This is a genomic window from Rhizobium sp. P2_G2 (assembly GCF_056403555.1).
Genome location: NZ_JBFUFF010000067.1, coordinates 1 through 42,727, shown reverse-complemented (window position 1 = coordinate 42,727; position 42,727 = coordinate 1). Strand labels below are relative to the sequence as shown.

The 42,727-nt window shown below is 60.2% G+C and carries 43 protein-coding genes and 2 tRNA genes; 19 read left to right on the top strand and 26 right to left on the bottom strand.

What is annotated here, in order from left to right:
• Positions 1-167 precede the first annotated feature (167 nt).
• Positions 168-2,948 (top strand): DNA gyrase subunit A, encoded by a 2,781-nt coding sequence (gene gyrA / locus AC1D06_RS30435; protein ID WP_477989690.1) that lies wholly within the window; start codon positions 168-170, stop codon positions 2,946-2,948.
• A gap of 93 nt (positions 2,949-3,041) precedes the next feature.
• On the opposite strand, the gene AC1D06_RS30430 is transcribed toward gyrA, so the two are convergent.
• The gene (locus AC1D06_RS30430) at positions 3,042-3,986 is read right to left on the bottom strand and encodes a SagB/ThcOx family dehydrogenase (RefSeq protein ID WP_477989689.1); all 945 of its coding nucleotides are present in this window, start codon (positions 3,984-3,986) and stop codon (positions 3,042-3,044) included.
• Positions 3,987-4,544: 558 nt separating this feature from the next.
• Here AC1D06_RS30430 and AC1D06_RS30425 point away from each other — a divergent pair.
• The gene (locus AC1D06_RS30425) at positions 4,545-4,742 is read left to right on the top strand and encodes a hypothetical protein (protein ID WP_477989688.1); all 198 of its coding nucleotides are present in this window, start codon (positions 4,545-4,547) and stop codon (positions 4,740-4,742) included.
• On the opposite strand, the gene AC1D06_RS30420 is transcribed toward AC1D06_RS30425, so the two are convergent.
• Positions 4,734-5,405 carry a hypothetical protein gene (locus tag AC1D06_RS30420; RefSeq protein WP_477989687.1) on the bottom strand — a complete coding sequence of 224 codons (672 nt, stop codon included), beginning with the start codon at positions 5,403-5,405 and terminating at the stop codon, positions 4,734-4,736. The two genes, AC1D06_RS30425 and AC1D06_RS30420, sit on opposite strands and share 9 nt — an antisense overlap.
• A 290-nt stretch (positions 5,406-5,695) precedes the next feature.
• Here AC1D06_RS30420 and AC1D06_RS30415 point away from each other — a divergent pair, with 290 nt between their 5' ends.
• Together AC1D06_RS30415 and AC1D06_RS30410 are read left to right on the top strand one after the other, a co-directional pair.
• Entirely contained in the window at positions 5,696-5,866 is a 171-nt protein-coding gene (locus AC1D06_RS30415; protein WP_477876992.1) for a hypothetical protein, read from the top strand.
• Between the two features lie 36 nt (positions 5,867-5,902).
• Positions 5,903-6,274: an HNH endonuclease gene (locus AC1D06_RS30410; protein WP_477989686.1), complete on the top strand. Its 372-nt coding sequence runs from the start codon at positions 5,903-5,905 to the stop codon at positions 6,272-6,274.
• 135 nt (positions 6,275-6,409) lie between these two features.
• On the opposite strand, the gene AC1D06_RS30405 is transcribed toward AC1D06_RS30410, so the two are convergent.
• From AC1D06_RS30405 to AC1D06_RS30395, 3 genes are all read right to left on the bottom strand, one after another.
• Positions 6,410-8,314 carry an O-linked N-acetylglucosamine transferase, SPINDLY family protein gene (locus AC1D06_RS30405; RefSeq protein ID WP_477989685.1) on the bottom strand — a complete coding sequence of 635 codons (1,905 nt, stop codon included), beginning with the start codon at positions 8,312-8,314 and terminating at the stop codon, positions 6,410-6,412.
• A 184-nt stretch (positions 8,315-8,498) separates the two neighbouring features.
• Entirely contained in the window at positions 8,499-8,636 is a 138-nt protein-coding gene (locus AC1D06_RS30400; RefSeq protein WP_477876989.1) for a hypothetical protein, read from the bottom strand.
• A 28-nt stretch (positions 8,637-8,664) separates the two neighbouring features.
• Positions 8,665-8,817, bottom strand: a complete 153-nt coding sequence (locus tag AC1D06_RS30395; protein ID WP_477876988.1) for a hypothetical protein — start codon at positions 8,815-8,817, stop codon at positions 8,665-8,667.
• A 224-nt stretch (positions 8,818-9,041) separates the two neighbouring features.
• On the opposite strand from AC1D06_RS30395, the gene AC1D06_RS30390 reads away from it, so the two are divergent.
• From AC1D06_RS30390 to AC1D06_RS30375, 4 genes are read left to right on the top strand one after another with little or no spacing between them, the layout of a single operon-like run.
• Positions 9,042-10,496 (top strand): FAD-binding oxidoreductase, encoded by a 1,455-nt coding sequence (locus AC1D06_RS30390; RefSeq protein ID WP_477989684.1) that lies wholly within the window; start codon positions 9,042-9,044, stop codon positions 10,494-10,496.
• Between the two features lie 9 nt (positions 10,497-10,505).
• Positions 10,506-10,913, top strand: a complete 408-nt coding sequence (locus AC1D06_RS30385) for a hypothetical protein (RefSeq protein WP_477989683.1) — start codon at positions 10,506-10,508, stop codon at positions 10,911-10,913.
• A complete protein-coding gene (locus AC1D06_RS30380; RefSeq protein WP_477876985.1) occupies positions 10,910-11,983 on the top strand; it encodes a hypothetical protein in 1,074 nt (357 codons plus the stop codon). Before AC1D06_RS30385 ends, AC1D06_RS30380 begins: the two co-directional genes overlap by 4 nt.
• A 10-nt stretch (positions 11,984-11,993) precedes the next feature.
• Positions 11,994-12,296 carry a hypothetical protein gene (locus AC1D06_RS30375; RefSeq protein WP_477876984.1) on the top strand — a complete coding sequence of 101 codons (303 nt, stop codon included), beginning with the start codon at positions 11,994-11,996 and terminating at the stop codon, positions 12,294-12,296.
• Between the two features lie 2 nt (positions 12,297-12,298).
• Here AC1D06_RS30375 and AC1D06_RS30370 read toward each other — a convergent pair whose 3' ends face one another.
• From AC1D06_RS30370 to phnG, 7 genes are all read right to left on the bottom strand, one after another.
• Positions 12,299-12,913 (bottom strand): DapH/DapD/GlmU-related protein, encoded by a 615-nt coding sequence (locus tag AC1D06_RS30370; protein ID WP_477989682.1) that lies wholly within the window; start codon positions 12,911-12,913, stop codon positions 12,299-12,301.
• Positions 12,910-13,617, bottom strand: coding sequence for a phosphonate C-P lyase system protein PhnL (gene phnL / locus AC1D06_RS30365; protein ID WP_477989681.1), 708 nt, complete (start codon positions 13,615-13,617; stop codon positions 12,910-12,912). Before phnL ends, AC1D06_RS30370 begins: the two co-directional genes overlap by 4 nt.
• Before the next feature lie 13 nt (positions 13,618-13,630).
• The gene (gene phnK, locus AC1D06_RS30360; RefSeq protein ID WP_477989680.1) at positions 13,631-14,407 is read right to left on the bottom strand and encodes a phosphonate C-P lyase system protein PhnK; all 777 of its coding nucleotides are present in this window, start codon (positions 14,405-14,407) and stop codon (positions 13,631-13,633) included.
• Between the two features lie 226 nt (positions 14,408-14,633).
• Positions 14,634-15,539 carry an alpha-D-ribose 1-methylphosphonate 5-phosphate C-P-lyase PhnJ gene (locus AC1D06_RS30355; RefSeq protein WP_477989679.1) on the bottom strand — a complete coding sequence of 302 codons (906 nt, stop codon included), beginning with the start codon at positions 15,537-15,539 and terminating at the stop codon, positions 14,634-14,636.
• Positions 15,536-16,645, bottom strand: a complete 1,110-nt coding sequence (locus AC1D06_RS30350) for a carbon-phosphorus lyase complex subunit (protein ID WP_477989678.1) — start codon at positions 16,643-16,645, stop codon at positions 15,536-15,538. Before AC1D06_RS30350 ends, AC1D06_RS30355 begins: the two co-directional genes overlap by 4 nt.
• Position 16,646: 1 nt before the next feature.
• A complete protein-coding gene (gene phnH / locus AC1D06_RS30345) occupies positions 16,647-17,255 on the bottom strand; it encodes a phosphonate C-P lyase system protein PhnH (protein ID WP_477989677.1) in 609 nt (202 codons plus the stop codon).
• The gene (gene phnG / locus AC1D06_RS30340; RefSeq protein WP_477989676.1) at positions 17,255-17,719 is read right to left on the bottom strand and encodes a phosphonate C-P lyase system protein PhnG; all 465 of its coding nucleotides are present in this window, start codon (positions 17,717-17,719) and stop codon (positions 17,255-17,257) included. The genes phnH and phnG overlap by 1 nt, the downstream gene beginning before the upstream one ends.
• A gap of 131 nt (positions 17,720-17,850) precedes the next feature.
• On the opposite strand from phnG, the gene phnF reads away from it, so the two are divergent.
• The 4 genes from phnF to AC1D06_RS30320 all read left to right on the top strand — a co-directional run bounded on the left by phnF (position 17,851) and on the right by AC1D06_RS30320 (position 20,198).
• Positions 17,851-18,594, top strand: a complete 744-nt coding sequence (gene phnF, locus AC1D06_RS30335; protein ID WP_477989675.1) for a phosphonate metabolism transcriptional regulator PhnF — start codon at positions 17,851-17,853, stop codon at positions 18,592-18,594.
• A 94-nt stretch (positions 18,595-18,688) separates the two neighbouring features.
• Positions 18,689-19,837: a CaiB/BaiF CoA transferase family protein gene (locus tag AC1D06_RS30330; protein WP_477989673.1), complete on the top strand. Its 1,149-nt coding sequence runs from the start codon at positions 18,689-18,691 to the stop codon at positions 19,835-19,837.
• A gap of 175 nt (positions 19,838-20,012) precedes the next feature.
• Positions 20,013-20,089, top strand: a tRNA-Asp gene (locus AC1D06_RS30325).
• A gap of 32 nt (positions 20,090-20,121) precedes the next feature.
• Positions 20,122-20,198, top strand: a tRNA-Asp gene (locus AC1D06_RS30320).
• A gap of 328 nt (positions 20,199-20,526) precedes the next feature.
• Here the strand turns inward: AC1D06_RS30320 and AC1D06_RS30315 are convergent.
• Complete coding sequence (locus tag AC1D06_RS30315) at positions 20,527-21,468, bottom strand: methyltransferase domain-containing protein (protein WP_477989671.1); 942 nt, start codon at positions 21,466-21,468, stop codon at positions 20,527-20,529.
• Between the two features lie 284 nt (positions 21,469-21,752).
• On the opposite strand from AC1D06_RS30315, the gene AC1D06_RS30310 reads away from it, so the two are divergent.
• A complete protein-coding gene (locus AC1D06_RS30310) occupies positions 21,753-22,103 on the top strand; it encodes a PilZ domain-containing protein (RefSeq protein WP_477989669.1) in 351 nt (116 codons plus the stop codon).
• Positions 22,104-22,122: 19 nt separating this feature from the next.
• On the opposite strand, the gene AC1D06_RS30305 is transcribed toward AC1D06_RS30310, so the two are convergent.
• From AC1D06_RS30305 to AC1D06_RS30275, 7 genes are read right to left on the bottom strand one after another with little or no spacing between them, the layout of a single operon-like run.
• Positions 22,123-24,108: a 3-hydroxyacyl-CoA dehydrogenase NAD-binding domain-containing protein gene (locus AC1D06_RS30305; protein WP_477989667.1), complete on the bottom strand. Its 1,986-nt coding sequence runs from the start codon at positions 24,106-24,108 to the stop codon at positions 22,123-22,125.
• A gap of 5 nt (positions 24,109-24,113) precedes the next feature.
• On the bottom strand, positions 24,114-24,512 hold the full coding sequence (locus AC1D06_RS30300) for a RidA family protein (protein WP_477989664.1): 399 nt from the start codon (positions 24,510-24,512) through the stop codon (positions 24,114-24,116).
• Positions 24,490-24,921, bottom strand: coding sequence for an acyl-CoA thioesterase (locus AC1D06_RS30295; RefSeq protein ID WP_477989692.1), 432 nt, complete (start codon positions 24,919-24,921; stop codon positions 24,490-24,492). Before AC1D06_RS30295 ends, AC1D06_RS30300 begins: the two co-directional genes overlap by 23 nt.
• Complete coding sequence (locus tag AC1D06_RS30290) at positions 24,918-26,090, bottom strand: acyl-CoA dehydrogenase family protein (protein ID WP_477989662.1); 1,173 nt, start codon at positions 26,088-26,090, stop codon at positions 24,918-24,920. Before AC1D06_RS30290 ends, AC1D06_RS30295 begins: the two co-directional genes overlap by 4 nt.
• Complete coding sequence (locus AC1D06_RS30285; protein WP_477989660.1) at positions 26,090-26,938, bottom strand: enoyl-CoA hydratase family protein; 849 nt, start codon at positions 26,936-26,938, stop codon at positions 26,090-26,092. The genes AC1D06_RS30290 and AC1D06_RS30285 overlap by 1 nt, the downstream gene beginning before the upstream one ends.
• Positions 26,935-27,726, bottom strand: a complete 792-nt coding sequence (locus tag AC1D06_RS30280) for an SDR family NAD(P)-dependent oxidoreductase (RefSeq protein WP_477989659.1) — start codon at positions 27,724-27,726, stop codon at positions 26,935-26,937. Before AC1D06_RS30280 ends, AC1D06_RS30285 begins: the two co-directional genes overlap by 4 nt.
• Positions 27,727-27,734: 8 nt before the next feature.
• Positions 27,735-30,062: a bifunctional salicylyl-CoA 5-hydroxylase/oxidoreductase gene (locus AC1D06_RS30275; protein ID WP_477989657.1), complete on the bottom strand. Its 2,328-nt coding sequence runs from the start codon at positions 30,060-30,062 to the stop codon at positions 27,735-27,737.
• Between the two features lie 306 nt (positions 30,063-30,368).
• Between AC1D06_RS30275 and pcsA the strand changes: the two genes are divergently transcribed.
• The 6 genes from pcsA to AC1D06_RS30245 are packed head-to-tail and all read left to right on the top strand — an operon-like array spanning position 30,369 to position 36,813.
• Entirely contained in the window at positions 30,369-31,109 is a 741-nt protein-coding gene (pcsA, locus tag AC1D06_RS30270; RefSeq protein ID WP_477876966.1) for a phosphatidylcholine synthase, read from the top strand.
• Positions 31,110-31,112: 3 nt separating this feature from the next.
• A complete protein-coding gene (locus AC1D06_RS30265; RefSeq protein WP_477876965.1) occupies positions 31,113-32,093 on the top strand; it encodes a quinone oxidoreductase family protein in 981 nt (326 codons plus the stop codon).
• Between the two features lie 37 nt (positions 32,094-32,130).
• Positions 32,131-33,702: an ABC transporter ATP-binding protein gene (locus tag AC1D06_RS30260; RefSeq protein ID WP_477876964.1), complete on the top strand. Its 1,572-nt coding sequence runs from the start codon at positions 32,131-32,133 to the stop codon at positions 33,700-33,702.
• Complete coding sequence (locus AC1D06_RS30255; RefSeq protein WP_477876963.1) at positions 33,692-34,783, top strand: ABC transporter permease; 1,092 nt, start codon at positions 33,692-33,694, stop codon at positions 34,781-34,783. The genes AC1D06_RS30260 and AC1D06_RS30255 overlap by 11 nt, the downstream gene beginning before the upstream one ends.
• Positions 34,784-34,786: 3 nt before the next feature.
• Positions 34,787-35,707 carry an ABC transporter permease gene (locus AC1D06_RS30250; protein WP_477989656.1) on the top strand — a complete coding sequence of 307 codons (921 nt, stop codon included), beginning with the start codon at positions 34,787-34,789 and terminating at the stop codon, positions 35,705-35,707.
• A gap of 38 nt (positions 35,708-35,745) precedes the next feature.
• A complete protein-coding gene (locus tag AC1D06_RS30245; RefSeq protein ID WP_477876961.1) occupies positions 35,746-36,813 on the top strand; it encodes a BMP family ABC transporter substrate-binding protein in 1,068 nt (355 codons plus the stop codon).
• Between the two features lie 175 nt (positions 36,814-36,988).
• Here the strand turns inward: AC1D06_RS30245 and AC1D06_RS30240 are convergent, their stop codons facing one another.
• The 6 genes from AC1D06_RS30240 to tnpA form a co-directional block, all read right to left on the bottom strand.
• Positions 36,989-37,429, bottom strand: coding sequence for a hypothetical protein (locus AC1D06_RS30240; RefSeq protein ID WP_477876960.1), 441 nt, complete (start codon positions 37,427-37,429; stop codon positions 36,989-36,991).
• A gap of 293 nt (positions 37,430-37,722) precedes the next feature.
• Positions 37,723-38,193 (bottom strand): hypothetical protein, encoded by a 471-nt coding sequence (locus AC1D06_RS30235; RefSeq protein WP_477989654.1) that lies wholly within the window; start codon positions 38,191-38,193, stop codon positions 37,723-37,725.
• Positions 38,194-38,207: 14 nt separating this feature from the next.
• Complete coding sequence (locus tag AC1D06_RS30230) at positions 38,208-40,055, bottom strand: RHS repeat-associated core domain-containing protein (protein WP_477989691.1); 1,848 nt, start codon at positions 40,053-40,055, stop codon at positions 38,208-38,210.
• 71 nt (positions 40,056-40,126) lie between these two features.
• A complete protein-coding gene (tnpC, locus tag AC1D06_RS30225; protein ID WP_477989652.1) occupies positions 40,127-41,779 on the bottom strand; it encodes an IS66 family transposase in 1,653 nt (550 codons plus the stop codon).
• A gap of 62 nt (positions 41,780-41,841) precedes the next feature.
• Complete coding sequence (gene tnpB / locus AC1D06_RS30220) at positions 41,842-42,195, bottom strand: IS66 family insertion sequence element accessory protein TnpB (protein WP_010975401.1); 354 nt, start codon at positions 42,193-42,195, stop codon at positions 41,842-41,844.
• Positions 42,192-42,638, bottom strand: a complete 447-nt coding sequence (tnpA, locus tag AC1D06_RS30215) for an IS66-like element accessory protein TnpA (protein WP_477989647.1) — start codon at positions 42,636-42,638, stop codon at positions 42,192-42,194. Before tnpA ends, tnpB begins: the two co-directional genes overlap by 4 nt.
• Positions 42,639-42,727: the final 89 nt, after the last annotated feature.

Genomic DNA, 42,727 nt, shown 5'->3' with positions numbered 1-42,727 from the left:
CTATTGTTACCGGGCCGGGCGCTATCCGGCAAGGGGCGTAAAAAGGCCGCAAATGCTTGGCTTAAACGGCAAAAGCCTGTTCATAAGACTGCCTCGAAATTAGCCTTCCGGCAGGCTTTCCGCTATAAAGGCGGCACCGATTCACAGATGCAGAGAATGTGACCGTTTTGTCCGAAATTACCCCACCCGGCGGCAAKGGCCCAAGCGGCATCGAACCGATCTCCATCGTCGAAGAAATGCAGCGCTCCTATCTCGATTACGCCATGAGCGTGATCGTGTCGCGCGCGCTGCCGGATGTGCGCGATGGGCTGAAGCCCGTGCATCGCCGCATCCTCTACGGCATGAACGAACTCGGGATTGACTGGAACAAGAAATACGTCAAATGCGCCCGCGTCACCGGCGATGTCATGGGTAAATACCACCCGCACGGCAACCTGGCGATCTATGACGCGCTGGCGCGCATGGCGCAGGATTGGTCGCTGCGCGTGCCGCTGATCGACGGCCAGGGCAATTTCGGTTCGATCGACGGCGACAAGCCCGCGGCCGAACGCTACACCGAGTGCCGGCTTGCCAAGCCGGCGCATTCGCTGCTCGACGACCTCGACAAGGAAACGGTGGATTTCCGCGACAACTATGACGGCTCGCTAAATGAGCCGGTCGTGGTGCCGGCGAAATTCCCCAACCTGCTGGTCAACGGCGCCGGCGGCATCGCCGTCGGCATGGCGACGAATATCCCGCCGCACAATCTCGGCGAAGTGATCAATGCCTGCATCGCGCTGATCGACAATCCCGAACTGGAATTGCCGCAAATCATGGAGATCATGCCGGGACCGGATTTTCCCACTGGCGCGCTGATCCTCGGCCGCTCCGGCATCCGCCAAGCCTATGAGACCGGTCGCGGCTCGGTCATCATGCGCGGCAAGGCGCGCATCGAACCGATGCGCAACGACCGCGAACAGATCATCATCACCGAGGTGCCGTACCAGGTCAACAAAGCGACGATGATCGAGAAAATGGCCGAGCTCGTGCGCGAAAAGCGCATCGAGGGCATTTCCGATCTGCGTGACGAATCCGACCGCGACGGCTATCGCGTCGTCATCGAGCTGAAGAAGGACGCCAATGCCGATGTGATCCTCAACCAGCTCTACCGTTTTTCACCGCTGCAGACCTCGTTCGGCTGCAACATGGTGGCGCTCAATGGCGGCAAGCCGGAGCAGCTCAGCCTGCTCGACATGCTGCGCGCCTTCATTTCCTTCCGCGAGGAAGTGGTTAGCCGGCGCACAAAATTCCTGCTGCGCAAGGTGCGAGATCGCGCCCATGTCCTGGTGGGTCTTGCGATCGCCGTCGCCAATATCGACGAAGTGATCAACCTGATCCGCCGCGCGCCCGATCCGCAGACGGCGCGCGAACAGTTGATGGAACGGCGTTGGCCGGCGCACGATGTCGAGGCGCTGATCCGACTGATCGACGATCCGCGCCACAAGATCAACGACGACAATACCTACAATCTCTCCGAGGAACAGGCGCGTGCCATCCTCGACCTGCGCCTGCAGCGCCTGACGGCTCTCGGCCGCGACGAAATCGGCGACGAACTCAACAAGATCGGCGCCGAGATCAAGGACTATCTCGATATCCTGAGCTCGCGTCTCAGGATCATGACCATCGTCAAGGACGAGATGGCCGCGATCCGCGACGAGTTCGGCACGCCGCGCCGCACCGAGATCATGGATGGCGGCTTGGAAATGGAAGACGAGGACCTTATTGCCCGCGAGGACATGGTGGTCACCGTTTCGCATGCCGGCTATGTCAAGCGCGTGCCGCTCGTTACCTATCGGGCGCAGCGGCGTGGCGGCAAAGGCCGTTCTGGGATGACGACGCGCGACGAGGATTTCGTCAATCGCCTGTTCGTCGCCAACACGCATACGCCGGTTCTGTTCTTCTCCTCGCGCGGCATCGTCTACAAGGAAAAGGTTTGGCGTCTGCCGGTCGGCACGCCGCAATCGCGCGGCAAGGCGCTGATCAACATGCTGCCACTCGAACCCGGCGAGCGCATCACCACGATCATGCCGCTGCCGGAGGACGAGGACAGCTGGGCCAATCTCGACGTGATGTTCTCGACCACGCGCGGCACCGTGCGGCGCAACAAGCTCTCCGACTTCATCCAAGTCAACCGTAACGGCAAGATCGCGATGAAACTGGAGGAGGAGGGCGACGAAATCCTCTCCGTCGAGACCTGCACCGATCAGGACGACGTGCTGCTGACGACGGCGCTCGGCCAGGCGATCCGCTTCTCGGTCGACGAGGTGCGTGTCTTCGCTGGCCGCAATTCGATCGGCGTGCGCGGCATTTCGCTCGCCGAGAGCGATCGGCTGATCTCGATGACGATCCTTGGCCATGTCGATGCGGATGCATCCGAGCGTGCGGCCTATCTGAAGCGTTCCGCTGCGGAGCGCCGCGCCATGGGCGTCGACGAGGATGATATCCAGCTCGTCGGCGAGGAGGTCGCGGAAGAGGGCGATGTCACCGATGAACGCTACCAGTTCCTCAGGGAGCGTGAGCAGTTCGTGCTCACGGTCTCGGAAAAGGGTTTCGGCAAGCGCTCCTCGTCCTATGACTTCCGCATTTCCGGCCGCGGCGGCAAGGGCATCCGCGCCACCGACACGTCCAAGACGGCAGAGATCGGCGAGCTCGTTGCTGCCTTCCCCGTCGAAGAAGCCAACCAGATCATGCTTGTGTCGGATGGCGGCCAGCTGATCCGCGTGCCGGTGAATGGTATCCGCATCGCCAGCCGCGCGACCAAGGGCGTGACCATCTTCTCCACCGCTGCGGACGAGAAGGTGGTGTCGGTCGAGCGGATCAGCGAGCCCGAAGACGAGGAGGGCGTGGCTGAGGGCGGTGAAATGTCGGAAGAGACAACCGCCAGCGGTGGCGCTCCCGAGACCGAATAAACATAGCCGCCCGCCTCACCCTGCGGCGGGCGTCGCTTTTTCCGGATCGTGGAGAGATTTCAGGATCCGTGATTTGTGATCTCCACGCCGAACTCAATGCGATGCTGGAGCCAATTCTGCTACAAAAGCAGCCAACGGAAACCTGTCGGGGACAGTCAGTTCCGTAGCGGGGACGCTGAGCGTCAGAGCGTAGATCGGAGCTTGCGTAATGTGTTCCAAGCCCAGGATGGCCTTCGCCCGGGCATGATCGATGGCTGCGGTCGGACAGGCTGTCAGGCCGTAGCCCGTCGCGGTCAGCATGATGTTCTGGCCGATATGTCCTGCTTCGATCAACACAACGCGATAAGCGTTCGGATCTTCATATTTCCACATCGTCCGTTCAAGCATGGCGCAGAGCAGAATGAGACACGGTTTGTCATCACCCCATTCCTGGCCGCCGATGAGGGCGGTGATTACGTCGGCGTCGAACTCAGCCACGCGCTCAAGCGAGTGCTGCAGAGCGGAATAGTGATAGACGCCAGCAGGGAGGCCCCTCACATCCCTGGCAAAGACGTAGGCTTCGAAAGGATTGCGGGCGCCGCCCGAGGGCGTCATGGATAGCGGCAGTTCCCCGACGCAATTCATTCTCGATCCGGTGATCCCCAAGCCGGAAAACAGACAGTCGGAAAGCTGCTCCAGGGTAATCGGATCCGGCCGGGCCTGCCGCACCGTGCGGCGCTTGGCCATCAGGCTGATCAGCGGCTTGTTCGACAGTGGATCGGGCAGAGGCAAAGCATGCGCGCCGTTCATCTGGAACAGATTGATCAGCCCAACGGAATTCGCCTTCTGTCTTTGCAGGGCTTCCGCCTGATCGACGGTGATGAACGCATTGTCCTGCACGCTGAAATGCATGAGGGCGGTGGGCAGCCCCCAGTCCCAGGCCCCGGCAAAGGCATCTTCATTCCGAGCCGGAACGGATCCCTCCTCGATCACGGCGTTGACCGCGACGAGGTTTGCGATCGTTTCGGCAAGCTCGCCCTCCTCGAAGTCGGGCAGCAAGGCCCCGATCTCGCTGAGGTCCAGCCACGACTGCATATCCGTCAGGAAGGCCAGAAGATCGCGGCTGCATTGGAAAACCGATTTCGTCAGAAAATTGTAGGCATTGATCACCCCGTCGCCGGGTATGAAAACCAGTGTCGCAGAGCACTTGAACCGCATCGCTAAGGCCTCTCGTAATCCTGCCGCACGGGACCGTGCGGCAGGATTTCAGGTCATTCCGGCCGGAACTGCATGCCGGGACGCACGAAGATCTTCGTGGCGGCCGGCGCAGCGGTGACGGTCAGGTTCGGCTTCTGCTTTGCAGTTTTGGTCATGTCTCTCTCCTCTTTTTGGAAGCGCATCGGTTTCGCCCCCAGGCAGATTCGATAAAACACGTCCAGCGGATAGTAAAGTAAAAATGCAGAAGCATATTACGCTATTGTAGCGTATTTATTGATTTTTATTGGCGTATATTACGCGCTCGAACTTAATAGACGCGGTTTCGAAAAATGCTTGCAAAATAATAACTGTGGAATAAGATAGTTATATTGTGCTAACAAGACGTTAAGTGAGGCAGTCATGGGCGCAACAGCAGACAAATACAACAAAATAAACGGCCTTCTTACGCCACCCTCGAAGAGGCAGCGTGCAGTATACATTCGAGAAGAACTGGTAGGTCTCGCAAGATTAGCGCGTGAGAGCGAACTCGGTATGCTTGAATACCTTATCGCCATGGCTGTCGAGGAAGCCCATGCAGATGCAAAAGCTTCAAAGTGAAAGATCGTTGAGCACGGTCTTCATGATTTCCTGCTTCTGCTGCGCCAGGATCATTCGCGTAATCTCATCGACAACCGCGTCATCCTTATGATAGCGGCGCGACTGGCGTAGCGCCTGACGGAAGGTGACTTCCGGAGGAGCCGGGCGCATGCAGACGGCGGCAAAGGATATGCCTGCCGGCGTCAGGATTGTTGCATGCCCGCCGAGAACCGGTTTTGACAGCGGAATCCAGCGAAGCCGGATCATAGACGGCTCCTGATTGCCGCGCTGGTTGACGCCGACAAGATGCAGCCAGCTCAGGCGCTCGACCACAATGCCTTTATGGTCGCCAACCTTGTGCCACCAGATCCGGTCCTTCGGCTCGGCAGTCCCCGTAATCCGCCTGAAGGTCACAACGTCATTCTTGCGCTCCAGGAAGACCGGCGCACAGACGATGTAATCCGGCTGTGTCGGAACGGATATCCAAAGGAAATAGGTGCCTGGTTTGATGGACGCCGCCGGCTCGCCCCAAAGCGGCCGGATGACGTCGATGGAGGCCTTCTCCAGCGAGCCTTCGGTATTCCTGACTTCGCGAAGCAACAGTTCCGTGTCGTCAGAAAACAATTGCGTGTCGGAAATTTCAAAATAGTCGCATATTTTCCGGATCGTTCTGCTTTCGGGCATGGTGCTGCCCGTCAGGTATTTATCGAACTGCGTCCGGTTCAGATCCATATCCCGACATACTGCATTGACGCTTCCGCGCAAGCTGCAAAGTGCCCTTAGATTCCTGGCCAAATTCGATTGCAGAGACATTCTTCTTTCTCACCCCATCGCCTCATCTTTAGCGTGAACATCGGCCCAGGACAAATATTGTCACGCTGCAATCCGCTCAATCAGCCCGATCGCCATTGCCGTTGCCTGTTTTTCATTCTAGGTTGCAGCCGAGAGGACACGCTAGACGGGACAGGATCCTCATGAAAAAAGAGGAAGCGACGATTGAACGGCTGAAATTTATGCTGACGGAGCTTATCAACTTGCGAAATCTTGCGATGGAAGATTATCGCTATGAGCTCTATGAACTGATCGATGCGGCAATTCTTGAGGTCGGGCGGGAAATCGACAAAGTGCTGGTATCGGTTCATTAGGTTGCGTTTTACCGAGGATCAATGCCAAGCCAGCTCATGACAATCAGGACCGCCGCTGCTGAACGGCAAGACTGGCTTTGCTACTATTGCGGCCGTGCCATGTGGGATGCGGATGGCGAGGACTTTCGCAAGCGACATGGCGTTGCCAAGAAAATGCTGTGGCAGTTCAAATGCACTGCGGAGCATGTGATCGACCGCGCCGCCGGTGGCGGAGACACCCCCGACAATGTCGTTGCGGCCTGTCTGTTTTGTAACAACACGCGCTCGGAATGGGGTGTCGGTTCGGCCGATTTCAAGGTCATTGCAGAAAAGCTGGAGGCTGCCGGCCGATGGAGACAGGGGCACGGCATGCGAAAGATCTCGCTTCCCAAGGCTTTGGCGGCCAAATCTCAGGCTCGGACGGGCTAGAGATCGCCGGATTTCGAGGTTGATCCGGGCGTGCCTGCCGTCTCCTCCTGACAGAGCCTGCAGCTTATCCTCTGGCGGTAGCGAGCTTACCCACGCGTGTCCTTCTGCAGCTGGCGCCTGCTTTTCTCGTTACCGCTACAAAGGCGGCACATCTAAATGACCGGGAGGCAGACCTTCTCGGGCGCGCTCGGCCATCATCTGATAGGCCCGCTCGAGATGGCGCGCCATGCGATCGGGGTTGAAAAGCGGTGATGTGGCCCGATTGAGGCGGAGCCGGTCGCGGATTTCGGCAAGCCGCGCCGGGTCGCGCGCCAGTGCTACGGCGGTGCGGCAATAGTCTTCGTCGCTGTCGGTCGCCAATTCCTCGATGCCGCAGGAATTCAAAAGGCTCCAGCTGACGCGCGAATGGTAGCAGTTCCCCCTGACGGTCAGGACCGGCAATCCGCCGCGCAGCATGTCGGCCGTGGTCGAGTGGCCGTTATAGGGCAGGGTGTCGAGCGCGAGATCAGCGTGCTGCAGGCGCTCGATATGGTCGGCGAATCGTGGCGTCTTGCCGTTGAAGCAGATGCGCTGCGGATCGATCCCCAGCCGCGCGAATTCCGCCAGCAGGTTTTCCGCCGCAAGCGCCTCGCCGCAGGCGAGCCATAGCACTGAGTCGGGCGTTTCGCCGAGGATGCGCGCCCAAAGGTCGATCGTGCGCGGGGTGATTTTCTGTTGGCCGCTGAAAGAGGCGAAAACGAAGCGAGTTTCGGGGAGACCCCAGTCACGGCGCGAGGATCGGCTGGCATTTTCTCGGAGCACATCGTTCGGCATTTGCACTTCGGGCAGCCGGCAGAGCTTTTCGCCATAGAAGGGTTTTGAAGACTCCGGCGTGACGACAGGGTCGGTGATGACATAATCCATGCCTGCGCCAAATACGGAGCCCGGATAGCCGAGATAGGTTGCGGTCAGCGGTGCATCGGTGCGCTGCATGATCGGCAGCCGGTCGCCTTTCGTGTGGCCCTTGAGGTCCACCAGGATGTCGATTTCCGCGGCGGAGATCGCCTCCGCAGCCTGCTGGTCGGTCACGTCGGCGATCGGCACAATGGCGGCGCGCAGCTTCTCCGGCCATTTCTGCTGGAACCGGCGAACCTCCGGGCGGCTGTAGCAGAACAGCCGGATATCAACTTTGCCGGGATCGTGACGCTCCAGCACCGGACGGGAAACGGCCATGACGACTTCATGGCCGAAATCATTGGAAATATAGCCGATCCGAAGCGGACGCGACGCATCGCCGATCTTTCGTCGCGGACGCGGATAAATGTCTTTCGACGCCAAGCGCTTTGGATTGGCAGTCGGCGCCATCTGCGCCTGTTCGTCGTCGCACCAATAGAGCCGGTCAAGCGCCGTCTCGTTGAGGAAGATCTGCTCGGCAACAGTGCTTCTCGGACTGACCATCATATCGTCAAAGGCGCGCTGCACCGGAAAATCGCAGGCCCCGCGGGCCAAAGAATATCGTTGGACCAGGAGAAAACCGTCGCCAGGGCAGGTTTCCAGGCCTTTGACGATCTCCAGATAGGCTCGGGCAAAATCCTTCTTTCGCTCCCGATAGAAATTGACGATGAAATAAACGTGCTCGCCATTCGCCCGGTCGAGATGATCAAGCAGCGGCTCGAGTGTTTCGATGGGCAGATTCGCATGCACCGCGCACAAGACATTGAGCGCAAGAGCAGAATCACCGGGATTGGCGCGAATGGCAGCAGCCGCGGCGGCGGCCAGTTTCTCGATATGCGCGGCCCTCAGGTAAAGTGTCGCCGCCGATTTCAGGGCGAAAGCGCGTTGCTCAGGAACGCGGCCGGCGATCGCGACAAAGCAATCTGCCGCGGCGACCGTGCGTCCGAGCTTCAAATTAGCATTGGCCGCATAGGCTAGGAGCCGCGGATCGACACCGTGAATATCGCTGTCCGGCAGCAGCGCTAGGACGCCTTCATAATTGCCGTTGACATAGAGATTTTGCGCCCTCTCGGCGATATCGGGCGACAAACCTTCGATGACGGTCATGGGCAATCCTCGAACGCAGCGAGCAAGCTGCCTGTAGGCCAAGAGGCCGGAGGGTATCATGGGGAAAATGGACCGAAGCTTGCATGCTCAGAAAAAAGAAAACCGGACGGGCAGGGGAGCCGTCCGGTTTAAAAAAGCGCGGGTTTAGCGGGGAGGGAGGGGAGCCCGCGCTTCGGGGAGGAGATCAGAAAGCCGCTCGGCGCGTATGCGCTTCACGCGTTGCTTGGTTTTCACGGATCGAGTTGACAATCGACGACACAGCCGTTGCGACAAACATCACGGCGATCAGTCCGGCCATCAGCGTCAGTGTCATGTACATCATCTCGAATTCCTTTCGGCTCAGTGCCGGTTCAACGTGGCCGGTTCATCGTGAAATCATGTTTGCCATGCATTTCGACCAACCGCTGTTTCCACGGGAACACTGCCATTGGTTCGGCTGTTCCTATCAACTTGACGCCATTTAACCACCGATCGACTGAAACCTTCTTGAATGCTTCGTTCATTCAACGTTCATTTGGCGCATTGGTTGCATCTGCAGTAAAAAAATGTGGTATCGATATGATCAGCAGATCAACTTCGCCCGTTCGTCCGATGATGCGCGTCGCCACGAAAACCTAAGCTTGCGATTAAGCTTTTTGCGCCATACGTCTACTGCACGAAAGTATGGGCGGAAGGTAGAGCAGGGATGAGTGGCTTTGGGCGCCGGTTGTTTCTTACGGGCGGATCGTTGGCGCTGGGCATTGGCATCGGCCGCTGGTGGCTGCCGGCGACCAGCGGCAAGGGGCCAAAGTTTCCCAAGGTCGACCCCTTCGCCGCGGCGAAAGGCAGGTTGCTCGATGATGCCAGCGAGCTGGAGCCCACCGAGATAGACCGGCAGGTGATGATCAACAGCGATTTCGACGTCGCGTTCATCCACCGGGTCCGCGCGCTGGTCATCGAAGCGCGAAAGCGGAAGATCCCGCTGATCGCCAGCACTGCGCGGCATTCCATGGGCGGCCATAGCCTGCCGGAGCAGGGCATTGCGCTGACGCTGTCGCAAAGTTCAGTCAAGCCCGATATCGCCAGCAAGACCTATCGCGTCGCTGCCGGCACGCGCTGGCGGACAGTGGTTTCGGAACTGGACAAGATCGGCTTTTCCCCGGCGGTGATGCAGTCGAACAACGATTTTGGTGTCGGCAGCACGTTTTCCGTCAATGCGCATGGCTGGCCGGTACCGTTTTCCAGCGCCGGCAGCACGGTGCGCTCGATCAAGATCATGATCCCTGACGGTACGATCCAGACCTGCTCGCGCACGGAAAATCCCGACATTTTCCGGCATGYCATGGGCGGTTACGGCCTGTTCGGCATCATCCTCGAGCTGGAGCTCGACATGGTGCCGAATTCGCGACTGACGCCGACATTCGAGCCGATGCCGGGCAAGGATGTCGGGCCGTTCTTCGCCAAGGCGCTCAAGGACGATCCGACGATCCAGATGGCCTATGGGCGTCTCGACGTCTCGCTCGATCAGTTCTTCGAGCAGGGCATGCTGATCACCTATCGGCCATCCGCCGACCAGAAGAATCTGCCGCCTGTCTCAGGCTCCGGCATTGTCAGCGAGGCGTCGCGCCTTATTTTTCGCACCCAACTCGGATCGGACTTCGCCAAGCATCTGCGCTGGTGGACCGAAACCGAACTCGGCCCGGAACTCGAGGGCGACGCGACGCGCAACAGCCTGCTCAACGAGCCGGTGATCGCGCTCGCCGGATTCGACGACAGCCGCACCGATATTCTGCACGAATATTTCGTCGCGCCGGAGCGCTTCCCCGATTTCATCAAGGCCTGCCGGGAGGTGATTCCCGCTTCGTACCAGCAGTTGCTCAACGTCACGATCCGCTACGTCAACACCGACAAGGATAGCGTGCTCGCCTATGCCACCGAGCCACGCATCTCCGCCGTCATGCTGTTTTCGCAAGAAAAGACGGAGCGCGGCGAGGCCGACATGGCCTGGATGACACGGCGGCTGATCGATCGGGTGCTCGCCATCGGCGGCAGTTATTATCTGCCCTATCGGCCGCATGCCTCGCTCGACCAGATGCAGCGCGCCTATCCGAAGATGGCGGAATTCGCCGCCTTCAAGCGTCAACTCGACAAGGACATGATCTTCCGCAACAAGATCTGGGACCGGTATTTCTCGAAAGTCTGAGGAGGGACGATGAACCGACTGCGCCTGACGGCCTTTGTCTATTTCCTGATCCTCTTGTTTGCGGCATCGCTCAACTATCTTCCGTTCATTCCGGTTATCGAGGGCAAGACGTTCGGCATTTTCGCGCTCGATATCTATGACGATGGCCTGCATCTCGCTTCCGCGCTGTGGGCGGGTCTGGCTGCCTGGTTCGGCGCGCGCGCCTCGCGCTTCTTCCTGTTTTATTTCGGGCTGATCTATTTCGGCGACGGCTTTCTGGGCCTGATCACCGGATCGGGCTATCTCGATCTCGGCATCATCAACTACGGCATTGTCGACCTGCCGTTCGGCTTCAAGATCATGGCCAACCTGCCGCATCTGGCGCTCGGCAGCATCGCCTTCATCACCAGTTTCCTGTTCAAGGTGGACGCAAAATGATCCGGTTCATCTTCAGGCTGATCAAATGGCTTGTGATCCTCGTCGTGCTGGTGGTGATCGCGGCGGCCTGCCCGATTGCTTACATCGAATTCGCCTGCCGCGGCGACGTCGCGCCGAATGACTACAAGCCTGTGATCACGGACCAGAAATACCAGCGGCAGGAGGCCAACACCTATCTGACCTATCCGGAATGGCACATCGTCTATGCTTATGACGGATTGGCCGAGACGCTGAAGACCGGCGACGAATACCAGTTCGACTATGTCCACAGCGTCAACGGCTTCTGGGCCTCGACCTGCAAGCTGATGAAGGTGGCGGACGCGCATGGCGGCGCCGATCAGGCGACGCGGATGATGATCTACACGATCGGAGCAAGTTTCGACCTCGAAATGGGGCTGAAGGCAGCTTACGAAGAGACCGTCGGCCGGCTGTTTGCAATTCTGCGCGGACCGCAAAAGACGCCGCAGGACGAGGAAGCGCTGAAAATGGCGGTGGATTACTCCGCCTTCCTCCGCCAGACGCCCTGGTACAAATATGATTTCGACAAGGCCAATCAGGCACTCTGGGCCGCACCGGTGAATGATCCGGTGCGCGGCTGGGAACGACGGCTGGCGCTCGGCGGGGAATGGAAAGCGAAGACTTACTATGCAAAGGCCATCACCGCCGCGGTGGACGCGACCGGGCAGGCCGATCTGACGATCCGTTCCGTCGTCACCGGGCTCGACGATACGGCGCTCAAAGCGATCTCCAATGTGACCGTGGTTTCGGACAGCGCCGGCGGCATCGTGATCGAAACGCCGCGTTACGATATATTCACCCACGTTCTCGCGGCGATCGTTGCCAAGGGCGGCTCGTTGCGCGAGATCGCTGGCAATGACGATGTCATGGTGTCCGTGACCATTCCGGCAGACGCAAACTATGGCGGACCTGGCGAGGTGATTTCGGAGATGAACCGCGATGGCTTCCAGACAAAACGGCTACTCCTGAATTTGAAAGTGTCGGAGCTCGACAGTCTTTTCAAGGTGATGTCGATCGGAGACCCCGGCATCGAGCATGTGTTCGACTATTGAGGAGCCATGCGTGAGCCTGTTGCTCAGATTGCTGAAGACGCTGGCGGTCGCGGTGCCGATCGCAGCCGTGGCAATGGTGCTGCCAGCCGCGATCCTGCTAACGGCCGGCAAGCCCCAATCGGTGATCGTTATCTTCGCCAAGACAGCAGATCCTGACCGCCTGCCGCGCGAAATCACCATCCTGTCCTGGGACGCGCATATCGCCCGGCTGGACGGCGTTGATGCCGTCACCGCCCGGAGACTTTATGCGGAAGGAGCAGCCCTGGTGATGCCCTTTCGCAAATCCGGCTGCATGTCCTATCGCAAGGCTTGATCTCAGCCCTCGTGCCTGTCGAGGAATTCCTCGGCGCCGAGATTGCGGAAATCATCCAGCGCATCCCTGAGCCGCTGGTGATCCCAATCCCACCAGGCAAGCTTTTCGAATCGTTCGGCGGCCTTGCGGGAAAAGCGCTCGCGGATCGGCTTCGCCGCCACGCCGCCGACGATCATATAGGGTTCGACATCCCTGGAAACGACGGCGCCGGCGCCGATCACAGCGCCATTGCCGACCTTGACGCCCGGCAGGACGGTGGAGCCGTGGCCGATCCAGACGTCATGGCCGATCGAGACGAAATTGTCCCGCCGCCAGTCGAAGAAGGCTTTGTCGGTATCGGCATCCGGCCAGTAATCGCCTGAGCGGTAGGTGAAGTGGTGCAGCGTCGCCCGGGTCATGGGGTGGTTGGTGGCGTTGATGCGGACGTTTGCCGCGATATTGGCGAATTTCCCGATCCTGGCACACCAGATCATGCCATATTCCATCACGTAGGAATAATCGTCGATCGTGGTCTCCGAAATCCGGCAGTGTTCGGCAATCTCGGTATAGATGCCGAGCTTGACGTCGGTCAGCTCGGCCGTCGGGTCGATCATTGGTTCGATGCCGAGTTTGGTCATGCGGCGRCCTTCCGGGCGGAGAATTCCGAGACATCGACAATCCGGTCGGCGACCTGATTGCGGACGTCCTCGTCGTGGAAAATGCCGAGCAGGGCGACGCCCTGCTTCTTCTTCTCATGRATCATCTCGACCACGACGGCGCGGTTCTGTGCATCGAGCGAGGCAGTCGGCTCATCGAGCAGCAGCACCGGATGGTCGGTTATGAAACCGCGGGCTATGTTGACGCGCTGCTGCTCGCCGCCGGAGAAGGTTGCGGGCGGCAGCTGCCAGAGCGTGTCCGGCAGATTGAGGCGCGCGAGAAGATCGGCGGCCACCTTGCGAGCATCGTCGAGTGCCACGCCGCGCGCGAGAAGCGGCTCGGCGACGATGTCGAGCGCCGGCACGCGCGGTACGGTGCGCAGGAACTGGCTGACATAGCCCAGCGTGTGGCGACGGATGTCGATAACCAGCCGCGGATCGGCCTTCGCGAGATCCTCGATGCCGTCCTTGTGGCGGATCAGGATCTCGCCCTTGTCGACACCATAATTGCCGTAGATCATTTTCAGGATCGAGCTCTTGCCGACCCCCGACGGGCCGCCGAGCACGACGCATTCGCCGGCATCGACGGTGAGCGCAACATGTGTAACCACGGGCAGACGCAGGCCGCCGCGCAGATGCATGGTGAAGGTTTTGGCCAGATCTCTGACGATAAGCGGTGCTTGCATGATCGTTCTACCTTCAGACTTGCAGGATCGAGGAAACGAGAAGCTGCGTATAGGGCTCGCGCGGATCGTCTAGCACACGGTCGGTCAGGCCCTGTTCGATGACATAGCCGTTCTTCATCACCATCATCCGGTGCGAGATCAGCCGCGCCACGGCAAGGTCATGGGTGACGATGATCACCGACAGCGACAGGTCCTGGACGAGTCCGCGTAGGAGGTCGAGCAGGCGGGCCTGGACGGAGACGTCGAGACCGCCGGTCGGCTCGTCCATGAAGACCAGACGGGGCGAGGTGACGAGGTTGCGCGCGATCTGCAGGCGCTGGCGCATGCCGCCGGAAAAGGCGCGCGGCTGGTCGTCGATGCGGTCCTCGTCGATCTCGACGCGGGTCAGCCAATCGGTGGCTGTGGCGCGGATCTGGCCGTAGTGCCGGTCGCCGACTGCCATCAGTCGTTCGCCGACATTGGCGCCGGCGGAGACGGCCATGCGCAGGCCATCGGCCGGGTTCTGGTGGACAAAACCCCAATCGGTGCGCATCAGGAAGCGGCGTTCCGCCTCGCTCATGCGGGCCATGTCGCGCAGATTGCCGTCGCGCATGCGGTACTGGATGCTGCCGCTATCGGCCATCAGCCGGGTCGACAGGCAGTTGAGCAGCGTGGTCTTGCCGGAGCCGGATTCACCGACGACCGCCAGCACTTCGCCGGGCCAGAGATCGAAGCTCACGTCCGTGCAGCCGATGCGGCCGCCATAGAATTTCGACAGGCCGTGGACTTTCAGAAGGGCTTGGTCGGTCATTGGAGAATCTCCAGGTAAATGTGGCCTCCGCGGCTACCCCCCTCTGGCCTGCCGGCCATCTCCCCCTCAAGGGGGGAGATTGGATGGGGCGCGCCCATTGCGCCCATTGACGGGTGTTTGCGCGGTGCTCGGGACTGATTTGAGGCAATGTCGGTGCCTCCTGCCAATCTCCCCCCTTGAGGGGGAGATGCCCGGCAGGGCAGAGGGGGGTGAGCCACAACCGCCATCATTCCGCCGCCTCCAGTTCACTCTGTTCGCCGACATGGCCCTCGGCCCGGCGGGTTTCGCAATGATCGGTGTCGGAGCAGACGAACATCCGCTTGCCCTTGTCGTCGAGCACCACTTCGTCGAGATAGACATTGCGGGCGCCGCAGAGCGCGCAAGGCTTCTTGAACGACTGGATGGTGAAGGGATAATCCTCGAAATCGAGGCTCACCACGTGGGTATAGGGCGGCACCGCATAGATGCGCTTCTCGCGACCGGCGCCGAACAGCTGCAACGCCTCAGACATGTGCATTTTCGGATTGTCGAATTTCGGGATCGGCGAGGGATCCATGACATAGCGGCCCTCGATCTTCACCGGATAGGCATAGGTCGTGGCGATCTCGCCGTTCTTGGCGATGTCCTCGTAGAGTTTCACATGCATGAGGCCGTATTCTTCCAGCGCATGCATTTTCCGCGTCTCAGTCTCGCGCGGCTCGAGATAGCGCAAGGGCTCCGGGATCGGCACCTGGTAGACCAGCGTCTGGCCGGCAACGAGCATTTCTTCCGGCACACGGTGGCGAGTCTGGATGATCGTTGCTTCGCTGGTCTTGGTCGTGACCTTGACATTGGCGACCTTCTGGAAAAAGGCGCGGATGGAGACGGCGTTGGTCGTGTCGTCGGCGCCCTGGTCGATGACCTTGAGCACGTCGTCGGGGCCGATGATCGCTGCCGTCACCTGCACGCCGCCGGTGCCCCAGCCATACGGCATAGGCATTTCGCGGCTAGCGAAGGGCACCTGATAGCCCGGGATAGCAATGGCCTTCAGGATTGCGCGGCGGATCATCCGCTTCGTCTGTTCATCGAGATAGGCGAAATTGTAGGGTGTCGCGGCTTCATCGATGCCGAGCTTGTCTGCAAGACTATTCATTCCGCAGCTTCCTTCTGTTCGTCGGACACGGCGTTTCGGTTGGCCTGGTAGTCCGCGCGCATGCGCCGTACGAGATCGAGTTCAGCCTGGAAGTCGACGTAGTGGGGCAGTTTCAGATGCTCGACGAAGCCCGTCGCCTGGACATTGTCGGAGTGCGAAATGACGAATTCCTCGTCCTGGGCCGGCGCGACGACATCTTCCTGGAATTCGCGGGCGCGGAGCGCACGGTCGACAAGCGACATGGCCATGGCCTTGCGCTCGCTCTGGCCGAAGACCAGGCCATAGCCGCGGGTAAACTGCGGCGGCTGCTTGGCCGAGCCCTTGAACTGGGTGACCATCTGGCATTCGGTCACCTGGATGCGGCCGACGGAGACCGAAAAACCGAGTTCCGGCACGTCGATCTCGACTTCGACCTCGCCGATGCGGATTTCGCCGACGAAAGGATGAGTGCGGGAATAGCCGCGCTGAGTCGAATAGCCGAGCGAGAGGAGAAAACCTTCGTCACCGCGGGCGAGCGCCTGCAAGCGAGAATCCCGTTCCATGGGGAATTCGAGCGGCGTGCGGGTAATGTCGCCGGTCAGGTGGCCGGCGGGCATCTTGCCGTCGTCTTCGATGAGGTTTTCATGCGCCAGGATCTCGGAGACGCGCATGACGCGCTCGCCGGTCGCTTCCTTTTCAAGCGGCATGTCAGGCTCGCCATCACCAGCCAGTGACGGATCGATCAGGCGATGGGTGTAGTCGAAGGTGGGGCCGAGCAGCTGGCCGCCCGGCAGGTCCTTGTAGGTTGCCGAAACCCGGCGCGCCACCAGCATCTTGGCCGTGTCGATCGGCTTGGAATAGCCGAAGCGGGGCAGTGTCGTGCGGTGGGCGCGGAGGATGAAGATCGCCTCGATCATGTCGCCGCGGGCCTGCTTCAAGGCGATGGCGGCGAGATCGCGGTCATAGAGCGAGCCCTCGGCCATGACGCGGTCGACGGCCAGCGCCAGCTGTTCCATGATCTGCTCGATGGTGATCGACGGCAGTGTGCGATCGCCGCGGCGCTTGTCGGCGAGCAGCCGGTGGGCGTTGGCAATGGCTGCTTCGCCGCCTTTGACAGCTACATACATGTCAGTTTCCTCCCTTGCGGACGCGCACCGTGCGCGGCAGGCAGATCATTTCCAGACCGGCGACGAGCACGAGGTCGACGCCGCGCGGATAATGCCCATTGTTTTCCTTCCACAAGTCTTCGAAGGGACCGGGCAGGCCAACAACGTTGATCGTGGTCGATTCCTGGATGCCGGGGCCGGCGAGGATGAAATCCTGGCCGCCGGTGAAGGCGGGCATTTCGAGGATGATCGTGGTCGAGCGATCCGGATATTCCTGCGTGCCGGCCGCAAAGGTCGAGAGCGGCGGCAGTGGCGCCGACTTGTCGAAAAAGGCGAACTGCGCCTCGGTGCGGTCGTCGGTCACCAATGCGCCGGTCTGAAAAGCGAGCCAGCCGGGAAGGCCGGCATCGACAAGCGAGCGGCAGAGATAGACTGGGGTATCGTGGTCGCAGAGCGTCAGCGCGATCGCACCGGCGCCGGCACCCATGGGGACGGGCGGGGCGGCGCCCTGCTCGATCGCCTGGATCGTGCCCGGCCGGGCCATGCCGTCCATCATCGCCTTGAACACCGATTGCGACTGGAACACAGGCTGTTCGAAGCCGCCGGCATAGATTGCGTTTTGCGATGCCATCAGTCTTCTCCCCGCACCATGGTGAAGAAATCCACCTTCGTTGCAGCTGTCTGGCGTTCGCGTTCGGCATCTCGTTCAGCCAGCGAGGTTTCGATGCCATCAAGTAATGTCTCGATCGTCTCGCCATGCTCCGGGCGTTGCGCCAGCGCGTCGAAGATCGCGGCGAGTTCCGCCTTGCGCCGCGACAGGCCGAGCGTCTGGCCATGACCGATTTCGCCCGTGCCTAACCGCACGGTGGCGCGGCTGACCGTCGCTTCACCGAGATTGAAAGGCGAGCCGCCGCCGCCAATGCGGCCACGCAGCATCACCAGGCCGGTTTCCGGTCCGCGCACGCGGGTGACTTCGGGCTTGTCGGCCAGCGCTTCCCAGGCGGCAATCAGCAGTGCGTCTTCAGCTTTCGCCAGCAGTTCCATGGTCCGGCGGCGCTTGTCCTGGCCGTCGCTTGCAGGTCTTTCGATCGGCATCGTCTCCACCTCGGTCGTATCGTCGTTCAGATCGGTCTTTACGCTACTATCTTTTTGACTCAGGATGTCTATTTGTCTATATAACTAGACATATCGCTTCTGGTAAGCCCCAAAAGTGACAGGCATGTGACATGAACGACGTTTTCACCATTGACCGGAACAGTGGCATTTCGGCCTGGAAGCAGATCGCCGACCAGATCAGCCGTTCGATCGCCTCGGGCGAGTTCGACGACACCGGCATGGTGCCGCCCGAAACCGTGCTGGCCGAAAAATTCGGCGTCAACCGGCATACTGTGCGCAGCGCCATCGCCTCGCTTGCAGATGAAGGCCTGCTGAAGCGCGTGCAAGGGCGCGGCACACTCATTGAGAAACGGGAGAAATTCGTCTTCCCGATCGGCCGGCGGACTCGCTTTTCCGAAGGCCTCGGCAAACAGGCGGCCGAAATGGGTATCACGCTCATCTCGTCGGAAGAAATCGAGGCAACACCCGAGATCGCCGATGCCTTGAAGCTTGTCGTTGGCGCACCAGTGTTGAGACTGAGGACTGTGGGTTCCGCCGACGGCCAGCCAGTGTCGACCGCGGTTTCGCATTTCGACAAGGCGCGTTTTCCCGGAATGGCAGAGCTCGTTGGCCATCACCACTCGGTGACCAGGGCTTTTGCAGCCCAGGGCGTGCCGGACTATGTGCGTGTCTCGACCGAGGTCACGGCCCGCATTGCCACGGCGCAGGAGGCAGGCCATCTCAAACTGTCCCCAGGCAGCGTCGTGCTGGTGGCGCAGTCGATCAATGCCGATCTCCAGGGACGGCCGATCCAATATTCACGCAGCGTGTTTTCCGCCGACAAGATCTCGCTGAAGCTCGATACCGGCGCCTGATATTCCCTTTGCTGATGACCGGCGGCGTAAATTTGGTTTGCGTCGCCCGCCCATGCGCGCCATCTTCCGGGCAATCGCATTGCAGGAAACCATCATGTCAGACAAAAGCCCGCTCGCCGGCATCAAGGTTTTGGAACTCGCTCGTATCCTCGCCGGCCCCTGGTGCGGCCAGACGCTGGCCGATCTCGGCGCCGAGGTGATCAAGGTGGAAAGCCCGGAGGGTGACGATACCCGCAAGTGGGGACCGCCCTATATCGAGAAAAACGGCGAAAAGTCCGCCGCCTATTTCCATGCCACGAACCGCGGCAAGCGCTCGGTGATCGCCGATTTCGGCACCGAGGAGGGCAGGGCGCTGGTGCTGAAGCTCGCCGCGCAATCCGACGTCCTGATCGAGAATTTCAAGCTGGGCGGATTGAAGAAATACGGCCTCGACTATGACAGCCTGAAAGAGGTCAATCCGCGGCTGATCTATTGCTCGATCACCGGCTTCGGCCAGGACGGGCCCTATGCGGCGCGTGCCGGCTACGACTTCATGATCCAGGGCATGGGCGGCATCATGGACCTGACCGGCGAACCGGATCGCGAACCGCAAAAGATCGGCGTCGCTTTCGCCGACATTTTCACCGGCCTCTATTCGGTGATCGCCATCCAGTCGGCGCTGATTGCACGCGAAAAAACCGGACGCGGCCAGCAGATCGACATAGCGTTGTTCGACTGCATGACCGGCGTGCTCGCCAATCAGGCAATGAATTTCCTTGCCTCCGGCAAAGTGCCGAAACGGCTAGGCAATGCCCATCCGAACATCGCGCCCTACCAGACGTTTCCAGTGGCTGACGGACACCTGATCGTTGCCTGCGGCAATGATTCCCAGTTCGGCCGCTTGGTGACGATTCTCGGACTTGCCGAGCTCGCAGATGACCCGCGCTTCAAGACCAATGCTGCCCGGGTTGAAAATCGCACCGTACTGACAGAGTCCATGGAAGCCAAGACACACGCCTGGAAGCGCGACGATCTGCTGGCGGCACTGGAAAAGGACGGCGTGCCGGCCGGCCCGATCAACAGCGTTGCCGATGTCTTCGCGGATCCGCAATTTCTGCATCGGGCGATGCGTATCGAGCCGGAAGGAATCCCCGGCATCCGCACGCCGATCCGGTTTTCCGAATCCGAACTCGAACTTGATGCTGGTGCACCACGGCTTGGCGCACATACCGGGGATGTCGTCGCAAAGCTCGGCGGAAATTAACATCGCATTTCGCGGCGCGGCACTGCGAAATCCTAGCAAAAACAATAGGCTGGAGGCAGGTTCCGGCGAAAATCCGGGGCTTGTGGCAAATTGTCATAAAAGCGGCTTGACACTTGGGACCCGAGACCGTAGGAAGCCGCTCACAAGCATGGAGACGTGCTTCGAAGAATGGAATGCGGGTGTAGCTCAGTTGGTTAGAGTGCCGGCCTGTCACGCCGGAGGTCGCGGGTTCGAGCCCCGTCACTCGCGCCACTTCTTCGAAAAGGTTTCCTGCCCAGCAATGCGCGGGTGTAGCTCAGTCGGTTAGAGTGCCGGCCTGTCACGCCGGAGGTCGCGGGTTCGAGCCCCGTCACTCGCGCCATTTCTCCTCTTCTTGGGACCAAATCTGGAGACAAGATATTTGCTCCAGCCTATCGACATGTTTCCTCTCCAGAGCCAGGCAACGGTTCGGCCAAGCAGGCGTTGATTGAAGAATCGGGGTCTCAAGTTTTTGTCTTTGTTTAGTTTTAAGTTTCCAGTCTCCGGTCTCCCGTTTCAGTCTGGGTCTCTGTCTGTGTCTCTGTGTTTCATACCGGTTCGATACCGGTATCAAAGGGGTATCGTAGGGGTACCGCCATTTGCCGTTATCCAACGCCCCGGCCGAAACCTGGGCGGCCTCGGTCGGCGGCTTTCCCTCTGGAATTTTGATTCTATCGGATCGCGATAAGGTGGTCCAGGGACGGAATTTCCCGCCAGATCGGCGGGCGCCAGTAGGAACCTTCTCCGACCAGTGATGTCCATCCCACGGTCAGGCGGTAGCCGTGAATATCGGTACCATTCACGCGGCACAGTTCATACAGCTGGGTGACCACAATGGGCCTCTCCGGCATCGGCCGATCGAGGAAATCGGTGTTCAATCTGGTGTGCTGCATCAGAGGGGTAATATCTGCGGGCGGTTCCGCAAGCCTGAGAGACACCACGCTGGGGCTATCAGGACCGATCTTCTTCTCGAAAATGCTGTCGGCATAGTCTTCGTCATCACGCGGCGTGAACCGGCCGCGCCGGGAATAGAGGCTCGCACCCGCAAGGCTCGCTCTTTTGAGATACGGACGATGTTTGCGCGAGTAAACATCGACATAGCCAGCGGTATCCACAATGTCCGATCGGATGGTGGTGAACCCGGCCGCGTGCGGGCATTCGGCAAAGCGATAGGCGGCATTGGTCAGGACCAGAAGGCCGCCGGCTACCAGATTGTCGCTCAGCAGTTTTATCATTTCATCGAAGCGCGACACCGGGAATACAGCTTCTATGTCCGCCGGCGCCGGAAAGACGCAGAGCACCGCAGAGGCGAGAATGAGATCAAACGGACCGCGCGCTGCGATCTCCTCTTCGGACGATGCAAAAACAGTCGCGACCGAGCCAACGGCCCGCTCACTGGTTTCGATCAGCGCCGGGTTGATGTCGCAGCCGAAGATTTCGTCCTCAGGGAAGAGGTAACGCAGCGTGACCACCTCTTCGCCGACGGAACAGCCAAACGAAAGGATTTTCAGCCTCCGCCCGGGAGTCGTGGTCCGCAATCTTTCTCGCGCCGTCAGAAGATGGTTGATATCTCGAAAGAGAACGGTGTGAAAATTATTCTGAACTTGTCGCATCGAACCAGCTTCCTACGCCCTTTATTGCCCTGTTTGAAAAGATCGCATGCAGGAACGCTGCGGAGCGTCCTTCTCGGGAAAAAACACGCGCAAGTCAAGGTTTCCAGCATCGTCATAAGTACCGCCGATCAAGGTACATCAAGCAGGACTCCGGCCGTGTTCGACGCGCAGCAACGGAGATCCGCCTGATTAAACTGAGATCCATCAAAGTCTCTCGAAAAACCTTGGCGAAAAGCAATTTTTGTTCCGCATTGTGCTCTTGTAGAACGGCGGAACCTTCCTCGATGGATCTCGGCAGCGAACCCAAGCAGTCACAGCAGAAGCAGCGCAGAAACGCAGTTCGCAGGCGGTCCGCCTTGCCGGTGATGATCCGGTATTTGGGCACCGAAACGCCTGGCCGCATCCACGACATCTCGGTCAGGGGCGCTGCGATCGACACACAAGGTCATTTCCTGGGGGTGGAGGGCACGACCGTTCGCATCGAATGCCTGGAATTCTGCTTTCTGGAGGGCCGGATCCGTTGGCAGCGCAAGGGACGGATCGGCGTTGAATTCGATCCTTCCACCAATGCGGTGGCCAAGGTGCAGGCCTATTTCAGATTCTATTACAAGGATCCGGTGGTTCAGAAGGACTGAGCAGGCCCGAAAAGGCGTGTCACGCCCCTGCGGGGCGGATGTCTGCCAGATACATCGGCCCGCCCTTATGCGCCGGAAAACCATAGCCGTTGATCAGCACGAGATCGATGTCGCCGGCGCGAGCAGCAATCCCGGATGCGAGGAGTTTCCGACCTTCGGCAGCCATCGCCGCCAGCAGGCGATCGACGATCTCTTGCTTGCTAAAGGCACGCGCAACGACGCCCTTGACGGATCGAGATGCTTCGATCATCGCCGTGACCTCCGGATCGACCTCGCGCTTGCCGCTCTCATAACTGTACCAGCCGCGACCGCTTTTCTGACCGAAGCGGCCGGCTTCGCAGAGCCGGTCGGCGATGTCGACATAGCGCTCGGCAGGATCGCGCGTCGCTGCCTGGCGCTTGCGCCGCGCCCAGGCGATTTCGAGCCCGGCCATGTCGAAAACTGCGAACGGCCCCATGGCCATGCCGAAACCTTCCATCGCGGCATCGATTTCGGCCGGGGAGGCGCCGTCCTCGACCAGGAATTCAGCTTCTCGCCGATAGGCCGAAAAAATGCTGTTGCCGATGAAACCTTCCGTGACGCCGGAAACGATCGCCAGCTTGCCGAGCTTCTTGGCGACGGCGAGCCCGGTTGCCAGCACATCCGGCGCAGTTTTGGCGCAACGCACCACCTCCATGAGGCGCATGATATTTGCCGGCGAAAAAAAGTGCAGGCCGAGCACGCGTTCCGGATGGGCCGTCGCCGCAGCAATCTGGTCCGGATCGAGATAGGATGTGTTGGTGGCAAGAATCGCGTCCGGCCGGACGATGCCGTCGAGCTTGCGGAAAAGCTCGGTCTTGACGGTCATATCGTCGAACACCGCTTCAATCACCAAGTCGGCTTCCGCCAGTTTATGGAAATCACCGCTGACAGAAAGCCGAGCCAAGCGCGCTGAAAGCCCGGCCTCGTCGATGCGGCCGGATTTCAGGTTGCGCTCGAGAAGGCCGATGATGCGCTCCAGCCCCTTTTGGGCTGCTTCGTCGGTCTGCTCGATGCCGATGACCTGATAGCCTGCATCCAATGCCGCCACGGCGATCCCGGAGCCCATCAGGCCGGTGCCGACAATGCCGATCTTGGTGACAGGACGCGGCGTGACGTCTTTCAGTCCGTCGACCTTGGCGGCCTCACGCTCGGCAAAGAAGACGTAGCGGAGTGCAGCAGCTTCGGCGGACTCTCTTAGCCGGATAAACGTATGTCGTTCGTCGGCTAAGCCATCGCGGAAATTGAGACTTGCCGAAGCCAGCACCAGGCGCATGGCTTCGAGAGGAGCGGCCTGGCCCTTGGCGCGAGAGCGGATCTTCGCGGCAGCCGTTTCGATTTTATCGGCGGATTCGGCCGAAATGGCAAGTTCACCCGTCCTGCGCAGTGAAATCGCTTCGCCGGATTTGATTTTCGCCAATGCGTCGGCCGCAGGATCGTCGGAAACGGCATCGACGATGCCCAGAGCCAGAGCCTCGACTGCCTTGACGCTGCGGCCAGTGCCTATCATGTCGAGGGCCGCCGAAAGACCGGCGAGGCGCGGCAGGCGCTGCGTGCCACCGGCACCCGGAACAATACCCAGTTTCACCTCGGGAAAGGCCAGGCTCGCACCCGATGCGGCGAGACGAAGATGGCAACCGAGCGCCAGTTCCAGACCGCCACCGAGCGCCGCACCGTTGATGGCGGCGATGATCGGCTTGGCCGAACCTTCGATCGCGTCGATCACGGCCGGCAGCGTCGGCTCGGCCGGTGGCTTGCCGAATTCTGAAATATCGGCGCCGCCGATAAAAATTTTTCCTGCGCCTGTCAAGACGACATGATAGATCGAGGCATCAGCCGACGCGTGTTCAATTGCAGCCATCAGACCGCGGCGCACGTCCGCCGACGTCGCATTGACCGGCGGATTGTCGATCGTGACCACCAATGTTGCGTCTTGCTTGCTGCCGAAGACGCGCGGCGAGAATTCCAGCCTGTCGTGATCACGCATCGATGTCACTCGTCGGGGACAACGGCAGTCGCCTGGATTTCGATCTTGGCCCGCTCTTCCACCAGCGCCACCACCTGCATCGCCGCCATGGCCGGGAAATGCCGGCCAATGACTTCGCGATAGACCTGGCCGATCGACTTGAGGCTCGCGAGATATTCGGCCCGGTCGGTGAAATACCAGGTCATCGAGGTGATGTGCTTCGGCTCGGCCCCGGCCTCCTGTAGCACCGCGACAATATTCTTCAGCGTCTGGCGGACCTGGCCGGCGAAATCGTCGGTCTCGAATTCGCATTGGCCGTTCCAGCCGACCTGGCCGCCGACGAACACCAGACGGCCGCGGGCCTCGACGCCATTGGCATAGCCGATCGGCTTGGCCCAGCCTTCAGGTTGCAGGATTGTGTGCATCATCGGTCTCCAGATGGTTGGTCAATGCGGCGCGGAAATCATCCGGCCAGGCTTGCGCCTTGTGTGTGTCGAGCGAGGTCGCGACCAGCCGCTGCTTCGCCGTCCAGAGCGTGTCGCCACGGGCAGACACTTTATAGTCCAGGTCGACGGAGGACCGGCCGATGGCGCGGACGCGGACTTCGAAGTCGAGCTCGTCGCCATGAAAGCCGGGTTTCACGAAAGTGAGGTCGAGCGTGACGGTCGGCGTGCCCATGCGCCGATCGCGGATCATTTCCGCGCGCTCGCCGCCGAAAGAGAGGAAGAAGTCCTCGGCCACGCTGTCGAGAATGCGCAGATAGGACGGGTAATAGGCGATCCCCGAGGGGTCGCAATCGCCAAAGCGAAGAGGGCGCGTTGCCTTGAACATCAGCCCGCTCCCTTCATCAGTTCGCGCGCCACGATCAGTTTCTGCACCTCGGTGGCGCCTTCATAGATACGCAGCGCCCGGATTTCGCGATAGAGCTTTTCAGTCATCTCGCCGCTCTTGACGCCACGGCCGCCGAACATCTGTACGGCGCGGTCGATGACGGCCTGCGCCGTCTCGGTGGCCGTCATCTTGGCCATCGCGGCTTCCTTGGTGGTCGACAGTTTCTGTACGTCGCGGCGCCAGGCAGCGCGATAAGTCAGAAGCGCCGCGGCATCGAGACCGGTCGCCATGTCACCCAAAGCTGCTTGCGTCAGTTGCAGATCGCCCAGCGTCGCGCCGAACATTTTTCGTGTCCGGGCGTGTTGCAGCGCCTCATCCAATGCGCGGCGGCCGAAGCCGAGCGACGCGGCAGCGACCGAGGCGCGGAAGATGTCGAGGGTGCGCATAGCGATCTTGAAACCTTCGCCGGGGGCGCCGAGCCGCCGCGATGCCGGAATGCGGCAATTGTCGAAGCGGATCGTCGCCAGCGGATGCGGGGCGATCACCTCGATCCGCTCGGCGATCGAGAAGCCGGGATCATCAGCGAGCACGACGAAGGCGGAAATGCCGCGCGTGCCCGGCGCCTCACCGGTGCGGGCGAAGACGGTGTAGACGTCGGCGATGCCGCCATTGGAAATCCAGGTCTTTTCGCCGTCGAGGACATAAGAGTCACCGTCGGCGCGGGCAGCACAGGCCATGGCAGCGACATCCGAGCCGGCCTCCTTTTCCGACAATGCGAACGCGGACAGCCATTCACCAGAGGTCACCTTCGGCAGCACCGTGGCCTTTAGGTCCGCCGATCCGGAAAGGCCGATCGCGCCCGTGCCCAGGCCCTGCATGGCGAAGGCGAAATCGGCCAATCCGTCATGCCAGGCGAGCGTCTCGCGCGCCAGGCAAACCGAACGGGAATCAATGACCGTCTGGCCGGCATTGCCGGTCGCCACGCCCAGCAGCCCAGCTTCGCCGAGCAGTGTCACCAATTGGCGACAGGCCTTGTCGACATCGTGATGATCGACGGAAGCGAGGACGCCGGAGGCGGCAAAGGCATCGAGCTTTTCCGCGAATGCCTTATGGCTGGCATCGAAGAACGGCCAGTCGAGATGTTCGCGGGTGGGGCCGGGGAGCGAGGTCATCAATTGCCCTCGAATGCCGGTTTCTGTATGGCGGCAAACGCCTCGAAGGCACGGCGGAAATCACCGGTGGCCATGCAGATCGCCTGCGCCTGGGCTTCCGACTCGATCATCTCATCGATGCCCATGGCCCATTCCTGATTCATCATCGTCTTGGTGATGCCATGTGCGAACCATGGACCATCGGCGAGCGAATGCGCCAGCGTCGTTGCAGCAGGCAGGAGCTCGGCCTGTGGATGCAGCGCGTTGAAGAAGCCCCAGCGCTCGCCCTCGGCCGCCGACATCGAACGCCCGGTGTAAAGCAGTTCCGAGGCGCGGCCCTGGCCGATGATGCGCGGCAGGATTCCACAGGCGCCCATGTCTGCGCCGGCAAGGCCAACGCGGGTGAACAGGAAGGCAGTCTTGGCTTCGAGCGTCGCCAGCCGCATGTCGGAAGCCATGGCCAGGATGGCGCCGGCGCCGACACAGATACCGTCGATGGCGGCAATGATCTGCTGCGGGCATTTGCGCATTGCCTTGACGACATCGCCGGTCATACGGGTGAAGGCGAGGAGATCGGGCATCTTCATCCGGGTAAGGGGCTCGATGATCTCGAACACATCGCCGCCGGAGGAGAAATTGCCGCCGGCGCCGGTGAGCACGATTGTGCGGACATCCGAGGCGTAGTGCAGATCGCGGAACAGGTCGCGCAGCTCGGCATAGCTTTCAAAGGTCAGCGGATTCTTGCGTTCGGGGCGGTTCAAGGTGAGTGTCGCGACGCGGCCGTCGTCGCTCACCTCCCAGAGGAAGTGTTTGGCCTGATAGTCACGGAAAGGTTTCAGATGTCCCTGCATCGATGCCTGTTCGCTCATCCCGCCATGACCTCCCCACCGGCGACCGCGATCGCCTGTCCATTGATCGAGCCGGCGCCCGGAGACGCCAGCCACAGAACCGTGTTTGCGACTTCCTCGGGCGAAACGAGCCGCCCCTGCGGATTGGCCTTGGTGAATTCGGCAAGCGCCTCTTCCGGCGTCCGTCCCGTCTTGGCGATGATTGTGTCGATGGAACGGGCGATGATCGGCGTGTCGGTGAAGCCGGGGCAGACGGCGTTGACGGTGACGCCCTTCTTTGCCAGTTCCATCGCCAGCGCCCGCGTGAGGCCGATGACGCCGTGCTTGGCGGCGCAATAGGCCGAGACATAGGCATAGCCGGTCAGGCCGGCCGTCGAGGCGATATTGATGATCCGCGCGCCTTCGCCATGTGCCTTGAGATCAGGCAGCACCGCCTGTGTCACCTGGAAGACGCCGGTCAGGTCGACCAACAGCACATGCGACCACATGTCGAGCGTCGTCTTTTCGAAAGGCGCACTCGGCGCTTCACCTGCATTGTTGACGAGGATCGTCACCGGCCCGAATTTCGTACGTGCCTTCGTGAGCCCAGTGGCAATCGCTGTCGCATCGGTCACGTCAAATCCATCGACGACAAGTGCCTGGTCGGTGTCCAACGATCCGGCCAGTTCCTCCAGTGGCTCGCGGCGCCTGCCGGCCAGAGTCACATTCGCACCAGCCCGCACCAGGGCACGGGCGATGGCGGCACCGATGCCGGAGCCGGCACCGGTGACGAGCGCATGATGACCGCTGAGATTGCCTTGGTCAGCCATGTGAAACCTCACTTCGCTCCCATGGCAGCTGCCTGCTGGGCGCGGGCGAGGTTGGTCTCGTATTGCGCCTTGCCAGAGTAATACTGCTTCGGCCAAGGGATCGTGCTGATGCCGATCTTGGCAGCCTCATGCAGCGCCCAGGCCGGATCGGCGAGGTGCGGACGAGCGACGGCGCAGAGGTCGGCGCGGCCGGCGGCGATGATCGAGTTGGCATGGTCGGCCTCGGAGATCGCGCCGACGGCGATCGTGGGGATACCGACTTCGTTGCGGATCTTGTCGGAGAACGGGGTCTGGAACAGGCGGCCATAGACCGGCTTTTCTTCCTTCCACACCTGGCCCGACGAGCAATCGATCAGGTCGGCGCCGGCCTCCTTGAACATCTTCGAGAAGATCGCCGCATCCTCCGGCGTGTTGCCACCTTCGAACCAGTCGTTGCAGGAAAGGCGCACGGAGATCGGCTTGTCCTCCGGCCAGACAGCACGGATGGCGCGGAAGACTTCCAGCGGGAAACGCGCCCGGCCTTCATGGCTGCCGCCATATTCGTCGGTGCGGCGGTTGGTCAGCGGCGACAGGAAACTGGAGAGCAGATAGCCGTGGGCGCAGTGCAGCTCCAACCAGTCGGCGCCGGTGGTGACGGCGAGCTTTGCGGCGCGGACATGTTCGTCCAGCACGCGCTGCATGTCGGCGCGGTCCATCGCCTTCGGCACCTGGCCGTGCTTGAGATAGGGTAGCGCTGACGGGGCGACCAGCGGCCAGCCGCCTTCCTCGACCGGCTGGTCGATGCCTTCCCAGGCAAGTTTCGTCGCACCCTTGCGACCGGCATGGCCGATCTGGATGCCGACCTTGGCCGGCGTGTTGAAATGCACGAATTCGACCAGGCGCTTCCAACCTTCCGCCTGTTCCTCGTTCCAGAGGCCAAGACAGCCGGGCGTGATCCGAGCATCCGGCGCGACGCAGGTCATTTCGCCAAAGACGAGACCTGCGCCACCCATGGCGCGCGAGCCGATATGGACGAGGTGGAAATCGTTGATCAGGCCGTCCTTGGCCGAATACATCGCCATCGGCGACATGACGATGCGGTTCGGCAGCGTCACAGTGCGCAGCGTATAGGGCGTGAACATCGGCGGCAGGCAGCGGCCATTGGTCGAGGCATCGAGCCCGGCCTTGCGGGCGAACCAGCGCTCGTAACCTTCCAGCCAATTGTGGTCGCGCAGGCGCAGATTCTCGTGGCTGATGCGCTGCGAGCGGGTCAGCATGGAATACATGAATTGTTCCGGCTCCAGCGTATCGGCATAGCGGCGGCCGACCACTTCAAACCATTCCATGGCGTTGCGGGCGGCATTCTGGATGCGGGCGACGTCGACGCGGCGGATTTCCTCATAGGTGGCGAGCACCGCAGGAATCTTGTCCTTGGTGTGGCCGTGTTCCTGGAATTGCCGCGTCAGCTCGATTGCGTCGTCAATGGCGAGCTTGGTGCCTGAGCCGATGGCGAAATGCGCCGTATGGGCCGCATCGCCCATCAGCACGACATTGGCCGAACCGTTGAAATGGCTCCACTTGCCACAGATCAGCCGCTGGAAATTCAGCCAGGCCGAACCACGCACACGCCGCGCATTGGTCATCAGCGAGGCGCCGTCGAGGACTTCGGAAAACAGGTTCTCGCAGAAGTCGATCGAGCCCTGCTGGTCCAACTTGTCGAGACCGTGGGCGAGATAGGCTTCCTCGGTCGTCTCGACGATGAAGGTCGAGGTGCTATCGTCGAACTTGTAGATATGCGCCTGGAACCAGCCATGATCCGTCTTGCGGAAATCGAAGGTGAAGGCGTCGTAGGATTTGTTGGTGCCGAGCCAGATATACCGGTTCGGCCGTGTGATCATGTCAGGCTCGAAGATATCGGCATATTTGTTGCGGATCTTCGAGTTGAGTCCATCCGAGGCGATGATCAGGTCGGCATCGGGGAAATCCTGGTCGCCATTGACCTCGGTTTCGAATTTCAGCTCGACATCGAGCTCTTCGCAGCGCTTCTGCAGGATGTTGAGAAGTTTCTTGCGGCCGATGCCGACGAAGCCGTGGCCGGAGGTGCGCTGCGTCTTACCCTTGAACAGGACTTCGATATCGTCCCAGTGATTGAAGGCATCCTGGATTTCAGCCGCACTTTCGGGGTCCCAGACCTTCATCGATTCCATGGTGGCGTCGGAAAACACCACGCCCCAGCCGAACGTGTCATAGGGCTTGTTGCGCTCGACAACGACGATCGAATGCTCCGGATGATTTTTCTTCATCAGGAGACCGAAATAGAGCCCGGCCGGACCGCCTCCGATACAGACGATGCGCATTTCCACCTCCATCTCAGGGGCGCCTGGACTCATCGCCGTCACGCCATTATTTTAAGTTTAAAATATAGAGACGCAGGCGCTCTGTCAACGCAAGAAGCACGACATCGCCAATTATTTTATACTTAAAGGATTTTGCAATCCGGTGCTTCCCTGGAGAAATCCAAACTGCACGCCGCGGGTTCCGCGGCATTTGCCGGTCGCTCCGTCAAGGCTTCGTTTTGGGTAGCGAAGGCGGCAATTCCCATGTATCAGACAGTGGCAATGGACAATCCCGGCAGACTGAGACCGGGAGAGCGGGGGAGCCGGATGAGGATTTTCAGCTATCTCTTCAACTACAAGGCCGCGCCCTATGCCGAAATCCGCGCCTTTGCAGTGCATCTGCTGACGGCTTCAGGTTCGTTCCTTGCGTTCCTGGGCGTCGTCGCCGCGTCGGAGAAAAGATTCGTCGACATGTTCTGGTGGCTTGGCCTGGCGCTGCTGGTCGACGGCATCGATGGACCGATCGCGCGAAAGGTGAAGGTCAAGGAAGTCCTGCCCAACTGGTCGGGCGACACGCTCGACAACATCATCGACTATGTCACCTATGTGCTGCTGCCGGCCTTTGCGCTCTACGAGAGCGGCATGATCGGCCAACCCTGGTCGTTCATCGCAGCAGGGCTGATCGTGGTGTCTTCGGCGATCTACTATGCCGACATGGGCATGAAGACGGAAGAATATTTCTTTTCCGGCTTTCCGGTGGTCTGGAACATGGTGGTGTTCACGCTGTTCGTCATCGACGCGAGCGCCACGACGGCGCTGACCCTGGTCGTGGTGTCTGTGCTGCTCACCTTCCTGCCCATTCATTTCCTGCATCCGGTGCGGGTCAAACGACTCAGGGCGCTTAACATGACGGTGTTCGTGATCTGGGCGATCCTGTCGGGTATTTCGCTGCTCAAATATTTCCACTCACCCGCCTGGGTGGTCTGGGGCGTGGTCGCGACCGGGCTCTATATGTATTGTATCGGGGCTGTCCTGCAGCTCTTTCCCGCGCTGGGACGAAAGGACTGAGTGATGAAAAGCAAGGCTATTGTTCTCAACCGCCAGGGCGGACCGGAAGTCCTGGAATATGTCGAGATCGATGTGCCACAACCCGGCGTCGGCCAGGTGCAGATGCGCCACAAGGCCATCGGCGTGAATTTCATCGACAATTATGTCCGCAGCGGCCTCTATCCGGTGCCTGGCGGCTTTCCCTATATCGCCGGCAAGGAGGGAGCGGGTGAGATCATCGCCCTCGGCGACGGTGTCACGGAGTTCAAGGTCGGCGATCGCGTCGCCTATCCCGGCACGGACGGCGCTTATTCCGAAATCCGCAATATCGCGGCCAAAGATCTGGTCAAAATCCCTGACGACATCGCGCTCGAAACCGCTGCCGCGATGATGATGAAGGGCATGACGGCGGAATATCTGCTGAACCGCACCTACAAAGTCGGACCGGAGACAGTGCTGCTGTTTCATGCGGCGGCCGGCGGCGTCGGCCTGATTGCCGGCCAGTGGGCCAAGGCGCTCGGCGCCACTGTGATCGGCACGGCCGGCGGCCCGGAAAAGGTCGCGCTGGCGCTGAAGCACGGCTATGACCATGTGATTGATTATCGCAGCGAGAATTTCGCCGAACGGGTCAGGGAATTGACCGGCAGCAAGGGCGTCGACGTCGTCTATGATTCGATCGGCAAAGATGCTTTTCCGGCCTCGCTCGACTGCCTGAAGCCGCGCGGGCTTTGGGTCGCCTTCGGCCAATCGTCGGGGCCGATCGAACCGTTCAACATGGGAATCCTGGCGCAAAAGGGCTCGCTTTATGCGACCCGGCCGACCATCTTTTCCTATATCCGCGACCGCAAAGAATTGGATGACTGCGCCGAGGCTCTTTTTTCAGTTGTGCGAAGCAACAAAGTGGTTATCAATATCCATCAAACCTATCCGTTGGCCGACGCCGCAAAGGCCCAGGCCGATCTGGAAAATAGAAAAACAAGTGGAACGACATTGCTGATACCCTGACGCTCAGATCAGGGATCGGATCAGACTGGGGTGGTTCGTGGCCGACGCGGATAAAGAGGGCTCTCGTCCTCTGCTGGAGGTACGCAAGATTACCAAGCTGTTCGGCACATTTGCCGCCTGCAGCGACATAGACCTTACCGTCCAGCCCGGTGAAATCCACGCGCTTCTCGGCGAAAACGGCGCCGGCAAATCGACATTGGTGAAGATGCTGTTCGGCGTGCTGGCGCCTAGCGCGGGCGAGATTCGCTGGCGGGGCGAGCCGGTYGTCATCGGCAGCCCTAGCGAGGCGCGGCGGATCGGCATCGGCATGGTCTTCCAGCATTTCTCCCTGTTCGAAGCGCTGACGGTCGCGGAAAACATCGCGCTGTCGCTGGACGGCAAGGTGCCGCTGTCCAAGATCGCCGAGGAAGCCGCGACGTTATCTAGGGCTTACGGACTGCCGCTCGATCCGAATGCGCATGTCGCGGATCTTTCGGTCGGCGAAAGGCAGCGGATCGAAATCGTAAGAGCCCTCTTACAGAATCCCAAGCTGATCATCCTGGACGAACCAACCTCGGTGCTGACGCCGCAGGAAGCGGACAGGCTGTTCGAGACGCTGATGAAGCTGAAATCGGAGGGACGTTCTGTCCTTTACATCAGCCATAGGCTCGAAGAGGTGCAGCGCATCTGCGACCGCGCCACCGTGCTGCGCCACGGCCACGTGACCGGCGCTTGCGATCCGCGCCGGGAAACACCGGCCTCGCTCGCCCGGATGATGGTGGGCGCCGATGTCGCCGAAGTGGAAAAAGCCTCGGCCGACAAGGTCGGGGCGGTCGTGCTGCAAGCCCGCAGGCTGAACGCCGCGGCCCGCACGCCCTTTGCCGTCGCGCTGAAGGATATCTCGCTCGCGCTCAAGACGGGCGAAGTGCTGGCGATCGCCGGCGTGGCAGGCAACGGCCAGGGCGAATTGTTCGACGTATTGTCAGGCGAATATCTGGTTGCCGACGCCGATGCAGTCTCGGTGCGCGGCAAGCCCGTCGGCCGTGTCGGCATTTCAGGACGCCGGCTGCTCGGCGCGGCCTTCGTGCCGGAAGAGCGGCATGGTCATGGTGCCGTGACCGGCATGAGCCTGTCGGACAATCTCGTGCTATCGCGCAATGTCTCAGATGCCAAGGCTTTCCTGACAGGCGGCTGGCTGCAGATCATCCGCAGCGGCGTGGTCAAGACCGCGTCGAAACGTATCTGCGCCGAGATGGATGTGCGCAAAAGCGGCGAGGATCCCGCCGCTGGCTCGCTTTCGGGCGGCAATCTGCAGAAATTCATCGTCGGCCGCGAGCTCGACCGGCAGCCATCTGTCATGATCGTCAACCAGCCGACCTGGGGCGTCGATGCGGGTGCTGCGAGCCACATCCGCCAGGCGCTGGTGGATCTGGCAAAGGCCGGCTCGGCCGTTCTGGTGATCAGCCAGGACCTTGACGAGATTTTCGAGGTCGCGACGCATATCGCCGTCATTTCCGATGGCCGGCTGTCGCAGGCTTTCCCGGCGCAGGAACTGAATCGCGAGAAGATCGGCCTGTTGATGGGCGGCATGCACGACAAGGCGAAGGAAGCGGCTGCCCATGCACATTGAACTGGAAAAGCGGCCAAAGGCCTCGGCCTTCTACACGTTCGCATCGCCCTTCATCGCCATGGCGCTGACGCTCGTCTGCGGCGGCATCCTGTTCGGCGCGCTCGGCTACGATCCGTTCAACGCGCTCTATCTCTATTTCATCGATCCGCTGACGGAAGTCTGGTCGCTGCATGAACTGGCGGTCAAGGCCGGTCCGCTGATCATGATCGGCGCCGGGCTGTCGGTCTGCTATCGCGCCGGCAATTGGAATATCGGCGCCGAGGGGCAGTTCATCTTCGGCGCCATTTTCGGCTCCTTCCTGCCGATCGTCTTTTACCAATGGACGTCACCGCTGGTGCTGCCCTTGATGCTCATCCTCGGCATGATCGGCGGGGCGTTTTATGCGTCGATCCCGGCGCTGCTGAAGACAAAATTCAACACCAACGAAATCCTCACCAGCCTGATGCTGGTCTATATCGCCCAGCTTTTTCTCGACTATCTGGTGCGCGGCCCCTGGCGCAATCCGGAAGGCCAGAATTTTCCCGAAAGCCGGACATTCAATCCATCGGCCGTCCTGCCGCCAATCTGGGAGGATTCGGGCAACGCGCATTGGGGCTTCGTCTTCGCCATCGTCGCCTGCATCCTGCTCTGGTTCATGATGGAATTCATGCTCAAGGGCTATCAGATCAAGGTTCTGGGCCAGTCGTCGCGGGCAGGGCGGTTTGCCGGCTTTTCCGCCTCGGGCATGGTCTGGTTCTCGATGCTGCTCTCCGGCGCGCTGGCCGGCCTTGCCGGCATCTGCGAAGTGTCTGGTGTCATGGGTCAACTGCAGCCGTCGATCTCGCCCGGTTATGGCTTCACCGCCATCATTGTCGCCTTCCTCGGTCGGCTCAATCCGCTGGGTGTGATCGTGTCCGGGCTGATCCTGGCGCTGACCTATCTCGGCGGCGAGGCCGCGCAAACGGCGATCGGCGTTTCCGACAAGGTGACGCGCTTGTTCCAGGGCCTGCTGCTGTTTTTCGTGCTCTCCTGCGATACGCTGATCCAGTACAAGATCCGGATCGTCTGGTCGCGGCTGACCGGCGCCGGGAAGGGAGCCTGATCCGTGTCTCCAGCCGAATCCATCATCATCACCGTCATCACCGCATCGACGCCGCTGGTCGTCGCCTCGGCCGGCGAACTGGTCACCGAACGCTCGGGTGTGCTCAATCTCGGCGTCGAGGGCATGATGATCATGGGCGCGGTATCGGCCTTTGCTGTCGCGCAGATGACGGGGTCGCCCTATGCCGGCATGCTCGCCGGGATCGCCGTGGGCGCGCTGGTGTCGCTGCTGTTCGGCTTCCTGACCCTGACGCTGGTGGCCAACCAGGTGGCGACGGGCCTGGCATTGACCATTCTCGGCCTTGGCCTGTCCGGCATGATCGGCGAATCCTATACCGGCGTCCAGGGCATCCGCCTGCCGACGCTGGCCATTCCCGGCCTGTCGTCCATTCCGTTCGTCGGACCGGTTCTCTTCAATGAAGACCTGGTCTTCTATGTCTCGATCATCCTGATTTTCGCCACGCAATGGTTCCTGTTCCGCACCCGGGCGGGACTGGTGTTGCGCTCTGTCGGCGACAATCATGCCTCGGCGCATGCGCTCGGCCTCAATGTCATCGGCATACGCTATCTGGCGGTCATGTGGGGCGGCGGCTGCGCCGGGCTTGCCGGGGCGCATCTGTCGCTTGTCTATACGCCGCAATGGGTTGAGAATATGTCGGCCGGCCGCGGCTGGATCGCGCTGGCGCTGGTCGTCTTCGCCTCCTGGCGGCCGATCCGGCTGCTCGCCGGCGGCTATCTGTTCGGCGCGGTGTCGATCGGGCAATTGCATGCCCAGGCCTTCGGCATTGCCGTGCCGGCGCAATTCCTGTCGGCGCTGCCCTATGTGGCAACCGTCGTCGTGCTGATCGCCATTTCGCGCAACCGGCGTCTGACGCTCATCAATACGCCAGCCTCGCTCGGGAGATCCTTCGTTCCCGACCGATAAACAAAAGAGTAAAACCGAGCAACATAACAGGGGTCACCATGAAAAAGCTCATTCTCTCTCTCACCGCCACAGCCGCATTGATCGGCTTCTCGACCACAGCCGATGCCGCCAAGCTCAAGGTCTGCTTCCTCTATGTCGGCTCCAAGACCGATGGCGGCTACACCCAAGGCCATGACATGGGCCGGCAGATGGTCGACAAGGAACTCGGCGACAAGGTAAAGACGCAATATCTGGAAAACGTCGCCGAAGGCGCCGACGCCGAACGCGCCATCGAGCGCTTCGCCCGCTCCGGCTGCGGCCTGGTCTTCACCACCTCGTTCGGCTTCATGGACGCGACAGTCAAGGTGGCGGCAAAATTCCCGAAGGTAAAGTTCGAGCATGCGACCGGCTACAAGACCGGCCCGAACCTGACAACCTATAATGCGCGTTTCTATGAAGGCCGCTATATCCAGGGCCAGATCGCCGCCAAGGTCTCCAAGACGCATACCGCGGTCTATATCGCGTCCTTCCCGATCCCGGAAGTCGTGCAGGGCATCGACTCCTTCGAACTCGGCGCCCGCTCGGTCGATCCGAGCTTCAAGCTGAAGGTCATCTGGGTCAACACCTGGTTCGACCCGGGCAAGGAAGCCGATGCCGCCAAGGCCGCGATCGACCAGGGCATCGACGTCATCACCCAGCACACCGACTCGACCGGCCCGATGCAGGTTGCCGAACAGCGCAAGGTCCACGCCTTCGGCCAGGCCTCCGACATGATCAAGGCCGGCCCGGATGCACAGCTGACCGCCACGGTGGACAATTGGGGCACCTACTACGTCAAGCGCGTCAAGGCGGCACTCGACGGCACCTGGAAGTCGCAGATGAGCTGGGACGGCATGGGCGACGGCATTATCTACATGGCGCCCTACACCAACATGCCCGACGACGTGAAGAAGATGGCTAAGGACACCGAAGCCAAGATCAAGTCCGGCGCGCTGAAGCCGTTCACCGGCCCGATCAACAAGCAGGACGGCACGGCGTGGCTGAAGGCCGGCGAAGTGGCGGGGGATGATAAACTTGGGCCGCTGAACTTTCTCGTGGAGGGGGTTCAGGGGGAACTGCCGAAGTAAGGTTCGGGGTTACGTGTGGAATGGAAACCCTGCTGGTGACGGCAGGGTTTTCTTGTACATCAGGTATGGTGCGTCGCGTGAAATACCACTTGGTAAGATGGTATCCACCGACACTTTTGAGGTGGAAGTCCGCTGGCGGCTAGCAATCCGTGCAAGCTCGCCCTGACGAGCGCGTTCACCCGGGAACAGAAGCCTCCTTTAGGAAGGCGGTCACTGCTTTATTCACGTCTTCAGCCAGCATTTTAGCATTTACCTCGACTTTCAGTTTCTTCAGATGCTCGACCATTGTGTCGACGGTCTTCACCGCTGCCTCAGCAAAGCATTTTTTTAAGTCCGGAAGAGGAACATCTTTCCAGTGCTCCACTGGAACCGCGTAGTCCGCGGTAACGTATGCGTCTTTGCGATTAATTCGAGGCCTTTGAACGCCCTCACCTCCAAATTGATCCAATGAGCCGTCTATCCGGAGGATTATAGCGAATTCTGAAATAGTCGGGCTGTAGGCTTCGGTGCAGTGGCTCGCTAGCTGTTTGCGTAGACGCAGGATTATGGGCTGCGTTACGTCAAAAGCCTCCGGTCCTCCCATTTGAGCACCGAGTGTGATCCTTTCACTGGTCATCTTGATTTGGTCCCTGCTTTTGTAGACGCTTACCCGTCCGATCAACAAGCAGGACGGTACGCAGTGGCTGAAGGCCGGCGAAATGGCGGGGGATGACAAGCTTGGGCCGCTGAATTTCCTGGTTGAGGGTGTCGAGGGCGAACTGCCGAAGTAAGGTTTGGGATTAAGTGTTGAGATGGAAACCCTGCTGGAGACGGCGGGGTTTTCTGTTTGGTGCGGCTAGTGCACCGCGCCGGCAACGAGCCGATGTGACAACAGACAAGCTTAAGATGAAGTGCTAAAGCCGATGTAGGTCAAAATTCCGGGAATAGACAATCGTAGTACAGCTCGGGTTTCACCAGATAGACCTCTTCAAAAAGTAGCTCCTTGAATTGAATCAAGTTAGATAGCTCTTTTAGAGGACTAACTAGTTCGCCCGTATAGATAGGATTGCTTGGTGAAGCACATTTTTCGTACCCTCCTTTCCTGAATTTGATGGGAACATGCAAGTCATGCCAATCAAAAACGAATATTCCTCTTTCGCCGAGTTCAACAAAAGATTCCACAGGATGTGAATAAGGTGATCCATTCACATCCGATAAACCAATCACTGGCAACTCAAGCAAAACGTCTTCGATCAATACGGGTTCTATAAAGATATTCTGAAGAATTTCTTTGGGAATAGGACCCTTGCCGGCAGTTATGAAAGCGCCAAGCTTGCCAGAGGAGTCCGCAGCAATCCAGGCCATTTCGAAACCGGAGGGATACTCTAATCCTACATTCATTGTACGCCCTACTTTTATTTCTGTTGATCGGATTCAAATTGTGCGTCGCTGGGAAACGCTAAGCGAGTGTATCTATCCTCACATCGCGTGCATGCAGGCACATCGTCGCCGGTCCGGGGACGCATCGCTTTCGTGAACCGGATATTCTTTAGGTCGTTACCCAATGCTTTTGCGACCCTATCTTCCGCGCAGTCTCCCCCAGTGCAAGCGGCTGCAGCAAATTTGCCAGTCTCAAGATTCCATCCTCCTGTTATTGTGGGTACTTTGTTCTTATCTTTCTTATTCGCGTTTATGTCATGCGCCAGTTCATTTCGGGCGTTTTCGGCAGCCGCCTTCAGGTCCTCAGGAGTGGGCTTGCCCTCGAGCCTTCCCACTCGAGCTGCCCACGAAGAGGCTGTCCCATTGAAGTTGTCCTTGGCATTTTCAATTGCCTGACGTCGATCCATGCCACTTGCGACCATGGCTTCAACATCAACCGTATCGTACTTTCTGCCATCTGCGTCCACTGTGACAGTTGCAGTGTCGGGCACAACGCATGGACAGTCCCGGTCTCCTGATGTCGTGACGAAAACAAGGTTAATGGCTGTCGCTCCAATAACGAGAGGAGATTTCTCAAAAGCCCAACCCACTGCCGGTGCAACCCAACCTCCTACCTTTGTCAACTGAGCGGCAACTCTGGCGATCACACTCGGCTTTGTTGCCACGTATGTTGATCCGTCTAGATGTCCATTATTGTCCGCGTTGTTAATCGGGTCATCTTCTGCATAGGCGTATCTATTTGTCCCTACGCCCGCTTTGATCGGATCCCAATCATCGGGTGAGATGAACCTTCCCGTATAGGGATTCATGAAGCGGGCGTGCAGGTAGATAAGGTTAGTGTCCTTGTCGAAGAGCTCGCCTATATATTTCTTCTTCGGTGGGGCAACAGTGGTTGAGGGGCTTCCAGTTGTTGAGTCGAAGGGCTGGCCATATGCTTGGTAGACTGTGGATTCGTTGGCGGTTGTTCCACTCGTCAGCATACGGACTGACGCTTGATGATCCCGATGGAGGAATGAAGCGGTTGCACCATCGACCTCGACATCCATATGCGGATAGCGTGTGTATTTCCAAACGCCACCGGAGGCGAGGTCCATTTCCACCTCCGCATCCGGGTAGAGTGTAATTTCGTTGCTCGCTGATACCCGCCTTACCAGTTCGCCATCAGGTCCGTAGAAATATTTAGTTGAAACCGTCGCCCCGCTCTTCGTTGCCGTCGAAAGCCGATTGGCGTCGTCCCAGGTATAGGTGGCCGTGCCGTCGGTGAGGGTGTTGCCATTGGCATCATATGTTACGACCACGCCGTTCAGCGTCGAGATTGCATGTGGCGGCTTGTTGGCGCTGCCGTAGGCCATCGTGACGTTGCTGGCTGTCGCGGAAGTGATGTGCGTCCTCTGTGTGAGGTTACCGGCTGTATCGTAGGTGAAGTCTTCCTTAAGCGGTCCTATATACTTTCCCGAATAGGCCGAGGTTAACCGGTTCGACCCATCATAGGTGTAGGTCCAGGTATTAAAGTCCAGGCCTCCATCGCCGCTTGTCGTGGCGTAGCCGCCATCTATTCCCGTGATCCGGCCAATAGCATCCCGGGTATAGGTGTTGTCGATCAGGTTTGTACCGCTGGACTGCTTGGTGACCAAACTGGTCAGCCAGCGACGATTAGGGTCATAGGTGAAGTTGGTGGTAACGTTGTTCGCATACTTGACCGACGTGGTCTGGCCGTCGAGGTCGTAAGTCAGTGACGGGATATAGCCCGGTATTGTCGTCAGCTGCCCCTTCTTGTTGTAGAGCCAAGGGGTTGCGGTATGCGGCGTCTGCGCCCCATTGATTTGTCAGTTGCAGCGGCTTGATAGGTTTGCCTGGGGGCCGGTGTGAGCTCACCGACGAGTATCTGACGAGCTCATTGTGAGGCCTTGATGCGGGCGGCGTAAGCCCATGGCATCAGAGCATCGATGTCTTTGACGAGGTGGCCGTTTGCGAGGCGGGTGAAGAGGTCGCACAGATAGGCGTAGGGCTCAACGCCGTTCATTTTGCAAGTGCCGATGAGACTGGCAAACCGAGCCCAATTGCGCCCCCCTTCATCATGGCCCGCAAAGAGCGCGTTGCGGCGGTTCATGGCCGGGCGACGGATGGCGTTTTCCACCAGGTTGGAATCGATATCGACATGGCCATCGTCCAGGAACAGCCGAAAGCCATCCTGTCGCGTCAGCATATAGGCCAGGGCTTTTCCGAGGTCAGACTTGCGTGAGACGCGCGCGGCCTGGGCTGCCAGCCAGGTGAAGAACTCGTCCACCAGCGGAAGGGAAAGGTCCTGTCGAACTGCCCGGCGATGTTCGGGGTCTGAGCCTCGGATACTGTTTTCGATCTTGTATAGCGCGGCGATGCGAATGAGCGCCTCGTCGACGATGGGTGATCCGCTCTTCGGCGTGGCCTTGATCAGCTTTCTGCGCCCGTGTGCCCAACAGAAAGCCAACTTCAGCGGAGCGCCGCCGATGCGATCCGGCGTAGCGAGATGAGAGTAACCGCCATAGGCATCCACCTGGATCGTGCCGTTGAACCCGTCGAGGATTTCAGCGGCATATTCGCCTTTACGCCCGGGCCGGTAATGGAACACCACGCCTGGCGGCGCGGAGCCATTCCAGCCGCGGTCGTCACGCAACACGGCCCAGAGATAGCCGGTCTTTGTCCTGCCTCGCCCAGGATCAAGAACAGGAGCCGTTGTCTCGTCGACATAGAGCCGCGTGCTTTCCCACAGCAGCCGTTCGGCCATGTGGTCTACCACCGGTGCGATTTCGCTGCCCGTGCGCCCAAGCCAATCGGCCAGGACCGTGCGGTCTATCGGCACCCCGTGTCGCGCCATGACCTCGGCCTGCCGGTTGAGCGGCATATGTTCGGAATGCTTGGAGACGGCAATCTCCGCCAGAAGGGCTTCGGTCGGCCAGCTCCCTTCCAGCAGATGCGCCGGCGCTCTGGCCTGGACGACGCCCGTTCGACCCTTGGGGCATGCGTATTTCGGGCGGATCGTGACGATCACCTCGTAGCGCGCCGGGACCCGGTCGAGCCGTTCCGTCCGGTCCTCGCCGATCCGGACCATGTTGCCGCAACCGCAGGGACAAGCGATGCTCTCGGGCTCGATCACGCGCTCGACCCGCGGCAGGTGTTCGGGCAGTGCACGGGCCTTCCGCTCCTTGCGAGGAGCGGCCTTTTCCGGATCGGATGTGCTGGCTTCGATCTTTTTCTCGACGGCGGCGATCCGCGCCTGTGTTTCGGCGATCGCCGTTTCAAGGTCTTCCAGCGCCAGTTCCATCTGCGCCGGATCTAGCTTTTCCGATTTCGGCCCGAACTTCGTGCGCCGATAGTCGTGAACCTGCCCCTCAAGCTTCTCGATCAGTTCCTTCAACTCGGAGATGAACGCGTCCTTTTCGGCCACCACAGCCTGCTCATGCTGACGTGCAGCACGCTCGACCGACAGCTCGAACTGCATCGCCGCAAAGGCTTTGACAACCTCTGGCGGAAGGTCCGGAAACAGGCTGAGATCAAGGGGCGATGACATGCGCCCTTATAGCAAGGCAGCACGAAAAAGCCAAATAAAACAATGCAAAGACGGCCGGATATTCACCCTGCCGCCGATGGCGCAGTCACCCGTTGCGCCATGACCCGCCGCCAGTCAAGACCCTCGAACAAAGCCTCGTATTGACCCCTGGAAAGACGCATCGTCCCATCCTGCACCTTGGGCCAGGCAAAGCTTCCATGTTCAAGAATTTTGTAAGTTAGCACCATTCCTGTGCCATCCCACACCAGGATCTTCAGACGATCCCCGCGCTTCGACCGGAAGATCACCGTCACCCCGGAATGCGGATCAAGCTTCAATTCGGTTTGAACCATCAAAGCCAGCGCCTGATGCCCGCAGCGGAAGTCCACCGGCCGCGTCGCGATCAGGATCGGCAGTCGTTGGCCAGCGACGATCATGCCGTCCCTCGCATCGCTCGCACCAGAGCCGCCACACGTTCAACCGGCACGTCACCGGGAACCCGCATCACAACGTCCGGGCCGATCTCCAGCGTCAAGACCGCTGAAACCGCCTCCGGCAGTTTCAGCGGCGCTAAAACACCCACAGCCTCGCTCGGCTCCGCTGTGATCGCCAAAGGCACAAATGCAGGCTCGGCATCCCCGTTCTCCGAAGCGCCCGGCATAGCCTCAAAAGGCAGGGCCAAAACCCCATCTCGTGCTTGTCGCCGCCAACTGGAAAGTTGGTTTGCTATAACGTCATGACGACGCGCAACATCAACAACACGAACACCGGGCTGAAAGCTTTCCGCTACAATCCGAGCCTTAACGTCATCCGGCCAACGCCGATTTCCCCGGCGCGGCTCGACAACTTCGTAGCGACCCACAAATCCATCTTCTGCCATGCAAATCTCCAGTTAGTCCTGGAAACCTTCTCGCACACGCAGCAAGCCTCAAAATATAGCCAATCCAATGGGGCGGAGACGGCGCTTAC

Coding starts and splice junctions, on each gene's coding strand:
- AC1D06_RS30425 (WP_477989688.1), top strand. CDS start 4,545: ATGGGCGCAACAGCAGACAAATACAACAAAATAAACGGCCTTCTTACG.
- AC1D06_RS30420 (WP_477989687.1), bottom strand. CDS start 5,405: ATGCCCGAAAGCAGAACGATCCGGAAAATATGCGACTATTTTGAAATT.
- AC1D06_RS30415 (WP_477876992.1), top strand. CDS start 5,696: ATGAAAAAAGAGGAAGCGACGATTGAACGGCTGAAATTTATGCTGACG.
- AC1D06_RS30410 (WP_477989686.1), top strand. CDS start 5,903: ATGACAATCAGGACCGCCGCTGCTGAACGGCAAGACTGGCTTTGCTAC.
- AC1D06_RS30405 (WP_477989685.1), bottom strand. CDS start 8,314: ATGACCGTCATCGAAGGTTTGTCGCCCGATATCGCCGAGAGGGCGCAA.
- AC1D06_RS30400 (WP_477876989.1), bottom strand. CDS start 8,636: ATGATGTACATGACACTGACGCTGATGGCCGGACTGATCGCCGTGATG.
- AC1D06_RS30395 (WP_477876988.1), bottom strand. CDS start 8,817: ATGAACGAAGCATTCAAGAAGGTTTCAGTCGATCGGTGGTTAAATGGC.
- AC1D06_RS30385 (WP_477989683.1), top strand. CDS start 10,506: ATGAACCGACTGCGCCTGACGGCCTTTGTCTATTTCCTGATCCTCTTG.
- AC1D06_RS30380 (WP_477876985.1), top strand. CDS start 10,910: ATGATCCGGTTCATCTTCAGGCTGATCAAATGGCTTGTGATCCTCGTC.
- AC1D06_RS30370 (WP_477989682.1), bottom strand. CDS start 12,913: ATGACCAAACTCGGCATCGAACCAATGATCGACCCGACGGCCGAGCTG.
- phnK (WP_477989680.1), bottom strand. CDS start 14,407: ATGACCGACCAAGCCCTTCTGAAAGTCCACGGCCTGTCGAAATTCTAT.
- AC1D06_RS30355 (WP_477989679.1), bottom strand. CDS start 15,539: ATGAATAGTCTTGCAGACAAGCTCGGCATCGATGAAGCCGCGACACCC.
- AC1D06_RS30350 (WP_477989678.1), bottom strand. CDS start 16,645: ATGTATGTAGCTGTCAAAGGCGGCGAAGCAGCCATTGCCAACGCCCAC.
- phnH (WP_477989677.1), bottom strand. CDS start 17,255: ATGGCATCGCAAAACGCAATCTATGCCGGCGGCTTCGAACAGCCTGTG.
- phnG (WP_477989676.1), bottom strand. CDS start 17,719: ATGCCGATCGAAAGACCTGCAAGCGACGGCCAGGACAAGCGCCGCCGG.
- phnF (WP_477989675.1), top strand. CDS start 17,851: ATGAACGACGTTTTCACCATTGACCGGAACAGTGGCATTTCGGCCTGG.
- AC1D06_RS30330 (WP_477989673.1), top strand. CDS start 18,689: ATGTCAGACAAAAGCCCGCTCGCCGGCATCAAGGTTTTGGAACTCGCT.
- AC1D06_RS30315 (WP_477989671.1), bottom strand. CDS start 21,468: ATGCGACAAGTTCAGAATAATTTTCACACCGTTCTCTTTCGAGATATC.
- AC1D06_RS30310 (WP_477989669.1), top strand. CDS start 21,753: ATGGATCTCGGCAGCGAACCCAAGCAGTCACAGCAGAAGCAGCGCAGA.
- AC1D06_RS30305 (WP_477989667.1), bottom strand. CDS start 24,108: ATGCGTGATCACGACAGGCTGGAATTCTCGCCGCGCGTCTTCGGCAGC.
- AC1D06_RS30300 (WP_477989664.1), bottom strand. CDS start 24,512: ATGCACACAATCCTGCAACCTGAAGGCTGGGCCAAGCCGATCGGCTAT.
- AC1D06_RS30290 (WP_477989662.1), bottom strand. CDS start 26,090: ATGACCTCGCTCCCCGGCCCCACCCGCGAACATCTCGACTGGCCGTTC.
- AC1D06_RS30285 (WP_477989660.1), bottom strand. CDS start 26,938: ATGAGCGAACAGGCATCGATGCAGGGACATCTGAAACCTTTCCGTGAC.
- AC1D06_RS30280 (WP_477989659.1), bottom strand. CDS start 27,726: ATGGCTGACCAAGGCAATCTCAGCGGTCATCATGCGCTCGTCACCGGT.
- AC1D06_RS30275 (WP_477989657.1), bottom strand. CDS start 30,062: ATGCGCATCGTCTGTATCGGAGGCGGTCCGGCCGGGCTCTATTTCGGT.
- pcsA (WP_477876966.1), top strand. CDS start 30,369: ATGAGGATTTTCAGCTATCTCTTCAACTACAAGGCCGCGCCCTATGCC.
- AC1D06_RS30265 (WP_477876965.1), top strand. CDS start 31,113: ATGAAAAGCAAGGCTATTGTTCTCAACCGCCAGGGCGGACCGGAAGTC.
- AC1D06_RS30255 (WP_477876963.1), top strand. CDS start 33,692: ATGCACATTGAACTGGAAAAGCGGCCAAAGGCCTCGGCCTTCTACACG.
- AC1D06_RS30245 (WP_477876961.1), top strand. CDS start 35,746: ATGAAAAAGCTCATTCTCTCTCTCACCGCCACAGCCGCATTGATCGGC.
- AC1D06_RS30240 (WP_477876960.1), bottom strand. CDS start 37,429: ATGACCAGTGAAAGGATCACACTCGGTGCTCAAATGGGAGGACCGGAG.
- AC1D06_RS30235 (WP_477989654.1), bottom strand. CDS start 38,193: ATGAATGTAGGATTAGAGTATCCCTCCGGTTTCGAAATGGCCTGGATT.
- tnpC (WP_477989652.1), bottom strand. CDS start 41,779: ATGTCATCGCCCCTTGATCTCAGCCTGTTTCCGGACCTTCCGCCAGAG.
- tnpB (WP_010975401.1), bottom strand. CDS start 42,195: ATGATCGTCGCTGGCCAACGACTGCCGATCCTGATCGCGACGCGGCCG.
- tnpA (WP_477989647.1), bottom strand. CDS start 42,638: ATGGCAGAAGATGGATTTGTGGGTCGCTACGAAGTTGTCGAGCCGCGC.